This is a genomic window from Kitasatospora sp. NPDC042419, assembly GCF_056437345.1.
Map to the genome: position 1 here is coordinate 623207 of NZ_JBWKAW010000001.1, position 57039 is coordinate 680245.

The window sequence follows — 57039 nt, forward strand, 5'->3', positions numbered from 1 at the left end:
TGGAAGCCGTTGACGTACCGCACCTCGCGGCGGACCGTCAGCATGTTGTCCCCGGTGTTCTCGATCAGCACCACCGCGCAGGAACGTGCCGCCGGGGCCCGTTCCTCCAGCTTGATCTCGATCCGCGGCCCGGACTGCGGCACGATCGTCACCACCGCGTTGGCCTGCTCGAACGCCGGCGTGCCGTCGTAGATGTACACGAAGATCAGCAGTCGCTTGAACTGGTCCTTCTTCTCCAGGTTGACGTACATCGTCTCGCCGGACGGGGCCCCGTACTGGTCGTCGCCGCTGAGCTTCACGAACGGCGCGTGCTGGAGGTCCCCGAAGTAGCCGCCCAGCGGCTGCACCACGCCTCGGCTGCCGTCGGCCATTTCGTACATGCAGGCCAGGTCGAGGTCCACGTTGACCTGGGCGTTCTGCGCGGAGTCCGGCTCCATCGGCCTGAGGATGCGCGGGTTGAACAGGCGCCGGAGGGCGTCCCGGCCGGACGCCCGCGGGGCTCCTATCCGGGTGGTCCAGTGCAGGTTGACGTAGAGGTAGCCGGTGGTGGCCGCCGCACCGGTGATCGCGTGGTGCGGCGAGGACTTGGTGAGGGTGACCTTGTACTGCCCGCCCGTGTCGAGACTGTTCCGCTCCCCGCGCAGGTACTCCCAAATCGAGGCCATGCCGTCCTCCCCCAGCCCCGCCAGTCGATCTGGCGGTCCGCCGCTCCATGATCGGGCATCAGCCCGCCACCGGGTACCCGAACTCCCTACCCACCGCCGCTTACCGGACACCGGCCGGCCGCCCTCCGGCGCCCCGCACCACCACCGGAATACCATCGGACGGCCAGGAGGCGGCCATCCCGCGGCCACCGGCGGGTCGATTGGCGGGGCGAAGCTCCCCTCCCGTACCATGCGGCCACTTCGGACGCGATATCGTCTAGCCGCACAGGTGTCCCGCCCGCCCCTGTCCGGGCAAGGCGGACGCCCGTCGACAACGACGCACCGTCAGGCCCGGTCCCGGGGACGGGCCCTGACCGCCTGTGTCGCACTGTGACCTGTCCCCTGCGGAAACCCGAGGCCCGACCCGCAATGAACCTGACCTCCATACAGCTGGTCTGGACCGTCATCGGCGGCGCAGCCCTGCTGTTCACCGCCATCCTGGTGGCGACGCTGCGCTTCAAGAACAACACCAAGAAGCAGGACTCGGGCGACTCCTGGGAGCGCAGCGAGGAGCGCCGCCGGCGCAAGGAGATGATCTACGGGATCTCCTCCTACGTCCTGCTGTTCTGCTGCGCCGGCGTCGCGGCCGCGCTCTCCTTCCACGGCCTGGTCGGTTTCGGCAAGGAGAACCTCGGCCTGTCGAACGGCTGGGAGTACCTGGTCCCGTTCGGTCTGGACGGCGCCGCGATGTTCTGCTCGGTGCTCGCCGTGCGCGAGGCCAGCCACGGTGACGCGGCGCTCGGCTCGCGCCTGCTGGTCTGGGTGTTCGCGATCGCCTCGGCCTGGTTCAACTGGGTGCACGCCCCGCGCGGCATCTCGCACGACGGCGCCCCGGAGTTCTTCTCCGGCATGTCGATCTCGGCGGCGATCCTCTTCGACCGCGCGCTGAAGCAGACCCGCAAGGCCGCGCTGCGCGAGCAGGGCCTGGTGCCGCGCCCGCTGCCGCAGATCCGGATCGTCCGGTGGCTGCGTGCGCCCCGCGAGACCTACGCCGCCTGGTCGCTGATGCTGCTGGAGAACGTCCGCAGCCTGGACGAGGCGGTCGAGGAGGTGCGCGAGGAGCGTCAGGCGAAGCTGGACGCCAAGGTGCGCGCCCGGAGCGCCGACCGTCGCGAGCGCGCCGAGCTGAAGGCCATCTCCCGCCAGGGCGGGATGCTCTCCCGCGGCCGCGGCGGCCGCCAGGTGCCCGCCCTCGCCTCCGCCGGAGACGGCCCGACCGCTACGGAGCCTGCCCTAGCCGCCGAGGCTGACGCTCTCTCCTCCGCCACCTCCTCCGCGCTGGAGCCCGCCTCGCTGGGCACCCTGGACGCCGGCCGCCGGCCCCGCGCCGCCGTCGGATCCTCGGCCTCGACCTCGACGTCGTCCTCCGCCTCGCTGTCGTCGCTGTCGTCCTCGTCCTCGTCCTCCTACCGCAGCTCGACCATCGACCTGACGGCGGACGACGACACCCTCTCGATGCCGAAGCTGGACTCGCTGGAGCGCAAGCTGCGCGCCATCGAGCAGCAGCTCGGCTGAGCCCGCCGGGACACCCCCACACCGGTTCCGGAACCGGAACCGGAACCGGAACCGGGCCACGGATGCACCGAAACGCCGGAACGGCCGCCCCCACTCCGAGGGGGCGGCCGTTCCGGTTTCGAGGACCGCGTTTCGAGGACCGCGTTTCGAGGACCGCGGTCCTGCCGACGGGCTACTTGCCCGTGCTCACCAGTTCCTTCTCGCCGTCCCCGTCGCCGCCCGCGGCGGCGACGCGACGGTTGCGCAGGACCGACGACCCCAGGGCGAGGCCGATGAAGGCGACGCCGATCAGGCCGGTGACGATCTCCGGGATGTGGTACTCGATGCCGACCATCAGGATCACGGCCAGCGCGCCGATCGCGTAGTGCGCGCCGTGCTCCAGGTAGACGTAGTCGTCCAGGGTGCCCTTGCGGACCAGGAAGACGGTCAGCGAGCGGATGTACATCGCGCCGATGCCGAGGCCCAGGGTGATCTGGAAGATGTCGCTGGAGATGGCGAACGCGCTGACCACGCCGTCGAAGGAGAACGACGCGTCGAGCACCTCCAGGTACATGAACAGGAAGAACGCGGCCTTGCCGCCCACCTGGACGATGGACTTGCCGCTCTTCTCGGCGGCCTCCTCCTTCTCGGCCTCCTCCTCCAGGCCCGACTCGAAGACCGAGGAGAGCCCGTTGACGGAGAGGTAGGTGACGAGGCCGAGCACTCCGGCGAGCAGCACCGTCTCGGCGTGGTCCCCGGCGAAGAAGTTGGACGCCAGCAGCAGGGTGACCAGGGCGACGACGGTGGAGAAGGCCTCCAGCTTGCCGACCTTCTCCAGCGGGCGCTCGATCCAGGCCAGCCAGTTGTAGTCCTTCTCCTCGAAGATGAAGTCGAGGAAGATCATCAGCAGGAAGATGCCACCGAAGGCCGCGATGGCCGGGTTGGCCGCCTCCAGGTACTGGGCGTACGTGGAGCCCTCGTACGTCTTGTCGCTGTTCAGGGCGAGGTCGATGACCGTCGCCGGGTTGAGGTGCGCGGTGAGGCCGACGACCAGCAGCGGGAAGATCAGCCGCATACCGAAGACGGCGATCAGCACGCCGATGGTGAGGAAGATCTTCTGCCAGTACGGGTTCATCCGCTTCAACACCGTGGCGTTGACCACCGCGTTGTCGAACGAGAGGGAGATCTCCAGGATGGAGAGGATCAGCACGATGCCGAATCCCTCGGCTCCCCAGAGCAGGCCGGCGGCGATCAGCCCTGCGATGGTGATCGCGAATGACCAGCCGAATGTGCGGAGGAACACGGGACTTGGTTACCTTTCGGGTTCATGGCGTCGAGGACGTCGGGTACGTCGGGTACGTCCGACACGGCGAATGCGTCGAACACGACGATCGCGGCCTTTACTGTACGTTTACGCCGAAATCGAGGGCAATGCCCCGCAGGCCCGAGGCGTAGCCCTGGCCCACTGCGCGGAACTTCCACTCGCCGGCGTACCGGTACAGCTCGCCGAAGATCATCGCGGTCTCACTGGACGCGTCCTCGGAGAGGTCGTACCGGGCGATCTCCTGCCCGTCCAGGGAGTTGACCACCCGGATGTAGGCGTTGCGCACCTGGCCGAAGTTCTGCAGGCGCGTCTCGGCGTCGTAGATCGACACCGGGAAGACCACCTTGTCGACCTGCGGCGGCACGAGGTCCAGGTTGACCAGCACGACCTCGTCGTCGCCGTCGCCGTCGCCGGTGAGGTTGTCACCGGTGTGCTCGACCGAGCCTTCGGGGCTCTTGAGGTTGTTGTAGAAGACGAAGTACTCGTCGCCGAGGACCCGGCCGACCGAGCAGAGCAGCGCGCTCGCGTCGAGGTCGAACGGCGCACCGGTCGTCGACCGGGCGTCCCAGCCGAGACCGATCTGCACCTGCGTCAGATTCGGCGCGGCCTTCGTGAGCGAGACATTCCCACCCTTGGCGAGCGTGACACTCATGACTGTCGTTCCTCCCTTGCCTCCCGGGGCGCATCTCAGGTCTATTCCCCCGCGACCCCGGCCGGCCCCTTCCGGCCGGCTGAACTTTCCTGAACTCCCATCCTTCCAGTGCGACGGGCCGGTTCGAAGCCGGGGCGCACGAAGCAGTCCGCCCGGCGCCGGCGGCACCGCCGGGAGGCCCGGGCGGCGTCGGGGGACGAACCGGACGGCGAACGGACAGCGAACGGACGGCGAACGGACGCACAACGGCCGGGGCGGCCGCCGGCGTCCTGCGCCCGCGGCCGCCCCGGCCGTCACTTCCCGTAGGGGCCGTCACCGGCCCCCGCCCGCCGACTCAGACGTTGACGCCGAAGTCCTGGGCGATGCCGCGCAGGCCGGAGGCGTACCCCTGGCCGATCGCGCGGAACTTCCACTCGGCGCCGTTGCGGTACAGCTCGCCGAAGACCATCGCCGTCTCGGTGGAGGCGTCCTCGGAGAGGTCGTACCGGGCCAGCTCCTTGTTGTCCGCCTGGTTGACCACGCGGATGAAGGCGTTGCGGACCTGGCCGAAGTTCTGCGTCCGGTTCTCGGCGTCGTAGATCGACACCGGGAAGACGATCTTCTCGACGTCGGCCGGCACGGTGGCCAGGTTGACCTTGATCTGCTCGTCGTCGCCCTCGCCCTCACCGGTGAGGTTGTCCCCGGTGTGCTCGACCGAGCCGTCGGGGCTCTTGAGGTTGTTGAAGAAGACGAAGTTGCCGTCCGAGCCGACCCTGCCCTGGTCGTTGCAGAGCAGTGCGCTGGCGTCCAGGTCGAAATCCGTGCCGGTGGTGGTGCGGACGTCCCAGCCAAGGCCGACGATCACGGCGGTCAGGCCCGGGGCCTCCTTGGTGAGCGAGACATTGCCGCCCTTGCTCAGGCTGACACCCACTTGTCCTCCAAGAATCGGGAGGCACGCCCTGGTGCCCCCGTGGTGCGGTTCAAGGCTCCGGCGACGAGCCGCCACCGGGCCTCTGACCTGCCAACGGACCGATCGTAGTGCCGGGTTCCCGTCCGCGCGGGCGAACCGGTCCGACGTGGCCGCCGAACCGGGTCCCGGGCGTACCTCCGGATGCCGCGCGACCTGCGGGTTCCCGGCAGGATCCGGCCGGGACGCCCCGGCGGCGGCGTCCGGAGGGGCTCAGAGCGCGCCGAGGACCTTCAGGTACTCCTGCTCGTCGCGGGCGTCCGGCAGGCCGTTCACGACGCTCCAGCGGACGACGCCGGCCTTGTCGATCACGAAGGTGCCCCGGACGGCGCAGCCCTTCTCCTCGTCGAAGACGCCGTACGCCCGGGAGACCTCGCCGTGCGGCCAGAAGTCGGAGAGCAGCGGGAAGTCCAGGCCCTCCTGGTCGGCGAAGATCCGCTGGCTGAACGGCGAGTCGTTGGAGAGGCCGAGGACCTGCACCTCGTCGTTCTGCAGGCGCGGCAGCTCCTTCTGGATCGCGCAGACCTCGCCCGTGCAGACGCCGGTGAAGGCGAACGGGTAGAACACCAGGACGACGTTCTTCTCGCCCCGGAAGTCGGAGAGCTTGACCAGCTCGCCGTGCTGGTTCTTCAGCTCGAAGTCCGGAGCCTCGGTGCCGATCTCGATGGCCATGGTGGGACCTTTCTGACGCGACGGGGCCGCGCTGCGGGGCGCGACGAGCGCCATCCTTGCATTTCGTCGGGGCCGGTTCGGCCGTACGGGTGAGGGCTGCGCCGTCCGGGACCACCGCTTTCGCCCTGGGCGAACGACCGCTGGTCGGAGCAGCCGAACCGGGACGCGAAACGACCGGGCCCCGCTGGAGGATGCTCCAGCGGGGCCCGGTCCGGCCCGTCAGGGGATGCTCAGCGCTTGGCCGGCCTGGCCGTGGACTTGGTCGCCAGGCGGGTCGCCGCCCAGTCCTTGGCGACCGCGATCGAGCTGGTCTGGGAAAGGCCTGCGGTCCGTGCCGCGTCGGCGATGTCCGAGGCCTCGATGTGGCCGTCCCGACCGGTCTTCGGGGTCAGCAGCCAGATCAGGCCGCCCTCGGCCAGGTATTCCAGGGCGTCGACGAGGGCGTCGGTGAGATCCCCGTCGTCGTCGCGGTGCCACAGCAGGACGGCGTCGGCGACGTCGTCGTAGTCCTCGTCGACGAGATCCGTACCGGTGATCTCCTCGATGCCCTCGCGGAGATCCTGGTCAGTGTCTTCGTCGTACCCCAGCTCCTGGATGATCTGGCCCTCATCGAAGCCAAGACGAGCTGCCGGGTTGGACTTGTCCGCGGGGTCCGCGGTCGCGCTCACGGGAATAACCTCCAGTATTCGGCTCGGCATCCATGCCGAGGCTGTGGCCGTAGTCCACACGGGCGCGGCGGTTCGCGCAAGTACCCGACCCCCGATCCCCTCCAAAGGTTGACGTGTCGCACCGGGACACGCCGTGCGACGTGTCGCGAATCACACCGATTTGCCCTTCTCTGCGTAGGACAAGGATGCTTCGGGAGGTCCCGGTCCACAGGCCGTACGCACGCCCGAGATGCGAACGGCATTCGGGTCCGCGCGTGCGCGGGCGTAGAGTCTCCTGTTGGCCCTCACCCCGACCGTCCGCCATCGGACGGGCGGGCAACCAGGTCGGACCACCTCTTTTCGTAACACCCGGGGGTGCGCGGCCCGGACGATGCTGTCCGAACCGCACACCTCCAGACCGTTCCTTCTGTCAGGGGGAGCGGTTACCGATCGGTAGAGATGACGGATCTCCGAGCGCGGTAGCACGATGGAGGCGGCGCGACACACCTCAGTTTCGACCGACAGTGAAGGAACAGCGTGGCTTCCGGATCCGATCGCAACCCGATCATCATTGGCGGCCTTCCGAGTCAGGTCCCGGACTTCGATCCCGAGGAGACCGCGGAATGGCTGGAGTCGCTCGACGCGGCCATCGACGAGCGGGGGCGCGAGCGTGCCCGCTACCTGATGCTGCGGCTGATCGAGCGCGCCCGCGAGAAGCGTGTCGCCGTGCCCGAGATGCGCAGCACGGACTACGTCAACACCATCGCCACCAAGGACGAGCCGTTCTTCCCCGGTAACGAGGAGATCGAGCGCAAGATCCTCAACGCGACCCGCTGGAACGCCGCGGTGATGGTCTCCCGGGCGCAGCGCCCGGGCATCGGCGTCGGTGGCCACATCGCCACCTTCGCCTCCTCCGCGTCGCTCTACGACGTGGGCTTCAACTACTTCTTCCGCGGCAAGGACGCCGAGGGCGAGTCGGGCGACCAGATCTTCTTCCAGGGCCACGCCTCCCCCGGCATCTACGCGCGCGCCTTCCTGCTGGACCGGCTCACCGAGCAGCAGCTCGACGCCTTCCGCCAGGAGAAGTCGAAGGCCCCGTACGGCCTCTCCAGCTACCCGCACCCGCGGCTGATGCCGGACTTCTGGGAGTTCCCGACCGTCTCGATGGGCCTCGGCCCGCTCGGCGCGATCTACCAGGCCCGGATGAACCGCTACCTGGAGCACCGCGGCATCAAGGACACCTCCGACTCGCAGGTCTACGCCTTCCTCGGCGACGGCGAGATGGACGAGCCCGAGTCGCTCGGTCAGCTGTCGCTGGCCGCCCGCGAGGGCCTGGACAACCTGACCTTCGTGGTGAACTGCAACCTGCAGCGCCTCGACGGCCCGGTCCGCGGCAACGGCAAGATCATCCAGGAGCTGGAGTCGCAGTTCCGCGGCGCCGGCTGGAACGTGATCAAGCTGGTCTGGGACCGCAGCTGGGACCCGCTGCTCGCGCAGGACCGCGACGGCGTCCTGGTCAACAAGCTGAACACCACGGTGGACGGCCAGTTCCAGACCTACGCGACCGAGTCCGGTGCGTACATCCGCGACAACTTCTTCGGCGGCGACCTGCGGCTGCGCAAGATGGTCGAGTCGATGACCGACCAGCAGATCCAGCACCTGGGCCGCGGCGGCCACGACCACCGCAAGATCTACGCGGCGTTCAAGGCGGCCCGCGAGCACAAGGGCCAGCCGACGGTCATCCTCGCCCAGACCGTCAAGGGCTGGACGCTGGGCCCCAACTTCGAGGGCCGCAACGCCACCCACCAGATGAAGAAGCTGACGGTCGAGGACCTGAAGCGCTTCCGCGACCGGCTGCACCTGCCGATCACCGACAAGCAGCTCGAAGAGGGCTACCCGCCCTACTACCACCCGGGCCGCGACTCGGAAGAGATCCAGTACATGCACGACCGCCGCCAGGAGCTGGGCGGCTACGTGCCGACCCGCAAGGTGCGGCCTCGCGCGCTGGAGCTGCCGGGCGACGACGCCTACAAGGCGGTCAAGAAGGGGTCCGGCAACCAGACCATCGCCACCACCATGGCGTTCGTCCGGGTGCTCAAGGACCTCATGCGGGACAAGGGCATCGGCAACCGCTTCGTGCCGATCGCGCCCGACGAGTACCGCACCTTCGGCATGGACTCGCTGTTCCCGTCGGCGAAGATCTACAACCCGCTCGGCCAGACCTACGAGTCCGTCGACCGCGACCTGCTGCTGGCGTACAAGGAGTCCCCGACCGGTCAGATGCTGCACGACGGCATCTCCGAGGCCGGCTGCACCGCCTCGCTGATCGCCGCGGGTTCGGCCTACGCCACCCACGGCGAGCCGCTGATCCCGGTGTACGTCTTCTACTCGATGTTCGGGTTCCAGCGCACCGGCGACCAGTTCTGGCAGATGGCCGACCAGCTGGCCCGCGGCTTCGTGATCGGCGCCACCGCCGGCCGCACCACGCTGACCGGTGAGGGTCTGCAGCACGCCGACGGCCACTCGCACCTGCTGGCCTCGACCAACCCCGGCGTCGTCTCGTACGACCCGGCGTACGGCTTCGAGATCGCGCACATCGTGCAGGACGGTCTGCGCCGGATGTACGGCTCCAGCGCCGAGCACCCGCACGGCGAGGACGTGTTCTACTACATGACCGTCTACAACGAGCCGATCAAGATGCCGGCCGAGCCGGAGAACGTCGACGTCGAGGGCATCCTCAAGGGTCTGCACCGGTACGCGCCCGGCACCGCCGGCCAGATCCCGGCCCAGATCCTCGCCTCCGGCGTGGCCGTGCCGTGGGCCCTGGAGGCCCAGCGCATCCTCGCCGAGGAGTGGAACGTCAAGGCCGACGTCTGGTCCGCGACCTCCTGGAACGAGCTGCGCCGCGACGCGGTGGAGGCCGAGGAGTTCAACCTGCTGCACCCCGAGGAGCAGCAGCGCGTCCCGTACGTGACGCAGAAGCTCCAGGGCGCCGAGGGCCCGTTCGTCGCCGTCTCCGACTGGATGCGCGCGGTGCCGGACCAGATCGCCCGCTGGGTGCCGGGCCAGTACCAGTCGCTGGGTGCCGACGGCTTCGGCTTCGCCGACACCCGTGGCGCGGCCCGTCGCTTCTTCCACATCGACGCGCAGTCGGTCGTGCTGAGCGTGCTCACCGAGCTCGCCAAGCAGGGCAAGGTCGACCGCAGCGCGCTGAAGGACGCGATCGACCGCTACCAGCTGCTGGACGTGGCGGCGGCCGACCCGGGCGCCGCCGGCGGCGAGGCCTGATCGCCTGACCGCCTGATCGCCTGACCGGTCCTGAGGGGCCGTCCCTCCCCGCCCGGGGAGGGACGGCCCCTCGGTCGTTCCCCGTGACTCCGGTCACATCCGCTTGAACCTCACACCGGTGTCAGCTCCTAGGCTCGTCCCGACGAACCGGACCAGTCCAGGAGGGTCTCCGATGAACGCCGTCCACCCCGAGCCCGCCGCCGGCGGCAACGACTACAACCGCAAGGTGATCGACGAGTTCCGCGCCTCGGCCGGTGCGGTCGGCGGCGACTTCGCCGGCAAGAACCTGCTGCTGCTCACCACCCGCGGCCGGCAGAGCGGCGAGCCGCGCACCACCCCGCTGGTCTACCTGCGGGACGCCGGGCGCGTGGTCGTCTTCGCACTGAACGGCGGCGCCCCGGCCGACCCGCTCTGGTACCGCAACCTCGCGGCCGCCCCCGAGGTCACCGTCGAACTCGGCGCCGACCGCTTCGCCGCGCACGCGGTGCCGGTCGCCCCGGACGAGCACGAGGACCTCTGGGCGCGGCAGATCGCCGTCGAACCGCTCTTCGCCGACTTTCGGGCCCGCACCACCCGCACCGTCCCGCTGGTGGAGCTCCGCCCCGCCGCCTGAGCCCGGCCCCGGCTCCCTCTTAACCTTCCCGAGAGTCCCGCTTAAGGTGGGTCCACGGGGAGGCAGAGGGAGGGGGCCGGTTCCGTGCGCACACCGAGGACGGGGGCCTTCCCCCTCGCGATCCTGGTCGGCCTGACGGCGGGCGGCCTGGTCTGGCAGCTCTTACCGACCCCGGACGAACTCGGGCGGCCGTCGGTGGCCCTGCCCGCCCCGGACCGGCCGCCGGCCGGCCTGCTGCCGCTGCCCGTGCCCGCACCGACGCCCGCGCCCGAGTCCGTGCCGGTGCCCCTGCCGCAGGATCCGGCGGGCCCGGCGGCGGAACCGCCCGCGCCCGATGCGGCCGACGAACCCGCTCCGCCCGCCCGCCCGCTGACCGCGGGACTGGCCGGCGCCCCGGCGGCCGCGGTGCCGCCCGCCACCCTCCCGAACGCCTCGCCGCCGCCCCCGCCGCCACCCCCGGCGCAGACCGCCCCGACGGCCCCCGCCGCTCCGGCGAGCCCTCCCCCGCCCCCGGCCCCGCCGGTCACCCCGGTCGTACCGGTCGTACCAGTCACCCCGGCTCCCCCGGTGACGGACTCCGGCGCCTGGGTGCCCGACACCGACGAGTCCTTCACCGACTGGTCAACCGAGGAGTCCTTGACCGAGGCGCGGCCGCCCGTGACCGTCCTCCCCCCGCCCGCCCCGGCACCCGGCGCCGGCGGCCACCACCTGGCCCCCACCCCGCCGCCCACCGGCCCCGGCATCGCGCAGGTGCCCGAGGGCCAGTCCGAGGAGGAGTACTGGGCCGCCCAGGAGGAGCTCTGGGCGAAGGCCGAGGAGGCCTGGCGCCAGGCGGAGGCCGACCAGCCCCGCTGACCCACCCGCCACCCACGCACGCGGCCCCGGACTCCGTCGAGTCCGGGGCCGCGCGGGGCGGGTCGGCCCGCTCGTCGTCAGACGGTGATCACGCGCGGCTCGTCCAACCCGTCCAGCTGACCGGCCGCCTGGCACAGCTTGGGAATGTGCGAGGCGTCCGAGGTGACCAGTCGCACCGGAGGCTCGGACAGTGCTGCAGTGGCGACCACCAGCGCGTCGACCAGGCACTCGTGCCCATCCAGCCCCGAGGTGTCGAGCAGCGCACCCGCCGCCTCGATCACCCGGTCCGACACGGGGGCGACGGTGTACCGCGCAAGGAGGAACTTCAGCCGGGCGCCGGCCTTGCCCGTCCGCCGGACCTCCAGCGGGGTGAGGGCGCTGATCGCCACCCGCGCGGAGTCCAGCTCGGCCATCTCGACCATGATCTTGAGACGTCCGTCCCCGTCCGTATGCAGCGACAGGCCCTGCGCATCCAGGACCAGCGTGCCCCCACCCTGCGGCGTGGCCTTCTCCCGCATCAAGCGCTGTCGCGCCATGCCGCCTCCGCCCACTCCCGATCCGCCTCACTCACGGCGCCGTGGAGGCGGTCCGCCTCCACGATCTCGCGAAGCTTGTCCATGGCGATCCTGTGTTCCAGCGCCGCCGCGACGTACGACGAGAACCCGTTCTTGCCCGTACGCGCATCCACCTCGGCGGCCAGATCGGCCGGGAGCGAGATCGACCGTCTGACAGCGAGGGGCGTTTCGGGAGTCAGTTCAGCAGCCATGAGCGAAGAGTAACACCGCACGTATCAATAACTCAGAGTGTTCATCCGATCGCATCTAGCACATGTGAGCGGCCCCGGACTCCGACGAGTCCGGGGCCGCTCGGGCCGTGCGGGGCGGGTCAGATGTGCACGGCGGGGCCGGCGTCGGTGGCGCCCCGGCGGGTGAGGAGGCCCAGGAGCGCGGCCGCGAAGGCGACCACGGCGGCGACCGCGAAGGCGAGCGACATGCCGCTGACGAAGGAGTCGTGGACGGCGCCGGCCATCGCGTCGACCGCCTGCTGCGGGGTGCCGGCCGGGGCGGGCGGGGCGATGCCGAGCTGGGCGGCCTGGTTGAGGCCCTCGGACTGGGCGGGGTCGACCGGCGGCAGGCCGGCCTTCGCCCAGTTGCCCGGCAGCACGTCGGTGACCTTGGCGGCCATCAGCGCGCCCAGCACGGCGGTGCCGAGGCTGCCGCCGACCTGCATCGCGGACTGCTGGAGGCCGCCGGCCACGCCGGAGAGCTCCATCGGGGCGTTGCCGACGATGACCTCGGTGGCGCCGACCATGACCGGGCTGATGCCGAGGCCCATCAGGACGAACCAGAGCGCCATCGCGCCGTTGCCGGAACCGGCGTCCAGGGTGGACATGCCGATCATCGCGGTGGTGGTGATCAGCATGCCGGCCACGATCGGGATCCGCGGTCCGAGCTTGCCGATGGCCACGCCGGCCACCGGCGAGCCGATGATCATCATGCCGGTCATCGGCAGCAGGTGGACGCCGGCCTCGACCGGCGACATGCCGTGCACGTTCTGCAGGTAGAAGGTGACGAAGAAGATCGCGCCGAAGAACGAGAAGGCCATCAGCACCATCAGCAGGGTGCCGGCCGACAGCGGCAGCGAGCGGAACAGCCCGAGCGGGATCAGCGGCTCCCGGGCCGCCCGCTGCCAGAACGCGAAGAGCGTCATCAGCACGACGGCGCCGCCCAGGAAGAGCAGCGTGGAGAGGTCGCCCCAGCCCCACTCGGGGGCCTTGATGATGCCGAAGACCAGGGCGAACATCGCCAGCGAGAGCAGCACGATGCCGGGGATGTCGAAGGACTTGGCGGCGTTCTCGGCCCGGACGTCCTTGAGGATCCACAGGCCGAGGGCCAGCGCGATCAGGCCGACCGGGATGTTGATGAAGAACACCGACTCCCAGTTGACGTGCTCGACCAGCAGGCCGCCGACGATCGGGCCGGCCGCGGTGGAGGCGCCGATCACCCCGCCCCAGATGCCGATCGCCATGTTGAGCTTCTCGGCCGGGAACGCCCCGCGCAGCAGGCCGAGCGCGGCCGGCTGGAGCAGCGCGCCGAACAGGCCCTGGAGGACGCGGAAGGCGATCACCGTCTGGATGTTCCCGGCGAAGCCGATCGCCGCCGAGGTGGCGGCGAAGCCGACCGCGCCGACCAGGAAGGTGTTCTTGTGGCCGAACCGGTCGCCGATCTTTCCGGCGGTGATCAGGAAGACCGCGAGGGCGAGCAGGTAGCCGCTGGTCACCCACTGGATCTCGGAGGGCGCGGCCTTGAGGTCGGCCTGGATCACCGGGTTGGCGATCGCGACGATCGTGCCGTCCAGGGCGACCATCATCACGCCGACGGCGACGGTGAGGAGGGTCAGCCAGGGGTGCCCCTTGAGGCCCCTCCCGACGGGCGGCGCGGCCGACGGCGGTACGTCCGCCTCGGCGCTCTTGACGACGGACTGGCTCATCTGGGCCCTCCGGGGCTGACTGCGGCGAACGTGGTCGTGGCGCCCCGGCCCACCCGTCCCCACGAGTGCCCCGGCCCGACGGGCGCCACTCCGGCAGATTATGTCAGTGACTGACATTCGGCAAACACTGACTTCTGACCTCGGCTGACATTTGTCACACGGCTAGAGTTGTGCCCCGACACCCCAGCCGCACCACCGTCCGGAGGGCACCCGCCATGGCCGCTCAGCCCGCACCCCCCGCCACCGCCCCGGCCGGCCGGGCCCCCGGCGGCCCGGACCGGGAGCCGGGCCCCGGACTGCGCGAGCGCAAGAAACAGCGCACCCGGGACGCACTGATCGAGGCGGCCCACCAGCTCTTCCTCGGCCAGGGCTTCGCCCGGACCACCGTCGACGAGATCGCCGCCGCCGTCGACGTCTCGCAGCGCACCTTCTTCCGCTACTTCGCCAACAAGGACGAGGTCGCCCTCGCCGTCCTCGCCGACGCCGAGGACTACTTCATCGACCGGCTCCGGGCCCGCCCCGCCGACGAGAACCCGCTGCAGGCACTGCGCGCCGCGATCGTCGAGTCCTGGCGCGAACTGGGCTCCCCGGACCGGACCGGCCCCGGATCGGTGACCAGCGCGCTGGAGCTGATCCGGATGATCGAGGACACCCCCACCCTGCTCGCCGCCCACCTGCGCCGGGTCACCGAGCAGGAGCGCGTGGTCGCCCGGGTGATCGCCGAGCGCGAGGGCCTCGACCTCGCCCGGGACCTGCGGCCCGCCGTGATCGCCGCCGTCTTCGGCGGCGTGCTGCGCGCCGCCCACCTCTCCTGGACCGCCGACCAGGAGGAGGACGGCCCGGAGGGCATGATCGCGCTGATCGGCCGCCACTTCGACCAGCTCGGCCCCGCCCTGGCCGGCGACTGGCGGCACTGAGGTCCGACGCCCGGGTCATACCGGGGTATCACCCCGTACCCCGGTACGGGGTGAAAGCTCTGCCCACGGTGCGACGACGGACGGCGCACCGGCTCCTAGGCTGGCCAGCGATGAAGACGCTCACCAAGGACACCTCCCGGACCGCAGCCCTCCGCCTGCTCGGGACGCTCCGGCACCACCTCAGCACGCCCACCGGAGGGCACACCCCCCTGTTCGGCGACTCCCCGCGCCGCTGGGTCCGGCGCCTGCCGTACCTGGTCGCCCTCACCCTCCTGGCCTCGCTGATCCCCACCGGGATCACCGTCCTGGCCGACGCCTTCGGCGTGGCCCTGCCGGTCGCCGCCGCGCTCACCGTCGCCCAGACCGCCCCGCTGCTGCTGGCGGTCACCCGCCCGCTGGCCGCCTGGTGGATCGGCGCCGCCGCCCTGGTCGCCACCGCCGCCGTCACCGCACGGCACGACCACACCGGCGGCACCTGGCCGTGGACGGCCCCGATGATCCTGGCCTACCTCTTCCTGCTGCTGGCGCTCGCCCTGCGGGAGAGCCGGGCCACCCTGGTCGCGGTCTGGGTCGCCACCGTGCTGCTCACCGGCCTCACGCTCACCCTCGGGCTGCCGCGCGGCGGCGACGGCACCACCGTGCTGCTGGTCGCGCTCAGCGGCGCCGTGCTGCTGCTCGGCTGGTCGGTCCGGGACCGGGCCGAGGCCCGGCGGCTGCTCGCCGAGCAGGAGCACATCAGCGAGGCCGAACGCGAGCGGCGGACCCTGCTGGAGGAGCGCGCCCGGATCGCCCGGGAGCTGCACGACGTGGTCGCCCACCACATGTCGGTGATCGCCGTGCAGGCGGCCAGCGCGCCCTACCGGATATCCGGCGTCCCGGCCGACGCCGCCGAGGAGTTCACCGCGATCGCCGGCACCGCGCGCGAGTCGCTGGCCGAGATGCGGCGGCTGCTCGGCGTGCTGCGCAGCGAGGAGTCGAGCACCGAGAAGGCCCCGCAGCCGGGGGTCGGCCAGCTCACCCAGCTGGTCGAGACGGTCCGCCGGGCGGGGGTGGCCGCGGAGCTGACGGTCGACGCCGACCTGGCCGACGAGCTGCCGGCGGCCGTCGACCTCTCCGTCTACCGGATCGTCCAGGAGGCGCTGGCCAACGTGGTCCGGCACGCCCCGGGCGCCGGCGCGTGGGTCTCGCTGACCGTCGCGGACGCGTCCCTGCTGGTCACGGTGGTGAACGCGGCCCCACCCGAGCGGACGGAGTCGCTGGAGGCCTCGGTCGAGGGCACCGGCCATGGACTGGTCGGCATGCGCGAGCGGGTCCGGCTGCTGGACGGCCGGCTGGACACCGGTCCGCTGCCGGACGGCGGCTTCAAGGTGGCCGCCGTCCTGCCGCTCGACGGCCTGTCGGATACTCGATCCACCGGCACTCCGCCGGCCCGGCCGTAGGAGCGGCCGGACGACGACCGGGAGACCACCGCATGACCATCCGCGTGATCATCGTCGACGACCAGGCGATGGTGCGGGCGGGCTTCGCCGCCCTGCTCAACGCCCAGAGCGACATCGACGTGGTGGGGGACGCGGCGGACGGCGCGCAGGCCCTGGAGGTGACCGGCCGCACCCACCCCGACGTGGTGCTGATGGACGTCCGGATGCCCGTGATGGACGGCCTGGAGGCGGCCCGCCGGCTGCTCGACCCGGCCGTGCCCGGCGCGCACCGCCCGAAGGTGCTGATGCTCACCACCTTCGACGTCGACGACTACGTCTACGAGGCGCTGCGGGCCGGGGCCAGCGGGTTCCTGCTCAAGGACGCGCCCCCGGCCGACCTGATCGCCGCCGTCCGGGTGGTCGCGGCCGGCGAGGCGCTGCTCGCCCCCTCGGTGACCCGCCGGCTGATCGAGGACTTCGCCCGGACCCGGCCCGTCAAGCGCCGCGACCCGAAGCTGCGGCTCAACGGGCTGACCCCGCGTGAGACCGAGGTGCTGGAGCTGATCGCCCGCGGCCTGTCCAACCAGGAGATCGCCGCCCGGCTGGTGCTCGCCGAACAGACCGTCAAGACCCACATCGGCCGCATCCTGGCCAAGCTCGACCTGCGCGACCGCGCCCAGGCGGTCGTCCTCGCCTACGAGTCCGGCCTGGTGGCGCCCGGCCAGTAAGGCGTCCCCCAGCCCCCACGGTGGGGAAAACCCCAGTGATACCCGGGTAGCACCCGGGAGTTGGCCCCGCGGAGTGACGTCCGCGGGGCCGTCGCGTTCCTACCGTCCTCCCCGTCGAAGCCGAACGGACGAGGGAGAGAACGGACATGCGGCAGCAGCCCACGCAGCGGCGCACCCGGCAGCGCACCGAGCGGCGGCCCCGGCGGATCCGGCGGACGGTCGCCGCCGCCGGCCTGGCGCTGGCCGCCGTGCTCGGAGCGGGCGGCTGGGCCGCCGCCGACGGCCAGCACGCGGTGACCGGGCCGCCGCCCGGCGCGGCCGCCTGGACCGCGGACACCACCCTCGGCCTGCGGCTGCCCGACCCGGCCACCGCCGCCCCCGCCGAGGTGGCCGCCTTCTTCGACCGGCTGCCGGCCGCCGCCCGGGACGCCCTGGCGGTCCGCCACCCGCTGGTGGTCGGCAACCTCGACGGCGCGCCGGTCCGGCTCCGCTACCGGGCCAACGAGTCGGCGCTGGCCGAGGAGCTCGGGCGTGAACTGGCCCGCGCCGCCGACCCCTCGCTCACCCCGCAGGACCAGGCCGCCGCCCGGCAGCGCGCCGACCGGTACCGCACCCTGCTCGACGGGGCGCGGCGGGGCGGCCGGCAGTTCCTCGCCTTCGACCCGCGGGGCCGGGGCCAGATCGCCGAGGTGTACGGCGACCTGGCCGCCGCCGGCCGGACCGCGGTCGTCGTCCCCGGTTCCGACATCGACCTGCACACCTTCGACCGCGCCGGCGACCCGTACGGCACCCCGGCCGGAATGGCCCGCGCGCTGTACGGGGCCACCGGCGGGCGGACCGCCGTGATCGCCTGGGCCGGCTACACCACCCCGGTCGGGGTGGGCCCGGACGCCGCCACCGAGACGCTGGCCGAGGCCGGCGCCGAGCGGCTGACCAGGCTGCTCGACGGGCTCGCCGCCACCACCCGCCCCGCCGCGCCGGCCACGGTGTTCTGCCACAGCTACGGCTCGGTGGTCTGCGGGCTGGCCCGGCCGGGGCCGGAGCAGTCCTCCGGCGTGGTGGTGCTCGGCTCGCCGGGGCTGGGCGTCGACTCGGCCGCCGACCTGGATCCGCGGGTGCCGCTCTGGGCCGCCGAGCGGAACGGCTCGGACTGGATCGGCCACGTGCCGTTCGTCCGGCTCCTCGGCCTCGGCCACGGCGCCGACCCGACCGGCCGGGGGTTCGGCGCCCGCCCGCTGCCGGCCACCGGCTCGCACGGCCACACCGGCTACTTCGCCCCGGGCACCGCCTCGCTGACCGCCTTCGCCGACGTCGCGCTCGGCCGCTGACCCGGCCACCGGCCGCCGACCCCGCGCGCCGCCGACCGCCCCGCCCGGCACCTCCCGCTCCCCCGCCCCGCTCCCCCGCCCACCGCTCCGCCATACCCGCGAACGGAGACCCCGTCATGCCCAGCCCGCTCACCGCCCTCCGACGGGCCGCCCACCAGGTGGACGCCCGCACCCCCGGGACCCGCGACCGGGCCCTCGACGGCCTGCGCGCACTCGCCCTGCTCGCCGTCCCGGTCGGCCACTGGCTGCTCGGCGGATTCACCCTCTCCCCCGACGGCGCGCTGCACAACGCCAGCCCGCTCTCCTCCCCGGCGCTCGGGTTCTTCGCCCCGGCCAGCTGGCTGCTCCAGATGCTCGGCGTGTTCTTCCTGGTCGGCGGGTTCTCCTCGGTGCGCTCGCTGGAGCGGGCCCGCGCCAAGGGCGTCGGCCAGGGCCGCTGGCTGCGCGGCCGGGCGGTCCGGCTGCTCCGCCCGGTGCTCGGGGTGACGGCCGTCTGGGCCCTGCTGATCCCGCTGCTGCCGCACCTCGGCGTCCCCGCCGACACGGTGCGGACCGGGTCGACGCTGGTGGTGCAGCCGCTCTGGTACATCGGCGTCTACCTGGGGCTGACCGCGCTCACCCCGCTCTGCGTGGCCGCCGCCCGCCGGCTGGGCGGCTGGTCGGCGGGCGTCCTCCTGGCCGCCGTCGCCCTCGTCGACCTGCTCCGGTACGGGCCGTGGGCCGAGGCGGTGCCGTCCTGGGTCGGGCTGCTGAACATCCTGCCGGGCTGGCTGTTCGGCTACCAGCTCGGTGTGCTCTGGGCGCGCGGCCGGCTGGGCCGCCCGGCCGCCCGCCTGCTGCTGCTCGGCGGCGGCGCGCTGTTCGCCGCGCTGCTGCTGTTCTGGAACTACCCGGCCAGCATGGTCGGCGTCCCCGGCGCCGAGCGGACCAACTCCCACCCACCGTCCCTGCTGGTGCTGGCGCTGGCCTCGGTGCAGTGCGGCGCCGCGGTGCTGCTGCGCGAGCGGCTCGGCCGGCTGCTGACCCGCCGTCCGCTGCTGTGGCTGCCGGTGGTCGCGGTCAACCTGTCGGCGATGACGATCTTCTGCTGGCACCAGAGCGCCATGCTGGCCGTCGCGGTGCCGGGTGCGGCCGCCCTGGGCGAGGTGCCGGGGCTGACCGTGGCGCCGGACTCGCTCGGCTGGGTGGCCGTCCGGCTGGCGCTGCTGCCGCTGTTCGGCGCCGTGCTGGTCGGGATCGGGTGGTTCACCCGGCGGTTCGACGGGCCGTGGACGGCCTTCTCGCGGCCCGCCAAGGCGGTGGCCGGAGCGGGGGCGGCGTTCTTCGCCGCGTACGCGCTGGGCGTGGTCTGAGCACCCCGGCAGTCGAGGCGAAGGCGGGGCGCGGGCCGACTGGCTCGCGCCCCTTCCGCGTACGGCGCCCCGTCCCCGGCCCACCGGTGGCTCACCGTCACCCACCCACCGCTGGCACTCCGTCACCCGCCGACTGGTGGCGCGCCGTCACCCGCCTTCGGCACCCGCCCGCCGAACGCAGTGCATCCGCATGCGAACCACCACGCACTGTGATGTTCTGTGACGGTCGGCGACCATCGGTGCGCCCGCGCCCGCCCACGGCCCGTCCGCCCGCACCGTTCGACCCCGATGCCCCCACACCGGACGCCCCCACCCTCCGAGGAGTTCCATGTCCCCGTCCCCACCGCGGCCCGCCGACCGGCCCCGGGCCCACCGCCGACTCGCCACCGCCGTCGCCACCGCCGTGGTCTGCGCGCTGACCGCCGGCACCGTCCTCGCCGCCGCCGGCCCGGCCGGCGCCCTGGTCGGCACCCACGGCTCCGACCACCACGACCCGGCCGGGGCCGACGCCGCCGCCGGCACCGCCCCGCGGATCGCCGACCCCCGGGTCCAGGCCGAACTGCGGGACGACGAGGTCGCCGCGCTCGGCCAGGAGCACGCCGAGGAGCACGCCAGCGCGCGGGCGGCCATGCGCGGCATCGGCGACTACCCGCAGACCACCCGCACCAACCGCCTCAAGGCCCTGACGGACTCCCAGACGAGCATCAACGCCGGCTTCGACCCGACCGTCTTCGGCGCGTTCAAGGAGTACTTCCCCTCCCCCGACTTCGCCGCCCACATCGCCATGCTGCCGACCGGCAAGGTGCTGCTGTTCTCCTTCGAACGGATCGAGACCAACCCGGAGAAGGAGCCCGCCCCCACCCAGACCACCGGCAAGGAGAACGCCGGCCGCGCCTTCCTCTGGGACCCGGCCAAGGGCTCCGGCCCCGACTCGTTCACCAGGGCCACCCCGCCGGTGATCGACATGCCGGACGGCCTCAGCGAGCCGCGCCCGGCACCGTTCTTCTGCGCCGGCCACTCCTTCCTCCCCAACGGCATGCTCGGCGTCTTCGGCGGCAACCTCGGCGGCAACGGCGGCACCGGCGCCAAGCTGTCGCTGATCTTCGACCCCTGGACCGAGACCTGGACCCGCAACCCCGACATGTCGGTCGGCCGCTGGTACCCGTCGGTGGTCACCGGCGCGGACGGCCGGCAGCTGATCATGTCCGGCCAGTCCGAACTGGGCTGGGGCACCCCGACGCCGGTGGTCGAGCGGTTCCCGGCCAAGACCTACCCGGTGCCCTCGCTCAAGACCGAGACCCCGACGAACACCCCGGTCGACCGGTTCAAGGCCGACGCCCCGTTCAGCCTCGACTACCCGCACCTGTTCTCGCTGCGCGACGGCGACGTCTACGCCTTCGGCCGCCAGCCGGCCGAGCAGTGGGCCTTCGACCCGGTCAACGAGACCCGCCGCGACCTGCTGGCCCGCCCGGACGGCCGCAAGCGCAACTACGGCTCGGCCGTCCCCCTCCCCGGCGGCCCGAACGGCCCGGACTCCGCCCTGGTCCTCGGCGGCGACCGGGACAACCCGAGCACCCTGCGCTTCTCCAACGGCAACTGGACCGCCGAGAAGTCCCGCGCCTTCGGCCGCACCCAGGACGACACCCTGCTGCTGCCCAACGGCAGCCTGCTGACCGTCAACGGCGCGTACGACATCCGCGACTACGGCAACGGCCCGTACAACCCGAACGCCGACCTCAAGTACCGGCAGACCGAGCTGCGCGACGCACAGGGCAACTGGAAGCTCGGCCCCGTCCAGCGGCTGCCGCGCGGCTACCACTCCAACGCCGTGGTGATGCCCGACGGACGGATCATGGTGACCGGCGACGAGCTCCAGCAGCTCGCCAACGACCCGGACATCAAGGACGACATGAACGGCAGCATCGAGATCTACGAGCCTGCCTACCTCCACCAGGGCAACCGCCCGTCGATCGAGCGGGCCCCGACCACCCCGATCGGCTACGACAAGAACTTCCTCGTCACCACCACGACCCCCGGGCTCGTCTCCAAGGCCGTGCTGCTCTCGCCGACCACCGCCACCCACTCGGTCAACACCAGCCAGCGCCACCTCGAACTGCGGCTCAGCAGCCGGGCCGGCAACCGCCTGGAGCTCCAGGCCCCGCCGGACGCCAAGGCCGCGCCGCCCGGCTGGTACATGCTCTTCCTGCTCAACGACCAGGGCGTGCCCTCCGTCGCCAAGTGGGTGCAGCTCAGCTCCTCGGCCTGACCCGGCCCCGCCCCCTCCCCCACGCACGACGAGGAGAACACCCCCATGACCACCCCGACGGATCTGCGGCTGCGCGAGAGCGACGAGATCCAGGGCGACATCATCGCCGGCTTCAAGAAGGACAACGTCTCCCTGCTGTTCCTCAAGTTCGAGGACGCCGCCCGGGCCCGCGACTGGCTGCGCCGGCTCGCCCCGCAGATCGCCACCACCCGCCAGGTCGCCGACTTCAACGCGGCGTTCAGCGAGGCCCGCAAGTCCTCGGGCGGTGACGACCCGAGGACGCTCAAGGCCACCTGGCTGGGCCTCGGCCTGACCTACGAGGGCATGCGCCAGCTGTCCGCCACCGACCCGTTCCCGCAGCCCCCGCCGCCCGGCAGCGGCCTGGAGGCGTTCAAGGAGGGCTCGGCCAAGCGGGCCGGCGCGCTCGGCGACACCGGCGACAACTCCCCGGAGAACTGGCTCTTCGGCAACGGCAGGAGCCAGCCGGTGCACGCGGTGCTGACGATCGCCTCGGACACCGAGGAGGACCTGAGGACCACCGTCGAGGCGCAGCGCGAGGCGGCCGCCGCCGACCGGATCGTGATCGTGTTCCAACAGAACGCCCAGACCCTGAAGGGCAGTCGGCGGGGCAAGGAGCACTTCGGCTTCAAGGACGGCATCAGCGAGCCCGGCGTCCGCTTCTTCGACCGGCCCGACCCCAACCGGCCCGAGGAGGTCGAGGGCCACCCGGGCACCCGGATCGTCCCGGCCGGCGAGTTCGTCGTCGGCGAGCAGCCGGCCCCCGGCAGCGCCACCGAGTTCCCCGACTGGGCCCGCAACGGCTCCTTCCAGGTGGTCCGCCGGCTGTCCCAGGACGTGCCCGGCTGGTGGGCCCAGGTCTCGGTCAAGCTGAAGGAGCTCAAGCAGGCCAAGGCCGTCCCGGAGTCCGCCACCGCCGAGTGGCTGGCCGCCCGGCTGGTCGGCCGCTGGCGGTCCGGCGCGCCGGTCTGCAAGCACCAGGACCGGGACGTCCCGAACGACCCGGCGGCCTCGTCGGACAACGACTTCGACTTCCGGGACGACCTGGAGGGCCTGGCCACCCCGCTGTTCTCGCACCTGCGCAAGACCAGCCCGCGGGCCGGTCTGCAGGCGCCCGACCCGAGCTCGCCGCCGTTCGACGCCAAGGTCCTGGACGGCCGCCGGATCATCCGCCGCGGCGCGCCGTACGGGCACCCGTTCGACCCGGCCTCCGAGGGCCCGGGCGGCCCGGACGACCCGCGCGGCCTGCTCTTCGTCTGCTACCAGGCCGACATCGCCCGGCAGTTCGAGTTCATCCAGGCCGACTGGATGGATCAGCCGGACTTCCCGCCCGGCCGCAACCCGGAGCCCGGCAAGGACCCGGTGACCCAGGAGGCCGACCTGGTCGACTTCGAGAGCCGGGGCGTGGACGGTGCGGTCAGGCACACGCCGCTGAGCTTCCAGCAGTTCGTCCAGACCCAGGGCTCGGTCTACGCGTTCGCGCCGTCGATCAGCACCCTGAAGGCGCTCTGCGACGGGCGGCTCACCGGCCAGGGCCAGAACGGCAGCCAGAGTCAGAACGGCAGCCAGGGGCAGGGCCAGAGCGGGAGCCAGGGCCAGACCCAGACCCAGCAGGGCGGCCAGACCACCCCGCAGGCCGGCCGGGCCTACCCGTGCGACGAGATCATCGCCGTCCCGGACCAGTGGCGGCGCGGCGGGCAGAGCCAGTTCTGGGCCTGCCACGGCGACCGCTACCGGAAGATCTCGGTCGCCGACGGCACCGCCCACACCGACCGGGTGGTCAAGGGCGACAGCGGGCTGAGCAGCCACTCGTGTTTCCAGGGCGTCGACCGGATCGACTGCGTCCTGCCGATGCCCGACCTGCAGAACCCCGGTGGCAAGAGCTGGTACTGGTGCTTCCACACCACCGGCGGCCGTCAGCAGTACCGGGCCGTCTCGATCACCTGCGGCAGCACCCACACCGGCACGCTGGAGCGCCCGGACCGCGACCTCACCCCCTGGGGTTCGCTCAAGGGCGTCGGCCGGGTCGACTGCTTCCTCCCGGTGCCCGACCAGCAGCGGGTCGGCGGGAAGAGCTGGTACTGGTGCTTCCACACCACCGGCGGCCGCCAGCAGTACCGGCTGATCTCGGTGGCGGACGGCGCCGCGCACACCGACGTGCTGGAGCGCACCGACCGCGAACTCTCCCAGTGGGGCTCGCTGAACGGCGTCGGCACGGTGGACTGCTTCCTGCCCGTGCCGGACTGCCAGCGGGTCGGCGGGAAGAGCGAGTACTGGGTGTTCCACGGCGAGAACTACCGCCGGATCTCGGTGGCCGACGGCAGCGGCCACCCGGACCGCCTGGTCAGCGGCGACCGCTCCTGCTCCGCCTGGAACTCGCTGAGCTGACCGGCCCGCCCCGGACGGCACCCGGCAGCACCCGGTCCGCCCCCGCGCCCTCCGGCGCCGGGGGCGGACTGTCGTACCCCTGCCCTACGCTGCCGCCATGGTGACCTTCGACGAGTTCCGGGCGATGGCCCTCGCCCTGCCGCAGGCCGCGCAGCAGCCCACCTGGGAGATCGAGACCCTGCGGGTGGGCGCGAAGATCTTCGCGATGGGCTCCCCGGACGGCGACTCCGTCACCGTGAAGGCCTCCCGGGCGGACCAGGCCGAGCTGCTCGCCGCCGAGCCTGAGGTCTTCTCCTACGCCCCGTACGTCGGCCAGCACGGCTGGGTGAGCGTCCGGCTGGACCTGGTCGACGGGGACGAGCTGCAGGACCTGCTGACCGAGGCCTGGCGGCGCACCGCACCGAAGCAGCTGGTCCGGGAGTTCGACGCGGGGCGGGACGCCGGTACGGCGCCGGCGCGGAAACCGGGGGTCGCGGAGTTCGGACGGGTGAAGCCGACCCGTGGAGCGGGGCGCAGCCCTAACGGGTGACGCCCATTCGGTCACCTCCGGTTCATGTGATCCATCCCACAGTTTAAGGTGCGCCCAGTTCTCCCCCCGGCCCCTAGGCTTGCGCTGGGAAGTTGGCAGTCGTACCACCCTCCGGGCCCCGTCCGCGGATCGGTGACGGGACTCTCAGGGAGTTGAGGCGATGCGCCGTCGGCGGTGGAAGCATGTCCTGATCGGCGCCTTCGCGGGCTGCGCGGTCCTCGCCGACGCGGGTGCGGCGGCCGCCCAGGCCGCCGCCGCCACCGAGCAGTTGGCTATCTCCACGCCCCCGGCCGGCAGTGCCGCCTGGGTCGAGGACCACTCGTACGGGCAGGACCTGCCCGACCCGGCCACCACCACGCCGGCCGCCGCGGCCGAGTTCTTCGCCCGCCTCACCCCGGCCGAGCTGAACCGGCTGGTCGAGGCGTACCCGCTGGTGGTCGGCAACTTCGACGGCGCCCCGCTCGCGCTGCGCTACCGGGCCAACCGGGTGGCGCTGGCCGCCGAGCGTGACCGCGCCCGGGCCCGGGCCGCCGACCCGAAGCTCGACTCCGACCTGCACGCGCTGGCGGTCTCCCGGGCCAACGACGTCGAGAGCCTGCTCGCCGCCGGGCGGCAGATCCTCGCCTTCGACCCGCGCGGCCGCGGCCTGCTCACCGAGGTCTGGGGCGACCTCTCCTCGGCCGACCGGGTCGCCGTGATCGTCCCCGGTTCGGACGCCGACCTCGGCCACTTCGACCAGGCCGTCGAGCCGCTCCGCTCCCCCGCCGGGATGGCCCGCGCGCTGTACGCGGAGGAGCGCCGGCAGTCCCCGGGCTCGCACACCGCGGTGGTCGCGTGGACCGGCTACGTCACCCCGTCCGGCCTCGGCCCGGACGCCGTCACCTCCCGGCTCGCCGACGTCGGGGCCCCCCGGCTGCGGCGGCTGCTCGCCGGGCTCCGGGAGACCACCCGGCCGGAGGCGCCGCCGGCGCTGTTCTGCCACTCCTACGGATCGGTGGTCTGCGGCACCGCCGCACCGGACATCCCCCGGGCCGCCGCCTCGCCGTCCGACACCTCCGGGATCACCGACCTGGTGGTCTTCGGCTCCCCGGGCATGGGCGTGGAGAGCACCTCGGAGCTGGGCGACGGCGTGCACGTCTGGGCCACCCGCAACGAGAGCGACTGGATCGGCAACGTGCCGTACCTGGAGTTCGGCGGGCTCGGCCACGGCGCCGACCCGACCTCGGCGGACTTCGGCTCCGAGCAGGTGTCCTCGGCCCGTTCCTCCGGCCACAACGGCTACTTCGCCACCGGCACCGACAGCCTGCACAACTTCGCGGCCGTCGCGCTCGGCACCTACCAGGACGTGGTCCGCCCGGCCCCCGAGGCCTGACGGACCGCCGGGGCCTGCGGTGCGTTCAGGGCCTTCGGTGCAGTCAGGGCCTGCGGTGCGTTCAGGGCCTTCGGTGCGTTCAGGGCCTGCGGCCGGGTCGGCACCGGTCGGCCGGACGGCCGCCGGAGCCGGCGGGGCGGGTGCGGCCGCAGGAGCGTCAGCGCGCGTCCTGGTAGAGCCTGGCCGCCTCGGCGGCCGCCCGGGCCATCTCCCGGCGGGCGGACGGCGGGGAGAGCACCTCGGCGTCCGCGCCGAAGGCGAGCAGCGCGCGGACCGCCGGCAGCGACTGGAAGCCCAGCGCGAGCTCGACCCAGTCCTCCGGAGCCCCGCCGCCGGAGCCGGGCGGCGGGGCGGCGAGCCGGCCGCCGTGGATCCGGACGAACATGTCCAGCCGACCGCGCCGGACCCGCACCGCGACCCGCACCTCCTTGGGCAGCCGCTCCACCTGCTCGCGCAGCACGGCCCAGACCTCGCCCAGCCCCAGCCCCGGCCGGCGGCGCACCGGTTCCTCGGACGTCTCGGCGTACAGCACCCGGTCGGCCCGGAACAGCCGCGGCTCGCCCTGCAGATCGGCCACCAGGTACCAGACGGCTGCCTTGCTGACCAGGCCGTACGGGTCGACGGTGTACTCCACCGGGCCGGGCGTGCCGCTGTGCCGGTAGCGCAGCAGCAGGCGGCGGTCGGCGAAGACGGCGTACTGGAGCTCGCCGAGGTCCGGCCCGGGCGGGGCGCCGGCCTGCAGCCAGCGCGCCGGGTCGACCAGGATGCGTTCGCTGATCCGCTCGGCGCCCGGGCGGTGCGGGGCGGGCAGCGCGGCCATCACCTTGCGCAGCGCGGAGCCGAGCGCGCCGTCCAGTCCGAGGTCGGTGTGCGCGCCCTGGGCCGAGAGCACGAACAGCGCGCGGGCCTCGTCGGCGGTCAGCCCGCTGACGTCGGTGCGGTAGCCGGGCAGCAGACTGATGCCGCCGTGCCGGCCGCGCTCGGTGTACACCGGAACGCCCGCCGTGGAGAGCGCCTCGACGTCGCGGTAGATGGTGCGGACCGACACCTCCAGCCGTTCGGCCAGTTCGGTGGCGGGCACCCGGCCGCGGGTCTGGAGCAGCAGCAGGATCGAGAGCAGGCGGTCGGCCTTCATGGGGACGAGGATCGCAGAAAACCTGACGCCGGATGTCAGGTTTTACCGGGAGATTGCCTCCCGAGACGAAAAACCCTCCGTACCGATGGAGTTGATCCCGCATGGACACCGTGGACACCACCCAGGACCCGCGCCCGCAGTACCTGCTCGCCCTCGGCCAGCTGGAGAAGCTGATCGCCGAGGCCGGACCGGAGACCCTCGACCGGCCCACCCCGTGCACCGAGTACGACCTGCGGACCCTGCTCGGCCACGTGGTCGGCGGCGTCCACCGGCTCGCGTACATGGGCGAGGGCGGCCGCAGCGAGGACGTCGCGGCGATGACCGGCGAACTGGCCGACGACGCCTGGCCGGCCGCCCTCGACCGGGCCCGGGCCCGGGTGACCGCCGCCTGGGCCGACGACGCCAGGCTGGACCTCCCGGCCGCCGCGCCCTGGGGCGAGGTGCCGGGCCGGGCCGCCGTGGGCGGCTACGTCCTGGAGACCGTCACCCACGGCTGGGACATCGCCCGGGCGCTCGGCAGCACCGTCCCGCTGGACGAGCGGCTGGCCGAGACCGCGCTGGCGATCGCCGAGGCCGTGCTGCCGGCCGGCCCGCGCGAGGGCGCCCCGTTCGGCCCGGCCCGGCCCGCCCCGGCCGACGCCGACCCGTACACCAGGCTCGCCGCCTTCCTCGGCCGCGAGGTCTGACCGGCCGGCCGCCCCCGCGGCGGGCCGGGCGCCCGGGCTACCGCGCCGGGCCGCTCCCCGCGATCCGCCCGGCGTACAGCTCGATCTTGTGGTCGAGCACGGCCAGGGTCGCGTGCAGGTCCGCGACCTGCTGCCGCACCTCCTCCCGGTGGGCGAGCAGCAGGTCGCGCCGGTCCTCCATGGTCCGGTCGCCCGCGCGGGCCAGCTCCACGTACTGCAGCATCCCGGCCACCGTCATCCCGGTCAGCCGCAGCCGGCCCAGGAAGGCCAGCCGGTGCAGATCGGCGTCGCTGTACCGGCGCTGGCCGGAGGCGGAGCGGTCCACCGGGTCGAGCAGGCCGATCCGCTCGTACCAGCGCAAGGTGTGGGCGGTCAGCCCGCTGGCCACCGCCACCTCGCCGATGGTGTGCCGCGGCGTCCGGTCCGGCTCGCCGACCGGCGTGCGGAACACGTCGGAGCAGGTGCGCAGGTCGAGCTCGATCGGAGCGGGCATGGCCATGGTGGAACCCCCGGTGGCGTACGGGGCCGTCGGCGCCGACGGCCTGGAATGCACTCCGGACAAGCCTGCCATCCCGGCGGCACCGGCCTCCCCGTTAGAGTCGGGCCCATGGAGAGCTTGCGGAAGATCGAGGACTGGCCGGTGCCGAACGCGGCGGCGGCCGTGGTGCGGGGTGCGGACGGCGCGGTACTGGGCGCGCACGGGCCGCAGGACCACCTGTTCCCGCTGGCGTCGGTGACCAAGCTGCTCACCTCGTACGCCGTGCTGGTCGCCGTGGAGGAGGGCGTCTTCGAGCTGGACGACCCGGCCGGGCCGGAGGGCTCGACCGTGCGCCACCTGCTGGCCCACACCTCGGGCCTGGCCTTCGACGAGCACAAGGTGATGGCCGCCCCCGGCAACCGCCGGCTCTACTCCAACGCCGGCTTCGACGTGCTGGCGCAGACCCTCCAGCAGGCCGCCGGCATCGAGTTCGGCCGGTACGCGGCGGAGGCCGTCTTCGAGCCGCTCGGCATGCGCTCGACGCTGATCAACACCGCGCACCGGACCCCGGCCGGCGCCGGCGGGCTCTCCACCGTCGCCGACCTGACGCTGTTCGCGGCCGAGCTCCAGTCGCCCAAGCTGCTGGACCCGTCAACGCTGCGCGCCGCCACCCGCGAGGTCGCCTTCCCCGGGACGAGCGGCGTGCTGCCCGGCTACGGGCACCGCCGGCCGAACGACTGGGGCCTGGGCTTCGAGATCCGGGACGGCAAGGCGCCGCACTGGACCGGCACCGCCAACTCCCCCGCCACCTTCGGCCACTTCGGCCAGTCCGGCACCTTCCTGTGGGTCGACCCGGAGGCCGGCGCGGCCTGCATCGCGCTCACCGACCGGGACTTCGGGCCGTGGGCCGCCGAGGTCTGGCCGGTGCTCGGCGACGCCGTGCTCGCCGAGCTCTAGGCCCTAGGAGCCGCCCGCCCGGGCTCCGCGCCCGCTCAGCCGTACGAGACCGGCGAGTGCATCTCCCAGAGGAGCAGCTCGGCGCCGGTCCCGCCGGCCGTCGGCGCGGCGAAGGCGTTCCCGGTGATCCGCACGCTGTCGCCGGGCTCCATCGAGCGGCCGCCGCCCTGCGGCCCGGGCACCGTCCGGTAGCCGAGCGAGCCGGCCGTCAGGTGCGCGTACCGCCAGGCGGCGGCCGGGAGTTCGGGCAGCGGCTGCCAGGGCCCGGCGGTCACCAGCCAGAGCGCGGCGTCACTGCGCCGCAGCCGCAGCGCGTCCGTCCCGGCGTCCCGCGCCAGCCCGGAGGCGAGCAGCGTCAACCCGCCGTCGGCCGGTTCCACCCGGCGCAGCCCGTACGACGGGGGCGCGTCGAAGGCGTCCGGCTGGAGCCACATCTGCACGAACCGGACCGGGCCCTCGGCGCCGCCGACGTTCCGCTCGGTGTGGGTGACGCCGGCGCCCGCGCTCAGGTGCTGGACCATGCCGGGGCGGACGACGCCGCCGTGCCCCCGGGAGTCCCGGTGGGCCAGCGCGCCCTCCAGCACCCAGGTGAGGATCTCGGTGTCCCGGTGCTTGTGCTCGTCGAACCCGGCGCCGGGGGCGAGCAGTTCCTCGTTGCAGGCGAGCAGCGCGCCGAAGTGGGTGTTCTTCGGGTCGTAGTGCCCGGAGAAGGAGAAGGCGTGCCTGGTCTCGACGCCCTCGGCGGGGGTGGAGAGGTAGCGTTCGGCGGTTCGGCGCAGATCGGCGCGCGGGCGGGCGGGGGCGTCGGTCACGGCCCCACGGTAGCGGGTGGGCGGCTGCCGCCGTGCCGCTCCGCCGGGGGGCGTGCACAAGCAGTCACTCCGGTGAGGCAGTCTTGTCCTTGTGCCAGCCGCTTCCGCGAACTCCAAGAGCGATCCGACCGCCAAGCCCGACAAGAACGGGAAGACTCCGACACCCGGCGCCGGGAGAGACCGGCCGGGCCGCGCGGCTCCGCGCCTGACCGCGCAGGAGCGCAAGCTCGCCGCCGAGCGCGCGGAGCGCCGGGCCGCGACGCTCAAGCGACTGGAGAAGTCCTCGGGCAAACTGGCCTCCGCCGCGATCGCGCGGATGGACGACCAGCTCGGCTGGTACCGGCGGATGCCGCCGGAGCACCGCTCCTGGATCGGCCTGGTCGCCCAGGCCGGTATCGCCGCCTTCACCGAGTGGTACCGCAAGCCGGACGCCCCGCAGGCGATCTCCACCGACGTCTTCGGCACCGCGCCGCGCGAGCTGACCAGGGCGATCACCCTGCGCCAGACCGTCGAGCTGATCCGCACCACGATCGAGGTGATGGAGGAGGCCATCGAGGAGGTGGCCTCCCCCGGCGACGAGGCGGACATGCGCGAGTCGGTCCTGGTCTACGCCCGGGAGATCGCCTTCGCCACCGCCCAGGTGTACGCCCAGGCCGCCGAGGCCCGGGGTGCCTGGGACGCCCGCCTGGAGGCGCTGGTGGTCAACTCGCTGCTCTCCGGGGACGCCGACGAGGGCGTGCTCTCGCGCGCCGCCGCCCTCGGCTGGGGCCAGCCCAGCCAGGTCCGGGTGGTGATGGGCTCGGCTCCGGACGGCGACAGCGAGCTGGTGGTCGAGGCGATCCGCCGGGCCGCCCGGTACGCCAAGCTGCACGTGCTGACCGGGGTGCTGGGCAAGCGCCTGGTGGTGGTGGTCGGCGGCGACAAGGAGCCGGTGCACGCGGCCCGGGCACTGATCGGCCAGTTCGCCGCGGGCCCGGTGGTGGTCGGCCCGACCGTGCCGGACCTGCTGTCGGCGACCCGCTCGGCGCACGCCGCGGCGGCCGGCCTGCGGGCCTGCGCGGCCTGGCCGGACGCACCGCGCCCGGTGCTGGCCGACGACCTGCTGCCCGAGCGGGCGCTGGCCGGCGACCAGGCGGCCCGCCGCCAGCTGGTGGAGGAGATCTACACACCGCTCGACGAAGCCGGGTCGGCACTCCTGGAGACCTTGAGTGTCTATCTGGAACAGGCCTCCTCACTCGAAGGCGCGGCCCGGATGCTCTTCGTCCACCCGAACACGGTGCGCTACCGGCTTCGACGTGTGACCGACGTCACGGGCTACGCTCCCTCCGACGTACGTTCGGCGTTCACCCTGCGTATCGCACTGGCGCTGGGAAGGCTCACGGCCGCCGGGGAGTCCAGCTGAGCTCGATGTAGGGACCTTACAATCCGGGATGCTTTTCTTCGTTACCGTCGCCTACCCGCCCCCGGGCGCTCGGCGAGAGAGGGTTGAACCGTGCTCGTAATCGTCGCCCCTGGACAGGGTGCTCAGACCCCCGGTTTCCTCAGCCCCTGGCTGGAGCTCGACGGTGTCGCCGACCGCCTCCGCGGCTGGTCGGAGGTCGCCGGGCTCGACCTGGTGCACGCGGGCACCGAGGCGTCCGCCGAGGAGATCAAGGACACCGCCGTCGCCCAGCCGCTGCTGGTGGCAGCCGGCCTGGTGACCGCCGGCGTGCTGTTCCCGGACGGGGACACCGCCACCGCACCGGTCGGCGCCGTGGCCGGCCACAGCGTCGGCGAGATCACCGCCGCCGCCTTCGCCGGGGCGCTGACCGCCCACGACGCCCTGACCTTCGTGCGCGAACGCAGCCTGGCCATGGCCGAGGCCGCCGCCGCCACCGAGACCGGGATGGCCGCCCTGCTGGGCGGCGACCCGGAGGTCGTCGCCGCCAAGCTGGCCGAGCACGGCCTGACCGCGGCCAACAACAACGGCGGCGGCCAGATCGTCGCGGCGGGCACGCTGCCGCAGCTGGACGCCCTGCGGGAGGACCCGCCGGCCGGGGCCCGGCTGGTCGCCCTCAAGGTGGCCGGCGCGTTCCACACCACCCACATGGCGCCGGGCGTCGAGCGGCTCGCCAAGCTGGCCCCGACCCTCCCGGTCGCCGACCCGCGGATCGCGTACGTCTCCAACCAGGACGGCGAGGTCGTCGCCTCCGGCGACGAGCTGCTGCGCCGCCTGGTGTCGCAGGTCTCCAACCCGGTCCGCTGGGACCTCTGCATGGAGACCCTGCAGCAGCTGGGCGCGACCGCCGTCATCGAGCTCGCCCCGGCGGGCACCCTCACCGGACTGGTCAAGCGCAACCTCAAGGGCGTGGCGTCGCTTGCCCTCAAGACCCCTGCCGACCTGGACAAGGCCCGCGCGCTCATCGCCGAGCACGCCGGCCCGGGCCGGGAGGACAGTGGTCAGGAGCAGGAGCAGCAGGCATGAGCAACACCCCCCAGATCCGCCCGGTCACCGGTGCGCAGTACTCGCGCATCCACGGGGTCGGCGGCTACCGGCCGGTCCGGGTGATCCCCAACGCCGAGGTGCTGACCTGGATCGACTCGTCGGACGAGTGGATCCGCACCCGCAGCGGGATCGCCGAGCGCCGCTGGGCCGGCCCGGAGGAGAGCGTCGCCGAGATGTCGGTGCAGGCGGCCGGCAAGGCGATCGCCCAGGCCGGGATCTCCCCGGACCGGATCGGCGGCGTGATCGTCGCGACCGTCTCGCACCTCAAGCAGACCCCGGCCATCGCCACCGAGATCGCCGAGCGGCTCGGTTGCGGCACCGCCCCGGCCTTCGACATCTCGGCGGCCTGCGCCGGCTTCGGCTACGGCCTGGGCCTGGCCGACGGCATGGTCCGCGGCGGCAGCGCCGAGTACGTGCTGGTGATCGGCGTGGAGCGGCTCAGCGACCTGACCGACCAGTCGGACCGCTCGACCGCGTTCATCTTCGGTGACGGCGCCGGCGCCGCGATCGTCGGCCCGTCCGACACGCCCGGCATCGGCAAGGTCATCTGGGGCTCGGACGGCTCGCAGAAGGACGTCATCTCGCAGACCGCGGCCTGGGACACCGCCTTCGCCAAGGAGGGCGCCGTCAACGGCGCGGGCGAGGAGACCAAGTGGCCGGCCCTCCGGATGGAGGGTCAGTCGGTCTTCCGCTGGGCGGTCTGGGAGATGGCCAAGGTGGCCCAGCAGGCGCTGGACGCCGCCGGGATCACCGCCGACCAGCTCGGCGCGTTCATCCCGCACCAGGCCAACATGCGCATCACCGACACCATGATCAAGACCCTGAAGCTCCCCGAGTCCGTGCCGGTGGCCCGCGACATCGCGGAGACCGGCAACACCTCGGCGGCCTCCATCCCCCTGGCGATGGAGCGCATGCTGGAGAGCGGCGAGGCCCGGAGCGGCGACCTCGCACTGATCATCGGGTTCGGGGCGGGTCTCGTCTACGCCGCGGCAGTCGTTACGCTCCCCTAGGCGTTTTCCGCCCGAACCATCCGCAAGCCTGCGTCCGTCCGCCGGGCGGCCGCATTCAACACCGAAGAGGAGCAGCCAGTATGGCTACCAAGGACGAGGTCCTGGAAGGTCTCGCCGAGATCGTCAACGAGATCGCCGGCATCCCGACCGAGGACGTCGAGCTCGACAAGTCCTTCACCGACGACCTGGACGTCGACTCGCTGTCCATGGTCGAGGTCGTCGTGGCCGCCGAGGAGCGCTTCGACGTCAAGATCCCGGACGACGAGGTCAAGAACCTGAAGACCGTCGGCGACGCGGTGAACTACATCCTCACCAACGCCTGAGCGGTCGACTCGTTCGACGCCTGACATCGGCCGACTCTCCCCGAGTCGGCCGACCCGCCGGCCGGGACGCCCCACCGGGCGCCCGGCCGGGCTCACCTTCGGCCGCCGCCGACCGCCCCCCGCACGATGTGAGAGAAGAAGATCCAGTGACCGTTGAAAACCGTACCGTGGTCGTCACGGGTATCGGCGCCTTCACGCCGCTGGGCGGCGACGCCGCCACCACGTGGGAGAACCTGGTCGCCGGGCGCTCCGGAGTGGCTGCCCTGACCGAGGAGTGGGCCGCCGACCTGCCCGTCCGGATCGCGGCGCGCACCGCCGTCGAGCCCGGTGAGATCCTCCCCCGCCCGCTCGCCCGCAAGCTGGACCGTTCGGCCCAGTTCGCCCTGATCGCCGCCCGCGAGGCCTGGGCCGACGCCGGCTACGAGACCCCCGCCACCGACGAGTCGTCCAAGCTGGCCCCCGAGCGCCTGGGCGCGGTGATCGCCTCCGGCATCGGCGGCGTGACCACCCTGCTCGACCAGTACGACGTGCTGAAGGAGAAGGGCTCCCGCAAGGTCTCCCCGCACACCGTCCCGATGCTGATGCCCAACTCCCCGGCGGCCAACGTCGGCCTGGAGGTCGGCGCCCGCGCGGGTGTGCACACCCCCGTCTCCGCCTGTGCCTCCGGCGCCGAGGCGATCGGCTACGCGATCGAGATGATCCGCACCGGCCGCGCCGACGTCGTGGTGGCCGGCGGCACCGAGGCGGCGATCCACCCGCTGCCGATCGCCGCGTTCGCCAACATGATGGCGATGTCCAAGAACAACGACGAGCCCCAGCGCGCCTCGCGCCCGTACGACAAGGGCCGGGACGGCTTCGTGCTGGGCGAGGGCGCCGGCGTGGTCGTGCTGGAGTCGGTCGAGCACGCCGAGGCCCGCGGTGCCCGGATCTACTGCGAGGCGGTCGGCCAGGGCCTGTCCTCGGACGCCCACCACATCGCCCAGCCCGAGCCGACCGGCGCCGGGGTGGCCCGCGCGCTGGCCGACCTGTTCGAGCGCAACGACCTGGACAAGTCCGAGATCGTGCACGTCAACGCGCACGCCACCTCGACCCCGCAGGGTGACACCGCCGAGCTGAAGGCGCTCCGCAAGGAGCTGGGCGGGGAGCTGGACCACATCGCCGTCTCGGCCACCAAGTCGATGACCGGTCACCTGCTGGGCGGCGCCGGCGGCATCGAGACCGTCGCCACCGTGCAGGCCCTGTACCACCGGATCGCCCCGCCGACCATCAACGTCGACGAGCTGGACGACGACGTGGACGCGGACATCGTCCGCGAGGCCCGCAAGCTGCCCGAGGGCCGGATCGCCGCGCTGAACAACTCGTTCGGCTTCGGCGGCCACAACGTGGTGCTGGCCTTCCGCACCCGCTGACGCCCGGCACGCCGAAGGGGCGGGTACCCACCTGGTGGGTACCCGCCCCTTCGGCGCGACCGGCCGGCGCGGCCGGGCGGCGCGGCCGGGCGGCGGTCCGGTGACGGCGCCTCAGACGACCTGGTGCAGCCAGCGCACCGGAGCGCCCTCGCCGGCGTACCGGAAGGGCTCCAGCTCGTCGTCCCAGGGCTTGCCGAGCAGCATCGCGATCTCGGCCTCCAGGTCCGCCCCCTCGCTGCGGGCGCGCAGCAGGACGGCGCGGAGCCGGTCCTCGGGGATCAGGATGTCCCCGTGGATGCCGGTGACCGCGTGGAAGATGCCGAGCGAGGGCGTGCTGCTGAACCGCTCACCCTCCGCCGTGGCGCAGGGCTCGCTGGTGACCTCGTACCGCATCAGCTGCCAGCCGCGCAGCGCGGAGGCGAGCTTCGAGGCCGTACCGGGCTCACCCTGCCAGGAGAGCTCGGCGCGCCAGTGTCCGGGCGCGGCCGGCTGGCGGATCCAGTCCAGGCTCACCCGCACACCGAGCACCCCCGCGACGGCCCACTCGACGTGCGGGCACAGCGCGCGGGGCGCGGAGTGGACGTACAGGACTCCACGTGTCGTCACCGGGACCTCCAGGCTGTGGACGAGGGTCGCCTTCCCCAGCTGCCTCGCGTTCGTGCCTGCGGTTGATCCACAGTTACCCACGTTAGCCGACATTAAGCCACTAAATTGAGCAAAACGGACAGGCTTTCGCTCAATGCTAGTCGAATCCTCAACGAGGTCCACCCCTCGGTCGGATCTCTCCCCCGAACGGCCCCATCGCCAGGCGGGACCACCGTACCGCGCCGCCCCGCACCATGGATGACGCACTTTCGGATCCGGCCGGAATGCGGTAGTGCGGCCGGATCCCCTCCGCCGGGTACGCAAACCGCCCCGCGCGCCCGGCCGGGGTTCCGGCGGGCGGCGGGGCGGAGCGGGTGCGGCGCGGGCGCGGGTTTCCCCAGGTCGCGGCCGACGCGGCGTCAGGTGTCCAGCCGGACCACCATCTTGCCGGTGTTGGCCCCGCGCAGCAGGTCCAGGAAGGCCTCCGCGGTGTGCTCGAAGCCGTCGACCACGGTCTCCTCGTTGCGCAGGCTGCCGTCCTTCAGCCAGCCGGCGACCTCGGCGACGAACTGCGGCTGCAGCGCGGCGTGGTCGCCCACCAGCATGCCCTCCAGGCGCAGCCGCTTGCCGATCGCCAGCGCCAGGTTGCGCGGGCCGGCCGGGGCGGTGGTGTCGTTGTACTGGGCGATGGCCCCGCAGAGCACGGCCCGGCCGTGCACGCCGAGCGCGCCGATCGCGGCCTCCAGGTGATCGCCGCCGACGTTGTCGAAGTAGAGGTCGATGCCCTCGGGCGCGACCTCCGCGAGCTGCTCGCGGACGGGGGCGTCCTTGTAGTTGAAGGCGGCGTCGAAGCCGTACTCGTCGACCAGCTTGGCGACCTTCTCCGCCGAGCCGGCCGAGCCGACGACCAGCGAGGCGCCCTTGAGCCTGGCGATCTGGCCGACCACCGAGCCGACCGCGCCGGCCGCGCCCGAGACGAAGACCCGGTCGCCCTCCTTGAGGCCGCCGACCGCGAGCAGGCCGGCGTACGCGGTGAGGCCGGTCATGCCGAGCACGCCGAGGTAGGCGGAGAGCGGCGCGACGGACGGGTCCACCTTGACCGCGCGCTGGGCCGGCAGGGTCGCGTACTCGCGCCAGCCGAGCCCGTGCAGCACGGCGTCGCCCGGGGCGAAGCCCTCCGCCTCGGAGGCGACCACGTAGCCGACGGCGCCGCCGTCCATGGCCTCGCCGAGCCGGAACGGCGGGACGTAGGACTTCACGTCGTTCATCCGGCCCCGCATGTACGGGTCGACCGACAGGTACGTGTTGCGGACCAGGATCTCGCCCGGACCGGGGCGTCGGACGGGCGCCTCGACCAGCGCGAAGTCGGTCGGGACCGGCCAGCCCTGGGGGCGGGCGGCGAGGTGCCACTCGCGGGCGGTGGCGGGCGCTTCCTGCTCGGCGGCCATCGGAGTACTCCCTACATGAAAGGTTGAGTCAGTGAAGTAACAATGGACATGAAAGGTTCATGTTGTCAACTTTTCAGGTAGACTGTCGTCATGGATACCCAGCCGACCCGGGCCGCCGCGCCGCAGCCCGACGAGATCACCCGTGAGGTCGTCGACCTGATGGCCAATCTGGTCGCGCTCTTCCACCGCGAGTACGAGGAGGCCGCCGCCGCCCGCTCGCTCACCGGAGCGCAGGCCAAGGTCCTCGCACTGCTGCGGCGCGGGCCGATGCCCATGCGCCAGATCGCCCAGACGCTCAGCTGCGAGCCGTCCAACATCACCGGCATCGTCGACCGGCTGGAGTCGCGCGGCTTCGTGACCAGGCAGGCCGACCAGCAGGACCGCCGGGTCAAGCTGGTCGCCGCCACCGGAACCGGCGCCACCGCCTCCGAGGAGCTCCGCGAGTCGCTCAACTTCGCCCGCGAGCCGCTCGCCGCGCTCGGCCCCGAGGAGCGCACCCAGCTGCGCGACCTGCTCCGCCGCATGCTGACGGGCGCCGCCGGCCCCGGCGCGTGAGCAGCATCACAGGCCCAACGGCCGGTCCGGCCGAATTGGCCGCGGATCGGAGGTAACCGAACACTCCCCCGAAACGTCTAACGTTCGAAGACCGGGCACCGGTCCGCCAAGCGGACGGTGCGGGTGGGAACCACGAACGTCAAACGGGGGGACGGGGAGGATGAGCAGCAGCTCGCGCCGCCGACGCATCATACGGACCGCGATAGGCCTCACCGCCGTCCTGGTGCTGACCGTAGCGGGTGCCGGCGCCTGGTTCTACCACCGGCTGGACAGCAACATCACCACCTTCGACCCGGGCGGCGTCGCCACCGAGCGCCCGCCCGCGGCCGTCCCCGCCACCCCGGGCGCCGCCGTCCCGGTCAACGTCCTGCTGCTCGGCTCGGACACCCGCAACGACGGCAACGACGACCTCGGCGGCGGCGACCTCGGCGTCGGCCACTCCGACACCACGATCCTGCTGCACATCTACGCGGACAAGAAGCACGCCGTCGGCGTCTCCATACCCCGCGACGCCCTGGTGACCATCCCGTCCTGCCGGCTGCCGAACGGCAGCTGGACGGCGCCGCGGACCAACCAGATGTTCAACGAGGCCTTCACCATCGGCGTGTCCCCCAACGGGAACCCGGCCTGCACCCAGAACACCGTCGAGGCCATGACCGGCCTGCGGATCGACCACACCATCGTGGTCGACTTCAAGGGCGTCGCCGCGATGACCGAGGCGATCAACGGCGTCGACGTCTGCATACCCAACGACGTCAACTCGCACGACATCAAGCTCAAGAAGGGCATGCAGAAGATCTCCGGCCAGCCGGCCGTGGACTACCTGCGGGCCCGCTACGGCTTCGGCGACAACTCCGACATCGGGCGGATGAAGCGCCAGCAGGCCTTCCTCTCCTCGATGATCCGCAAGATCCAGGGCCTCGGCTTCTCGCTGCCCACCCTGCTCCCGCTGGCCGACGCGGCCACCCGCTCGCTCACCGTGGACGAGGGCCTGGGCACCGCGATGAAGCTGGTCGACTTCGCGCAGTCGCTGCAGCACATCAAGCTCGCCGACATCACCTTCGTCACCGCCCCCTGGCGGTTCTCCACCAAGCAGTCGGGCCGGATCGACCTCGTCCGCCCCGACGTGGACACCCTCTGGCAGCTGCTGCGCGAGGACCGCACCCTGGACGGGCAGACCACGGGACAGGTCGCCGACCCCTCGACCGGCACGCCGACCCCCTCGCCCTCCGACCCGGCCTCCCCCGCCGCGGACGCAACCGCCCCGGCCTCCCCCGCCACCGCCCCGGCCTCCCCCGCCGCGGCCGCCACCCCGCTCTCGCCCGCGGAGGCGGACGCGCCCGTCACCGTGATCAACGGCGTCGGCACCCCGGGGCTGGCCGGCAAGGGCTCCGAGGCGATCCGCGCCAAGGGGTTCCGGAACGTCGAGCTCGGCCCGACCCAGGGCGGCCGGCTGCGCACCGAGATCTCCTACGACCCGCTGTTCAAGTCCGCGGCCGACCAGCTGGCACCGCTCTTCCCGGAGGCCCGGCTGGTCGAGGAGCCCGGCTCCGAGGGGGTCACCGTGATCCTCGGCCGCGACTACCGCCCGGCCGGCACCGCCGGCGGCGGCCCGGCCGCGACCCCCAGCGCCCCGGCGCCGACCAGCGTCCCCAGCGGCATCACCGAGAACACCCGCGGCGCCGACCTCGACCCCTGCTCCGACCTCACCTTCGGCTGAGCCTCCGGCCGGGAGCCCCGGTCGGACCTCCCCGACCGGGCCCCGACCGGGGGGCTCCGACCGGGACTCCGGCGGGGGCTCCGACCGGGCCGCTACGGTGCTTCCACCGGGTCGGGGAGCCCGGTGACCACGGCCGTCAGCCTGGTCCCGGGCGGGAAGGCCCCGGCCTCCGCCAGGTCGTACAGGGCGGCCAGCAGCTTGGCCACGTAGCGCCGCTCCAGCGCGACGCCGTGCCGCTGCCCGAAGCCGGCCGCGAACTCCTCCAGCGCGGCCGGCACCCGCCCGTACCCGCCCCCGTGGTGGTCGTGGTCGATCCGCCAGCCGCCGAACTCCCGCCCGTACGCCTCCCGGTGGAGCCGGGCCACCTCGCCCTCCAGATAGCCCTCCCCGCCCCGCAGCACCGCCACCCCGAGCGCCCGCGCCCCCGGCGGCAGTCCGGCCGCGATCCCGGCCAGCGTGCCGCCGGTGCCGACCGGGACGCAGACCACGTCCCGCTCGCCGAGGTCGGTCAGCTCCGCCGCGACCGCCGCCGCCCCGCGGGCCGCCAGGGCGTTCGACCCGCCCTCGGGCAGCACCAGGCACGGCCCCCAGCGCCGCCGCAGCCCGGCCGCCACCGCCGGGTCCGACTCGCAGCGCCCGGCCGTCTCCCGGTACTCCGCCCGGGACAGGAACACCAGCTCCATCCCGGCCGCCTCCGCGGCCCGCAGCGACCAGTTCCGCGGCGCGTCGGCCAGTTCCTCTCCCCGGACCAACCCGACGCTCTCCAGCCCGAGCGTGCCGGCGGCCACCGCGACCGCCCGCAGGTGCGTCGAGTACGCCCCGCCGAAGGTCAGCAGCCGGGTGTCGCCGCGCTCGACGGCCGCCGCCAGGTTCGGCGCCAGCTTGCGCCACTTGTTCCCCGGCACCAGCGGATGCGCCAGGTCGTCCCGCTTGAGCCGCAGCTCCACGCCCGCCCGGGCCAGTGCCTCGTCGGGGCAGTCCGTCAGGGGAGTCGGCAGCAGCGCGGGTTCGAGCATCCGGCCAGGATACGGAGCACCGTTCCGGCGGCCGTCCGGGAGTCCCCCGGGGCGGTGCCCGCCCCGGCCGGGCGCAGGGGGCGTCAACGCGCCCTCGGCGCGGACCTGTTCGAGTGATTCTCGGCCTGTCGGTGCGGCCGGCGGTGCCGCCGGTCACTAGAGTTCGTGCAGATGACCGCACCTGGTCAAGCCCGGAGACCGGGCGAAGGCGAAGGTGGGGCGGGTGGGACTCGAACCCACGACCAAGGGATTATGAGTCCCCTGCTCTAACCGGCTGAGCTACCGCCCCGGTTCGCAGCACGCGACGGGTCACCCGGTCGCGGCAGCAGCAGACGGCCCCGAAAGGCCGTCCCGGGCAGCATAGCCGGTCGATCACCCGTGGTGCGCGCCGGGGGCGCACATGGGTGCGCACAGGTTCGACGGCGGAGCGGGCCCGGCCACCGCCTCCCGACCGGGGAGAGCGGACGGGGAGAACGGACGGGGACCGGCGGCGGGACCGGCGCCCCGAGCGGAGGGGCGCGCGGGCGGGTGACGGGGCGTGAGAGGGCGACGGTGGCGCGGCCCGGCCCGGCCTGGTAGATCTTCCTCACGAACGGCGGAACGCACGAACCGCGATGACCGCCCCGAGGACGAGACGGAGCCCCGATGGACTCCCGCCCGGTACGGCCGGCGCGCACGGCCAGGACGGCCGCACTGGCCGCCCTGCTGCTCGCCGCCGCCATCGCCTGCGGCGGGGGCGGGCAGGAGCGGACGGCCGGCGTGGCGCCGCAGAGCCCGGCCGGGGACCGGGTCGGCACCCTGTCGATCCACACCCCGCAGGGCCCTCGGGCGTGCACGGCGAGCGTGGTGCAGAGCCCGCGGCGCAACCTGCTGGTGACCGCCGCGCACTGCGTGCAGAGTCGGCGGATCGGCCTGCTGGACGGCCTGGTGTTCACGCCCGGCTACCGCAACGGGTACTCGCCCTACGGGAGTTGGCCGGTGGAGTCGATCACCGTCGATCCGCGCTGGGCGGACGACGACGATCCCGAGTACGACGTGGCGTTCGTCACCGTGCGGGCGGTCGGCGGCCGGCAGGTGGAGGACGCGGTCGGCGGCAATCCGCTCGGCACCGGCCAGGGCTTCGGACTGGCGGTGTCGGTCACCGGCTACCCCAACGAGCAGGACGAGCCGATCACCTGTTCGGGCCTGACCAGCTCGCAGAGTCCGACCCAGGAGCGGTTCGACTGCGGCGGCTACACCGACGGCACCAGCGGCAGCCCGTGGGTCACCACCACCGGCCGGGTGATCGGCGTGATCGGCGGCTACCAGGAGGGCGGCGAGTCGCCGGGCACCTCGTACAGCGTGGCCTTCGACGACAGGATCACCGAGCTGTACCGGCAGGCCACCGAGTGACACCGCCCGCCCCGCCGCGGGAGGCCCGGGTGACCGACCTCACCACCGGGCCCCACCACCCGGCCGGGGCACTCCGGGCAACACGAAGGCCCCTCGGTCTACCGAGGGGCCTTCGCTCTGAGCAGTCACCGGGCGGACCCGGCGCAGCTCCCGCATTTGGACTCGAACCAAAAACCTGCCGGTTAACAGCCGGCTGCTCTGCCAATTGAGCTATGCGGGATCGCAGTACACAGCGGTACGCAACTTCCGTACCACGGACGGGATGAGGACCCCGGAGGGCCAGCACCCGAGCTCCCCCAATTGGACTCGAACCAATAACCTGCCGATTAACAGTCGGCTGCTCTGCCAATTGAGCTATGGGGGATCGAGCTTCCGCTCCGGCCCCCGGTCTCCCGGGCTCCTCGGCGCTCGCTGCGGGACATACATTAGCGCACTCGGGGGGGTGGTCCGCCAATCGCTTTCCCCGGCAGCCGCCGGCGGCCCCGCCCGGCGCGCCCCGCGCGCGCCCCGCACACCGCCCGGGGATGCTGGGGTCACCGACGGTTCACCGTCCCGACAGACGGGTAGGGCAATGCGGCAATGGCCGCCAGGAGAGGGTGGAATCCGATCATGTGGAAGCTGTCGTTCGGCGTCGGACTCGCGACGGGCTATGTCCTGGGCACGCGGGCCGGGCGCCGGCGCTACGAGCAGATCGCCAGGATCACCCGGCAGGTCGCCCAGAACCCCAAGGTCCAGGGCGCGGCCGACAAGGCGAAGCAGCAGGCCGGCGCGGTCGCCGGAAAGGCCGCCGGAGCCGTCGCGGGCAAGGTCGGCGACCGGCTCCCGAACGCCGTCACCGACCGGGTGCCGTACCTCAACCGGCCCAAGGCCGAGGACGACAGCTGGGGCACCTTCCGGCCGTGAGACCGGCGGGGGCGTGACTTGCGGACCGGTCCCGGGACCGGTCCGCAGGACACGCCATAGACCCCGCCCGTGACCGGTGGGTGAAGCAGCGGTGACGGCGAGCCGTACGCCGCCTCCCGGACGCGGTACCGAACGGACAACACTTCCCCGGTCGGGCCGCGTCCGGACGGCCGCTGAGGCATGATCTCGACTATGGCCATCGTCGCGGGGATAGACAGCTCGACGGGTCGCACCCGGATCGTCGCGTGTGACTCCGGCACCGGCGCGGTGATGCGGTCCGGCAAGGCGCCCCACCCCGTACCGGACGACCCGGACGCCCGCCCCGGCGAGGCCGACCCGCAGGTCTGGCTGCACTCGCTGGGCGACGCGGCCGCCGGCGGCCTGCTGGAGGGCGTCCGGGCGATCGGCGTCAGCGCGCAGCAGCACGGCATGATCGGCCTCGACGCCGGCGGCGTGCTGGTCAGGCCCGCGATCCTCTGGAACGACCCCCGCTCCAGCGGCGCCGCCGCCGCCCTGCTGGACGCACTCGGCGGCCCGGCCGCCTGGACCGCCGCGATCGGCGCCGTCCCCGGCCCCACCTACACCATCGCCAAGCTGCGCTGGCTGGCCGAGTTCGAACCGGCCAACGCCCGCCGGGTCGCCGAGGTGCTGCTGCCGCACGACTGGCTGGTCTGGCAGCTGCTCGGCCACCCCAAGCGGCGCACCACCGACCGGGGCGACGCCTCCGGAACCGGCTACTGGTCCCCGATCACCGGCGAGTACCGGCAGGACCTCGTGAAGCTCGCGCTCGGCCACGAACTGCGGCTGCCGCACGTGCTCGGCCCGGCCGAACCCGCCGGACACACCCCCGAGGGCCTGCTGATCTCGGCCGGCACCGGCGACAACATGGCCGCCGCGCTCGGCCTCGGCCTCGGCCCCGGCGACGCGGTCGTCTCGCTCGGCAGCGCCGGAACGATCTTCGCCGTGCACGAGCGGGCCGTGGTGGACGCCACCGGCCTGGTCTCCTCCTTCGCCGACGCCGGCGGCCGCCACCTGCCGATGGTCGCCACCCTGAACGCCGCCCAGGTGCTCCGCTCCACCGCCGCCCTGCTCGGCCGCGACCTGGAGGGCCTCAGCGACCTCGCCCTCCAGTCCTCCCCCGGCGCGTACGGGATGGTGCTGCTCCCCTACCTGGACGGCGAGCGGACGCCCGCGCTGCCGCACGCGGCCGGCACGCTGACCGGGATGCGCGCCGAGTCGATGAGCCCCCAGCACCTGGCCCGGGCCGCCGTCGAGGGCATGCTCTGCAACAGCGCGGACGCCCTGGACGTGCTGCGCGCCCAGGGCGTCGAGGTGAAGCGGGTCTTCCTGCTCGGCGCGGCCGGGCGGCTGCCCGCCGTCCGGCAGATCGCACCGCAGCTGTTCGGCGTCCCCGTCGTCGTCCCGCCGCCCGGTGCCCACGCGGCGCGCGGCGCGGCCCGGCAGGCCGCCTGGGCGCTGGCCGGCACCCCCGAGCCGCCGCGCTGGGACCTGCCGGAGGCCGTCACCGTCGTCCCCGACGCCGAGCAGGACCTCCCGGTCGGCTCGGCCGTCCGCCAGCAGTACCGGGCCGCCCGCGACCAGGTCCATCCGGAGGCGGCCGGCTGAGGCCCTCCTGCCCGGCCGTGGCGCCCCGTCCGACCCGAACCCCCTGCGGCGGCGTCACCGCCCCGCCTCGGCGCCCTGCCCGCCCCCGGCGGACGGCGGCACGGACCGCGGTGCGGATGCGTGGCCCGGCGGCCGATGGCAGCGTGGAAGGCGACGCGGCCACCGGACGGAAGGGCGGCAGGATCCCATGGCACTGCACAAGGGGGCCGGAGACGACCGCCGGCTGACCATCAACCCGTTCGTCGGCACCGCCGACCCGCTCGGCCAGATGGAACTGGCTCCACCGCTGCACCGGCTCGCCGACGGCCCCGTGCCCGCCGACGCGGCCTACCAGCTGATCCACGACGAGCTGATGCTCGACGGCAACGCCCGGCTCAACCTCGCGACCTTCGTCACGACCTCGATGGAGATCCAGGCCACCCGGCTGATGACCGAGTGCCTCGACAAGAACATGATCGACAAGGACGAGTACCCGCAGACCGCCGAACTGGAGCGGCGCTGCGTGGCGATCCTCGCCGACCTCTGGCACGCACCCGACCCGGACGGCACGGTCGGCTGCTCCACCACCGGCTCCAGCGAGGCCTGCATGCTGGCCGGCCTCGCCCTCAAGCGCCGCTGGATGCGCCGCAACGCCGACCGCTACGCCGCCGGGGCCCGCCCCAACCTGGTGATGGGCATCAACGTGCAGGTCTGCTGGGAGAAGTTCTGCACCTTCTGGGAGGTCGAGGCCCGCACCGCACCCATGGACGGCGACCGCTTCCACCTCGACGCCGAGCAGGCGTCGGCGCTCTGCGACGAGGACACCATCGGCGTGGTCGGCATCCTCGGCTCGACCTTCGACGGCTCCTACGAGCCGGTGGCCGAGATCTGCGCCGCCCTCGACGACCTCCAGCAGCGCACCGGCCTGGACATCCCGGTGCACGTCGACGGCGCGTCCGGCGGCATGGTCGCGCCCTTCCTGGACGAGGAGCTGGTCTGGGACTTCCGGCTGCCCCGGGTCGCCTCGATCAACACCTCCGGCCACAAGTTCGGGCTGGTCTACCCCGGCGTCGGCTGGGCGCTCTGGCGGGACAAGGAGGCGCTCCCCGAGGAGCTGGTGTTCCGGGTCAACTACCTGGGCGGCGAGATGCCGACCTTCGCGCTGAACTTCTCCCGGCCCGGTGCCGAGGTGATCGCGCAGTACTACACCTTCCTGCGGCTGGGCCGGGGCGGCTTCGGGGCCGTCCAGGGGGCCTGCCGGGAGGTGGCCACGTACCTGTCCGAGCGGATCGAGGCGCTCGGCGCCTTCCGGCTGCTGACCCGGGGCGACCAGCTGCCGGTCTTCGCCTTCACCACCACCGACGACGTGACGTTCGACGTCTTCGACGTGTCACGGCGGCTGAGGGAGCGCGGCTGGCAGGTGCCGGCGTACACCTTCCCGGCGAACCGCGAGGACCTCTCGGTCCTGCGGGTGGTCTGCCGCAACGGCTTCTCCCGCGACCTCGCGGACCTGCTGCTCGGTGATCTCGAACGGCTGCTGCCGGAGCTGCGCAGCCAGCCGGTCCCGCTGAAGGACCTCGGGGTGCCCGTCCGGACGGGCTTCCACCACTGACGGAGGCCGCCGGAGGTTGACGGACGTTCACGGGCCGGCGGGGACGCCGCGGCCTCCCGCGGGCCCGCACCCGCCGGGGCGCCCGACGGGCGAAGGGGAGTGATCGCGGCGGGGAGGGCGGCGCGAAGCCGCCCTCCCCGCCGCGCGTCCCTGCGGCCGGGGCAGCCTCCCCCCGTGAGGCTGCCTCGGACCGGTGGGGGTCAGGGAACGCCGAGTCGTCCGGCTTCTGGAGAACAGTGCCCGGACGAAGCACCCGGGCGGCGAACCGCACCGGCCTGAGAACAATGACCCACGAGCACATGAATGTTCGAGCGTCTCCCGGGGTTGTGAGACACTTCCGTCCGTCTCAGCACCAGGACCTGGGGTTTGGGACACCGGGCCGCCGAGGTTGGAGACGCTGCTGAGGGCGGGGACGCGGATACCTCCGCCTACGGCCCGGACCGGTGCCCTTCCAGGCCCCACCGTTCCCGCCGCCCGCCCCGCCCGTTTGGAAGGACTCATGGGTTCCGCCTGGAAGAAGCTGCCGGACGAACTGTCCGCCCCCGCCAGACGCCTGACGGAGGAACTGCGCGCCGTCAAGGACACGACCGGGCTCTCGCTGTCCGAGCTGGCCTCCCGGACCCACTACAGCCGGGCCTCCTGGGAGCGCTGGCTGAACGGCAAACGGGTCGTCACCGAGCAGGCCCTCGACGCGCTCATCGGTGCGGTGGAGTGCAACGGGCCGAGGCTGCGGGCGCTCTGGGAGGCGACGGCGACCGGAGCGGCGGAGCCCGCCGGGGCGGAGTCGTCGACGGAACCGGAGCCCGAGCACGGGGCCGCGTCGACCGCGGCGTCGACCGGCCCGGCGAGCCCGGCGACGACGGAACCGACGGCGGACGCGGACCCGGCTGCCGAGGCGGCGGAGACCGGGGGCACCGCGGAGTCCGCGGACTCCGTTGAGGACCTGGAGGCCGTGGAGGACCTGGAGGCCGTGCCCCGGGCGCCGGCTGCCCGCCGGGCACCGGTCCGCTGGGTCGCGGTGGCCGCCAGCGTCGCGGTGGCGGTCCTGCTGGTGCTCGCCGGAGTGCGGTACTCCTCGGGCGGCGACAACGAGCCGACCGCCTCCGAGCAGCCGGCCACGCCCTCCTCCCCGCCCGCCAAGACGGCCCCGTCGGTGGCCGGCTGTCAGGCCGTCGGCTGCGCGCACAAGGACCCCAAGGCGACCGGCTGCGGCGCCGACGCGCGGACCCTGCAGACCACCAACATCGGCAAGGTGGTGGTCTACCTCCGGTACAGCCAGAAGTGCCAGGCCGCCTGGGCCGCGATCACCGAGGGCCAGCCGGGCGACCAGGCGGTCGTCACCACCAGCGCGGGCGAGACGGAGACCGCCCTGATCCACTGGGGGTACGACAACTACTCGGCGATGGTGAACGCGGCGGACCCGGCCGTCACCTTCCAGGTCTGCGGCCAGCAGTCGGAGGGCGGCTCCTGCACGAACACCGTCTCCGACCTGGCCCGGCTGGTCGCGTCCACGCCGATCCCGATCGGCCCGGCCTCGCCTCCCCCGCGCACCACGCCCCCGGCCGCCCCGGCGTCCGGGGAACCGGCGGCCACCCCTTCGGCGGCGGCCGACCCGGCATCCGCACCGGCGTCCACGCCCGCGTCCTAGTCGAGGTAGCCCCGGAGCTGGGCGGCGAAGGCGTGGTCGCGGAGCTTGACCAGGGTCTTCGACTCGATCTGGCGGATCCGCTCCCTGGTGACGCCGAACAGCGCGCCGATCTCCTCCAGCGTGCGGGGCCGGCCGTCGTCCAGGCCGTAGCGGAGCTGGACCACCTGGCGCTCGCGCTCGCCGAGGGTGGCCAGCACCGCGTCCAGGTGCTGACGCAGCAGCAGGAAGGCGGCGGACTCCGCGGGTGAGGCGGCGTCGGCGTCCTCGATCAGGTCGCCGAGCGCGACGTCGTCCTCCTCCCCCACCGGGGTGTGCAGCGAGATCGGCTCCTGGGCGAGCCGGAGCAGCTCGCGGACCCGCTCGCCGGTGAGGTCCAGGACGGCGCCGATGTCGGCCGGGCCCGGCTCGATGCCGCGCTCCTGGAGCAGTGAGCGCTGCACCCGGATCACCCGGTTGATCAGCTCCACGACGTGCACGGGCACCCGGATCGTCCTGGCCTGGTCGGCCAGCGCGCGGCTCATCGCCTGCCGGATCCACCAGGTGGCGTAGGTGGAGAACTTGTAGCCGCGCGCGTAGTCGAACTTCTCGACCGCCCGGATCAGGCCGAGGTTGCCCTCCTGGATCAGGTCCAGCAGGGTCAGTCCGCGCCCGACGTAGCGCTTGGCGACGGAGACCACCAGCCGCAGGTTGGCCTCGGTCAGCCGGCGCTTGGCGATCCGGCCGGCCACCACCAGGGTGTCCAGTTCGCGGGCAAGCGGGTCGGCGGGCGGCGGCTCGCGGTTCAGCCGCTCCTCGGCGAAGAGGCCCGCCTCGATCCGGCGGGCCAGCTCGACCTCCTCGGCCGCGGTGAGCAGCCGGATCCGGCCGATCTCCCGGAGGTACTGGCGGAGCAGGTCGGCGGCCGGGCCGCTTCCCTCGGGGCCCGGCCGCCGCTCGGGCGCCTCCTCCTCGGCTTCGGGGTGGCCCGCCGGGAGGCCCTGCGCGGGTATCCGGGCACCGGCCGGGGGCGGTGCCCCGGCCCGGCCGTGGTCCGCGGGGACGCCAGGGCGGTCGGAGCCGTCGAGGCCGTCGGGGTCGACGGGGCCCTCGGCGTCGGCGGGGCCGGCGGAGGCCTCGTCGTGGGGGGCGAGCTGGTCGGTGGTCGGCTGAGCGGTCGCGGCAAGGCCTCGGTCCACGGGCATCCCCTCGGGGCGGGCGCGACTCTGGCGGACCCGCGCTGTACGGAGGTGGGAGAGACGCCCTCCAGTGTGCGGCACGCCACACTCCGTGGCCGAGACTCGTGCGCCGACTTTCTGAGCGCGGTCCTACAAGACCGCGCCGCACCGACCGGTGCGGCCGGTGAGGGCCCGGGCGGCCCCGGGGCGTGTCCTACAGCGCCGCGGCGCCCCGGCTGCGCAGCTGCTGCCCGTACTGCTGGAGCTGCCACAGCTCGGTCTGCACGGCGTGCAGGTCCTCGGCGGCGGCCCGGTTGCCGAGCCGCTGGAGGTGCGCCCGGACCTCGTTCACCCGCCGGTCCACGGCCAGCAGCCGCAGCTTGACCAGGAACTCCCCCGCGTAGATGGCGTCCGCCTTGCGGCGCGAGCGCACCGGCTCCACGGTCAGTTCGGTGACCAGCGAGCGGACCTGGTCGTCCGGGCAGACCTCGCGCACGGTGCCGGTGAAGTCGGCCAGGGTCGCCCCGTACGCGGCGCCGCCGGCCTGGCCGATCGCGCGGCGCACGGCGGTGTACGGCGGGGTGGGGAACTCGTCCTCGCCGTAGTTGTCGAAGGCCGGGGCGACCAGGTCCGGGTGCTGGAGCGCCAGCTTGAGCAGCTCGCGCTCGACGAACTGGGCCGGGTCGCGCGGGTTGAGCGTGAAGGCCGGCCGCGCGGGGCGGGCCGGTTGCGCGGGGTCGGGCCGGCGCTGCTGGCCGTTGCCGCGGGGGTTCTGCTGGCGTTCGCGGTCCCAGCGGGCCAGCTGGGAGACCCGGCGGACGACGAACGGCTCGTCCAGGATGCCGAGCATGCCGGCCAGCCGGACGGCGTACTCGTGCTGGATCGAGCGGTCCTTGATCTTGGCGACGATCGGCGCCGCCTCCTCCAGGGCCGCCGACCGGCCCTCGGGGGTGTCCACCCGGTGCCGGGCGACGGCCGAGGACAGTGCGAACTCGAAGAGCGGGACGGGGTTGTCGATCAGCTCGCGGACCGCCTCGTCGCCCTTGGCCAGGCGCAGGTCGCACGGGTCCATGCCGCCGGGGCTGACCGCGATGGAGGTCTTGGCGGCGAACTTCTGGTCGTCCTCGAAGGCCCGCAGCGCGGCCTTCTGGCCGGCCGCGTCGCCGTCGAAGGTGAAGACGGTCTCGCCGCGGTACTGCGAGGTGTCCATCAGCAGCCGGCGGATGATCTTGATGTGGTCCTCGGCGAACGCCGTCCCGCAGGTCGCGACCGCGGTGGTGACCCCGGCCAGGTGGCAGGCCATCACGTCGGTGTAGCCCTCGACCACCACCGCCCGGCCCGACTTGGCGATCTCCTTCTTCGCCAGGTCGATGCCGTAGAGGACGTGCGACTTCTTGTAGATCGGCGTCTCGGGGGTGTTGAGGTACTTCGGCCCGTTGTCGTCCTCGCGCAGCCGGCGGGCGCCGAAGCCGATCACCTCGCCCGCGATGTCGCGGATGGGCCAGACCAGCCGGCCCCGGAAGCGGTCGATCAGGCCGCCGCGCTGCCCCTGCGAGGCCAGCCCGCCGAGCAGGATCTCCTTGTCGCTGAAGCCCTTGCCCCGCAGGTAGCGGACCAGGTGCTCCCAGCCGACCGGGGCGTAGCCGACGCCGAAGGTCTTGGCGGCCTCCTCGTCGAACCCGCGCTCGGCGAGGAAGCGGCGGCCGATCTCGGCCTCCGGGGAGACGAGCTGCTCCTGGTAGTAGGCGGCGGCCACCTTGTGCGCCTCGACCAGCCGGGTGCGCTCGCCCTGCTGGTGGCGGGGGCTGTACCCGCCCTCCTCGTAGCGGAGCGTGATGCCCGCCTGGGCGGCCATCCGCTCGACGGCCTCGGCGAAGGTGCAGTACTCGATCTTCATCAGGAAGGCGATGGTGTCGCCGTTCTCCTGGCAGCCGAAGCAGTGGAACACGCCCTTGGCGGGGTTCACGTAGAAGGAGGCGGACTTCTCGTCGTGGAAGGGGCAGACGCCCTTGTACTCGCCGCCGCCACCGTTGGTCAGCTGTACGTAGTCGCCGACCACCGCGTCGATCGGCAGTGCGCTCCGCACCGCCTGTACGTCTTCGTCCCTGATCCGCCCGGCCACCCCGGAAGTCTACTGGGGTGGCCGGGGTTTCCCGGGGCCGCTCCCGGCCGGCTCACCACCCGCTCCCCGCTCGCCCCGCTCACCCCCCTGCCCGCCCCGCCCCGCTCACGTCCAGGCCGCGCCGACCAGCCTGCCGTGGAGGGCCAGCGCCGAGGCGTCGGTGAGGGTCGCGATCTGGTCGATCACCGCGCGCAGGGCCGCGCGGTCGTCCTCGGCCTCCCGGTAGAGCGCGGCGAAGACCGGGTCCAGCCCCTCGGGGGCGCGCTCGTTGAGGACGTACGCCAGCTCGGCGATCACGATCCGCTGGCGGGCCCGGAGCTGGGCCTGCTCGTCGCGCTGCATCACGAACCGGACGGCGACCGCCTTGAGCACCGCGCACTCCAGCCGGACCTCGCGCGGCACCACCAGCTCGGCCGCGTACCGGGTGAGCCGGCCGGGGCCGTAGCGGGCGCGGGTGGCCTGCTCGGCGGCCAGGCAGAAGCGGCCGATCAGCTGGCTGGTGAGGTCCTTCAGCCCGGCCCGGGCGCGGGCGGTGCCGTCGTACGCGCTCGGCCACCACTCCTGCGCGAGCAGCCGGTCCAGGGCGGCGGCCAGCTCCTCCGGCTCGGCGTCGGAGGCGTAGCGCTCGGCGACCTTGAACAGCTCGGCGCGCTCACTCGGGGCGAGCAGCGCGGCCGGGTCGATGTGGCCGGCCTGGAGGCCGTCCTCGACGTCGTGGGTGGAGTAGGCGACGTCGTCGGACCAGTCCATGACGGTGGCCTCGAAGCACTTGCGCCCGGCCGGGGAGCCGGCCCGCAGCCAGCGGAAGACCGGGAGGTCGTCGGCGTAGACGCCGTACTTGGGCGAGGCGGGGTCGGTGGGGTGCGAGCCGTGCGGCCACGGGTACTTGGTGGCGGCGTCCAGGGCGCCGCGGGACAGGTTGAGTCCGACGCTGCGGCCGGGCCAGGGGGCCAGCCGGGCGGGCTGCTCGTCCTGCGGGGCGAACCGCTTGGGCTCCAGCCTGGTCAGGATCCGCAGCGACTGCGCGTTGCCCTCGAAGCCGCCGCAGGCCTCGGCGGCCTGGTCGAGCGCCTCCTCGCCGGTGTGGCCGAACGGCGGGTGGCCGATGTCGTGGGCCAGGCAGGCGGTCTCGACGAGGTCCGGGTCGCAGCCCAGGGCCGCGCCCAACTCCCGTCCGACCTGGGCGCATTCCAGCGAGTGGGTCAGCCGGGTGCGGGGGAAGTCGCTGCGCATCGGGGCGACCACCTGGGTGGTGCCGGCCAGCCGGCGCAGGGCGGCGGAGTGGAGCACGCGGGCGCGGTCGCGCTGGAACGCCGTGCGGCCGGGGCGCTTGTCCGGTTCGGGCACCCAGCGGGCCTCGGCGGCGTGGTCGTACGGGGTCGGGGCGGAGGCGAGGCGGTGCGCGGTGTCGTCCATATGCCCTTCACGGTACGCCGCGCCTCCGACACCGGAAGTGTGCCGCGCGCGACGGAGCGCGGGCCGGGGCGTGAACGCTTGACCGTACGCGGGGGCGCCGACCACAGGGGCGGCGCGCCCCGCGTACGGGCCGTGGGGCGGCGGGGCGCCGGGCGCGCCGGGTGCCGCCCCACGGCCCGGGCTCAGCCGCGGACCGCCTTGAGGACGGCGGCCGCAGCGCCCTCCTGCCCCTTCGCGTTGGGGTGGATCGCCGCCAGACCGGGCGCCGGGAACGGCGGCTCGACCCAGCGGGCGGCCTCGCCCGCACACATGTCGTGGCCGGCCGAGGGCGCGGAGAGGTCCACGAAGACCGCGCCCGCCGCCTCCGCACGCCGCTTGAGCATGGCGTTGAGCTGCTGCTCCTTCTCCACCAGGAATCCCAGGTCGCCCCCGGCGACGGTCTTGCCGAGCACCGGGACGCAGACCGCCGGGTCGGCCGGCAGCAGCGACGGGTAGCCGACCACGTAGACCCTGGCCTGCGGGGCGCGGCGCTTGACCTCCTTCAGCGTCTCGCCGAGCCGTTCACCGGCCGCGTCCACCTTGCGCTGCACCTGGTCCGCGCCGTCCGACCCGGCGTAGTGCTCGCGGCACGGCGCCGGGGCCCGGCTGGAGCCGATCAGGTCCTTGACGGCGTCGACCAGGTTCTCCTTGGCGCACTGGGTGACGACCTCCATGAACCCGGCGTCGTTGCCGCCGATCCCCACGGTGACCAGCCGGGTGGCCGGGTCGATCGCCTCCAGCTGCGGCGGGTTGGTGCCGCCGCCCGTCGCCTGGGAGCCGGTGAGGTCCCCGGTCCGGGCGCCGCTGCAGCTGACGTCGCGGAACTGGCCGCCCGCCAGGCCGAGCGCCTTGGCCACCAGGCTGGGGTAGTTGACCGCGGAGCGGGAGCAGCCCTTCGGCTCCCCCACCTGCGGGCTGATCTTCAGGCCCGCGGTGTACGAGTCGCCGAGCGCCACGTACGGGCCGGTCGGCGTCGGGGTGGGTGTCAGGGTGGCCGCGGCGGCCCGGTTCGGCTTCGGGCCGTCCGGCGCGGCGGCGCCGGCGGCGTCCGTTCCGCCGCTGCCGGAACAGGCGGTGAGCAGCACGGTGGCGAGCCCGACGGCCAGGGCACCTGCCAGGGCCCTCGGCAGGCCGCCCGGCCGTGCGCTCGACGGAGCGGTCGTACTCGACGGCGTGGTCGTACTCGACGAAGTGGTCGTACTCGACGGTGGCGTCGTGGCCGGCAGGACGGCGGTGGACGACGGAGCGCCCGTGGGCGCACAGGTCGGACGTACGGGCAATGGCACGGGATCCCCCCGGGTAGGAGCCTTGGCGTTCTTCCTACGACGGCCCGTCCCCCGGGCACCGCCATCCCCAACGCACGGAGGCGCCGGATCGATCCCGCCCGGAGGGACGGTTTCGACCCGGCGCCTCCCGCTGCCGCGCCCCTGCCGCGCCCGCTACTCCGGGCCGCGCTCGTGCTCGGCCAGGAACTGCTCGAAGCGCCGGCCCAGCTCGTCCGCCGACGGCAGGTCCACCGGCTCGGCCAGCAGGCTCTCCCGGCCCTCGGCGCCCGCCACCGCGTCGTACTGGCCCTCCATGCCGCGGATCGCCGAGCGCAGGTCGCCGTCCCCCTGCGCCAGCTGCTCCTCGATGTCGGCGTACACCCCGTCGACCTGCTCGCGCAGCAGCGTGCCGGGCAGCACCAGCCCGGTGGCGGACTGCACCGCCTCCAGGATCATCACCGCGGCCGCCGGGTACGCCGTGCGCGCCACGTAGTGCGGCACGTGCACGGCGAGGCCGAGCACGTCGTGCCCGGCCTCGGCCAGCCGGAACTCCAGCAGGGCCTGCGCGCTGCCGGGCACCTGGGCCTGCTCGAACCACTGCGGGTAGCCGGCGGCGAGGTCCAGCCGGTTGCCGTGCGGGGTGAGGCCGACCGGGCGGGTGTGCGGCACGCCCATCGGGATGCCGTGGAAGTCCAGCGACAGCCGGACGTCGAAGCGCTCGACGAGCTCGCGGACGGCGGCGATGAACCGCTCCCACTCGACGTCCGGCTCGGGGCCGGTGAGCAGCAGGAACGGCGAGCCGGCCGCGTCGTGGACCAGCTGGAGCAGGATCTCCGGCGGCTCGTACGACGACCAGTGCTCGCGGTCGAAGAGCATGGCGGGGCGGCGGGCGCGGTAGTCCACCAGGCGGTCGTGGTCGAACCGGGCCACCACCTGCGGCTCACCCGTCTCCAGCAGGTGGGAGACCACCTGGCCGCCCGCCTCGCCGGCGTCCATGAAGCCCTCGAAGTGGTGGAGCAGCACCAGACCGGCCCCGGTGTCGGCCAACGCGGCCCTCGCCGCGGCCACGGCGGCCACGCCCTGCTGATCCAGCTCGTACAGCGCCTCGGGATCACGCACCGCGCACCCACACCCCGTTCTCTACTCGGTCTCTGCCACTCGTCGGACCGGTACCGGCCCTCCACGTGCAGCGTGCGGCGCTCCGCCGGAATTCCCGCTGCCGGGATTCCCCTCCGCCGTGCCTCCGGATCCCCGTCGTCCCGCTGCCGGGAATCCTCCCGCCCCGCGCCCGGCCGGCGGGGCCGCCCGGGGCCGCCGCGTGCCTTTCCGGCCACCGGCGGCCGCCGCCCACCACCGCCCAGCGCGCCGGCGAGCCCCCTGCGCGCCCCCGGAGGGCCGACCCGACCATGATCGCACCCGGACGGAAAAGCCCTGGTCGGGGGCGGGCGGGAGGCCCGTCGGAGCCGCTCGCGGCCGTACCGGGCGGCCATTCGTGTGCTGCGAAGTGACGCACCGCCTTCTGGCGGGTATCGTCCTCTCGCTGCCTCGCATCGTCGCGTCGTCGTCACGTCGTCCGTAACGCCGTCGATCACGTCCCGGCCCGGTGCTCGGCCAGCCACCCACGACGCATCTTGCCTTCACCTGGCCGCCTGCTTCCCTTCGCGCTCTCGTTTCCTCTTCGGCCATCTCGCGGACGCACACTGTCCCCTCGCTCAGCCCGCCGGACCGGTCCGTGGACCCGCGTCCGTTCCGGCACCGCGCTGCCCGCCTCCGGGCCGCCGCCCCCCGCCCCGCCCGACCGGACTCCGGCGTGCACGGGTACCGGCGGGCGGACGTCCGGGGCGGGGCGAATCGTCCACCGCTCGGCCCGCGCGCACCCAGGCACGGTCCGACACCCTCCGACCGATGAAGGACCGAAGGTTCCGTGCCCGTACCTGTCATCCTCACCGGCCGCACCGTGCGGCTGGAGCCCCTCGCCGCGCACCACGCCGAGGCCATCGCCGAGGCCGGCGCCGAGGACCGTACGACCTACGCCTTCACGCCCGTCCCGCACGGCCTGGAAGCGGCCCGCGAGTACATCTCGCGCGCCCTCGCCGACCAGGCCGCGGGCCGGTCGCTGCCGTTCGCGACGGTGAGCCAGGCCGACGGCCGGGTGGTCGGTTCCACCCGGTTCCTGGAACTCGACTACTGGCAGGGGCCGCTGGTCTGGCCGCCCGCGCCGGGCGTGCCGTTCGGCGATCCGGCCACCGCGGTGCCCGACGCCGCCGAGATCGGCAACACCTGGCTCTCCCCGCGTGCCCAGGGCACCGGCATCAACACCGAGGCCAAGCTGCTGATGCTCCGGCACGCCTTCGAGGTGTGGGGCGTCCAGCGGATCTCGCTCCGTGCCGACGCCCGCAACCAGCGGTCGCGGGCGGCCATCGAACGGCTCGGCGCCACCTCCGAAGGCGTCCGCCGGGCACACTCGCGCGGGCTGGACGGGGTGGTCAGGTCCACCGCGTTCTACTCGATCCTCGACGACGAGTGGCCGGCCGTCCGCGACATCATCGAGCTGCGGATCGCCGCCGCCACCTCGCCGAGCGCCCCGGACCCGGCGATCAACCAGGAGTGCCTTAGACACGGCGGCGGCGGGCACCTGATCACGGCCTGACGCGGACGACCGTGCCCCCGCCCCGGGCGGGCGGGGGCACGGTGTCGTCGGCGCGCGGTGCTCCGTGCTCGGTCGGGTGGGTCCGTGGGTCCGTGGGTTCCCGTGGTCAGTCCGCGTGGTCAGTCCGCGTGGCCCCGGGCCGCGAGATCGAGGACCCTGCCCAGGAGCTCCGGGCCGACCACGCCCTCGACACGGGCGGGATGCGCCTCCACCAGTGCCGACACCGGCCGTCGGCCGCCGCCCCGCAGGGGGGCCACCCGGACCGCCCAGACCTCGTACCCGGTCCGGCCGCGGTGCAGGTGGAGCACCCCCTCGGCGGTGTAGGAGTCCCAGTCCGCCCCCGTCGCGCGGGAGCGCAGGCCGTGCCTGATCCGCCGCCACTCCTCCTCGCTCCAGACCACGTCCGGGACGGGGCACGGGCGCGGCAGCCGCAGCGGCGCCAGCGAGCCGTCCGTCGGCGGCCCCGCGACGGCGCCCGGCCGGGTGAGGGCCCAGGCGGGCAGCGGTTCGCGGGCGGCCGTCCAGGCGGCGGGTATGCCGGCCGTCCCGGTGCGGGCGGCGACCACACCACCCGTGATCGCGGCCACGGTGTCCATGTCCCCGCCGGCGCTCA

General features: G+C 73.5%; 49 protein-coding genes and 3 tRNA genes (2 of these 52 only partly in view). 28 read left to right on the plus strand and 24 right to left on the minus strand.

The window, feature by feature from the left end; all coding sequences use genetic code 11:
* Positions 1–665 carry the 5' portion of a Tellurium resistance gene (locus AC067J_RS02760; protein ID WP_478296147.1) on the minus strand. Its footprint begins 76 nt before the window's first position, so the window shows 665 of its 741 coding nt (coding positions 1–665); its start codon is at positions 663–665; its stop codon lies beyond the left edge, outside the window.
* Between the two features lie 408 nt (positions 666–1073).
* On the opposite strand from AC067J_RS02760, the gene AC067J_RS02765 reads away from it, so the two are divergent.
* Positions 1074–2219: a DUF2637 domain-containing protein gene (locus AC067J_RS02765; protein ID WP_478296148.1), complete on the plus strand. Its 1146-nt coding sequence runs from the start codon at positions 1074–1076 to the stop codon at positions 2217–2219.
* 172 nt (positions 2220–2391) lie between these two features.
* On the opposite strand, the gene AC067J_RS02770 is transcribed toward AC067J_RS02765, so the two are convergent.
* The 5 genes from AC067J_RS02770 to AC067J_RS02790 all read right to left on the minus strand — a co-directional run bounded on the left by AC067J_RS02770 (position 2392) and on the right by AC067J_RS02790 (position 6460).
* Entirely contained in the window at positions 2392–3501 is a 1110-nt protein-coding gene (locus AC067J_RS02770; RefSeq protein ID WP_478296149.1) for a DUF475 domain-containing protein, read from the minus strand.
* 97 nt (positions 3502–3598) lie between these two features.
* On the minus strand, positions 3599–4174 hold the full coding sequence (locus tag AC067J_RS02775) for a TerD family protein (protein WP_478296150.1): 576 nt from the start codon (positions 4172–4174) through the stop codon (positions 3599–3601).
* Between the two features lie 334 nt (positions 4175–4508).
* Positions 4509–5084 carry a TerD family protein gene (locus tag AC067J_RS02780; RefSeq protein WP_478296151.1) on the minus strand — a complete coding sequence of 192 codons (576 nt, stop codon included), beginning with the start codon at positions 5082–5084 and terminating at the stop codon, positions 4509–4511.
* A gap of 249 nt (positions 5085–5333) precedes the next feature.
* Positions 5334–5792 carry a peroxiredoxin gene (locus AC067J_RS02785; protein ID WP_478296152.1) on the minus strand — a complete coding sequence of 153 codons (459 nt, stop codon included), beginning with the start codon at positions 5790–5792 and terminating at the stop codon, positions 5334–5336.
* Between the two features lie 230 nt (positions 5793–6022).
* A complete protein-coding gene (locus AC067J_RS02790) occupies positions 6023–6460 on the minus strand; it encodes a DUF3052 domain-containing protein (protein WP_478296153.1) in 438 nt (145 codons plus the stop codon).
* 516 nt (positions 6461–6976) lie between these two features.
* Between AC067J_RS02790 and aceE the strand changes: the two genes are divergently transcribed.
* The 3 genes from aceE (at position 6977) to AC067J_RS02805 (ending at position 11195) form a co-directional block, all read left to right on the plus strand.
* On the plus strand, positions 6977–9727 hold the full coding sequence (gene aceE, locus AC067J_RS02795; protein ID WP_478296154.1) for a pyruvate dehydrogenase (acetyl-transferring), homodimeric type: 2751 nt from the start codon (positions 6977–6979) through the stop codon (positions 9725–9727).
* Positions 9728–9899: 172 nt separating this feature from the next.
* Positions 9900–10340, plus strand: coding sequence for a nitroreductase/quinone reductase family protein (locus tag AC067J_RS02800; protein WP_478296155.1), 441 nt, complete (start codon positions 9900–9902; stop codon positions 10338–10340).
* Positions 10341–10424: 84 nt separating this feature from the next.
* A complete protein-coding gene (locus AC067J_RS02805) occupies positions 10425–11195 on the plus strand; it encodes a hypothetical protein (RefSeq protein WP_478296156.1) in 771 nt (256 codons plus the stop codon).
* Positions 11196–11272: 77 nt separating this feature from the next.
* Here AC067J_RS02805 and AC067J_RS02810 read toward each other — a convergent pair whose 3' ends face one another.
* The 3 genes from AC067J_RS02810 to AC067J_RS02820 all read right to left on the minus strand — a co-directional run bounded on the left by AC067J_RS02810 (position 11273) and on the right by AC067J_RS02820 (position 13685).
* Complete coding sequence (locus tag AC067J_RS02810; RefSeq protein ID WP_478296157.1) at positions 11273–11731, minus strand: hypothetical protein; 459 nt, start codon at positions 11729–11731, stop codon at positions 11273–11275.
* Entirely contained in the window at positions 11713–11961 is a 249-nt protein-coding gene (locus AC067J_RS02815) for a hypothetical protein (RefSeq protein ID WP_478296158.1), read from the minus strand. The genes AC067J_RS02810 and AC067J_RS02815 overlap by 19 nt, the downstream gene beginning before the upstream one ends.
* A 119-nt stretch (positions 11962–12080) precedes the next feature.
* Positions 12081–13685: an MFS transporter gene (locus AC067J_RS02820; protein WP_478296159.1), complete on the minus strand. Its 1605-nt coding sequence runs from the start codon at positions 13683–13685 to the stop codon at positions 12081–12083.
* A 215-nt stretch (positions 13686–13900) separates the two neighbouring features.
* Here AC067J_RS02820 and AC067J_RS02825 point away from each other — a divergent pair, with 215 nt between their 5' ends.
* The 9 genes from AC067J_RS02825 (at position 13901) to AC067J_RS02865 (ending at position 26001) form a co-directional block, all read left to right on the plus strand.
* Positions 13901–14602 carry a TetR family transcriptional regulator gene (locus AC067J_RS02825; protein WP_478296160.1) on the plus strand — a complete coding sequence of 234 codons (702 nt, stop codon included), beginning with the start codon at positions 13901–13903 and terminating at the stop codon, positions 14600–14602.
* 110 nt (positions 14603–14712) lie between these two features.
* Positions 14713–16041, plus strand: coding sequence for a sensor histidine kinase (locus tag AC067J_RS02830; RefSeq protein ID WP_478296161.1), 1329 nt, complete (start codon positions 14713–14715; stop codon positions 16039–16041).
* Between the two features lie 32 nt (positions 16042–16073).
* A complete protein-coding gene (locus AC067J_RS02835) occupies positions 16074–16748 on the plus strand; it encodes a response regulator (RefSeq protein ID WP_478296162.1) in 675 nt (224 codons plus the stop codon).
* A 146-nt stretch (positions 16749–16894) separates the two neighbouring features.
* A complete protein-coding gene (locus tag AC067J_RS02840; protein ID WP_478296163.1) occupies positions 16895–18076 on the plus strand; it encodes an alpha/beta hydrolase in 1182 nt (393 codons plus the stop codon).
* Positions 18077–18192: 116 nt separating this feature from the next.
* Positions 18193–19428, plus strand: a complete 1236-nt coding sequence (locus AC067J_RS02845; protein ID WP_478296164.1) for an acyltransferase family protein — start codon at positions 18193–18195, stop codon at positions 19426–19428.
* Positions 19429–19756: 328 nt separating this feature from the next.
* The gene (locus AC067J_RS02850; RefSeq protein WP_478296165.1) at positions 19757–21694 is read left to right on the plus strand and encodes a galactose oxidase-like domain-containing protein; all 1938 of its coding nucleotides are present in this window, start codon (positions 19757–19759) and stop codon (positions 21692–21694) included.
* Positions 21695–21739: 45 nt separating this feature from the next.
* A complete protein-coding gene (locus tag AC067J_RS02855) occupies positions 21740–24100 on the plus strand; it encodes a Dyp-type peroxidase (RefSeq protein WP_478296166.1) in 2361 nt (786 codons plus the stop codon).
* A 97-nt stretch (positions 24101–24197) separates the two neighbouring features.
* A complete protein-coding gene (locus AC067J_RS02860) occupies positions 24198–24629 on the plus strand; it encodes an MmcQ/YjbR family DNA-binding protein (RefSeq protein ID WP_478296167.1) in 432 nt (143 codons plus the stop codon).
* A gap of 160 nt (positions 24630–24789) precedes the next feature.
* Positions 24790–26001 carry an alpha/beta hydrolase gene (locus tag AC067J_RS02865; RefSeq protein ID WP_478296168.1) on the plus strand — a complete coding sequence of 404 codons (1212 nt, stop codon included), beginning with the start codon at positions 24790–24792 and terminating at the stop codon, positions 25999–26001.
* 157 nt (positions 26002–26158) lie between these two features.
* On the opposite strand, the gene AC067J_RS02870 is transcribed toward AC067J_RS02865, so the two are convergent.
* Complete coding sequence (locus tag AC067J_RS02870; protein WP_478296169.1) at positions 26159–27136, minus strand: helix-turn-helix transcriptional regulator; 978 nt, start codon at positions 27134–27136, stop codon at positions 26159–26161.
* A 101-nt stretch (positions 27137–27237) separates the two neighbouring features.
* On the opposite strand from AC067J_RS02870, the gene AC067J_RS02875 reads away from it, so the two are divergent.
* Positions 27238–27822, plus strand: coding sequence for a TIGR03086 family metal-binding protein (locus tag AC067J_RS02875; RefSeq protein ID WP_478296170.1), 585 nt, complete (start codon positions 27238–27240; stop codon positions 27820–27822).
* 37 nt (positions 27823–27859) lie between these two features.
* Here the strand turns inward: AC067J_RS02875 and AC067J_RS02880 are convergent, their stop codons facing one another.
* Entirely contained in the window at positions 27860–28315 is a 456-nt protein-coding gene (locus tag AC067J_RS02880; protein WP_478296171.1) for a MerR family transcriptional regulator, read from the minus strand.
* Positions 28316–28429: 114 nt separating this feature from the next.
* Here AC067J_RS02880 and AC067J_RS02885 point away from each other — a divergent pair, with 114 nt between their 5' ends.
* Positions 28430–29257, plus strand: coding sequence for a serine hydrolase domain-containing protein (locus AC067J_RS02885; RefSeq protein WP_478296172.1), 828 nt, complete (start codon positions 28430–28432; stop codon positions 29255–29257).
* A gap of 35 nt (positions 29258–29292) precedes the next feature.
* Here AC067J_RS02885 and AC067J_RS02890 read toward each other — a convergent pair whose 3' ends face one another.
* The gene (locus AC067J_RS02890) at positions 29293–30069 is read right to left on the minus strand and encodes a pirin family protein (RefSeq protein WP_478296173.1); all 777 of its coding nucleotides are present in this window, start codon (positions 30067–30069) and stop codon (positions 29293–29295) included.
* 205 nt (positions 30070–30274) lie between these two features.
* Between AC067J_RS02890 and AC067J_RS02895 the strand changes: the two genes are divergently transcribed.
* The 5 genes from AC067J_RS02895 to fabF all read left to right on the plus strand — a co-directional run bounded on the left by AC067J_RS02895 (position 30275) and on the right by fabF (position 35296).
* Positions 30275–31471: a PucR family transcriptional regulator gene (locus AC067J_RS02895; protein ID WP_478296362.1), complete on the plus strand. Its 1197-nt coding sequence runs from the start codon at positions 30275–30277 to the stop codon at positions 31469–31471.
* 90 nt (positions 31472–31561) lie between these two features.
* A complete protein-coding gene (locus AC067J_RS02900) occupies positions 31562–32533 on the plus strand; it encodes an ACP S-malonyltransferase (protein ID WP_478296174.1) in 972 nt (323 codons plus the stop codon).
* Positions 32530–33564, plus strand: a complete 1035-nt coding sequence (locus tag AC067J_RS02905) for a beta-ketoacyl-ACP synthase III (protein WP_478296175.1) — start codon at positions 32530–32532, stop codon at positions 33562–33564. Before AC067J_RS02900 ends, AC067J_RS02905 begins: the two co-directional genes overlap by 4 nt.
* A gap of 80 nt (positions 33565–33644) precedes the next feature.
* Positions 33645–33887: an acyl carrier protein gene (locus AC067J_RS02910; protein WP_030310143.1), complete on the plus strand. Its 243-nt coding sequence runs from the start codon at positions 33645–33647 to the stop codon at positions 33885–33887.
* 146 nt (positions 33888–34033) lie between these two features.
* Positions 34034–35296, plus strand: a complete 1263-nt coding sequence (fabF, locus tag AC067J_RS02915) for a beta-ketoacyl-ACP synthase II (protein WP_478296176.1) — start codon at positions 34034–34036, stop codon at positions 35294–35296.
* 111 nt (positions 35297–35407) lie between these two features.
* Here the strand turns inward: fabF and AC067J_RS02920 are convergent, their stop codons facing one another.
* Positions 35408–35902 (minus strand): DUF3145 domain-containing protein, encoded by a 495-nt coding sequence (locus tag AC067J_RS02920; RefSeq protein ID WP_478296177.1) that lies wholly within the window; start codon positions 35900–35902, stop codon positions 35408–35410.
* A 398-nt stretch (positions 35903–36300) separates the two neighbouring features.
* Positions 36301–37329 carry an NADP-dependent oxidoreductase gene (locus tag AC067J_RS02925; RefSeq protein WP_478296178.1) on the minus strand — a complete coding sequence of 343 codons (1029 nt, stop codon included), beginning with the start codon at positions 37327–37329 and terminating at the stop codon, positions 36301–36303.
* A gap of 90 nt (positions 37330–37419) precedes the next feature.
* Here AC067J_RS02925 and AC067J_RS02930 point away from each other — a divergent pair, with 90 nt between their 5' ends.
* Positions 37420–37884, plus strand: a complete 465-nt coding sequence (locus AC067J_RS02930; RefSeq protein WP_478296179.1) for a MarR family winged helix-turn-helix transcriptional regulator — start codon at positions 37420–37422, stop codon at positions 37882–37884.
* A gap of 160 nt (positions 37885–38044) precedes the next feature.
* A complete protein-coding gene (locus tag AC067J_RS02935; RefSeq protein ID WP_478296180.1) occupies positions 38045–39604 on the plus strand; it encodes an LCP family protein in 1560 nt (519 codons plus the stop codon).
* A 92-nt stretch (positions 39605–39696) separates the two neighbouring features.
* On the opposite strand, the gene AC067J_RS02940 is transcribed toward AC067J_RS02935, so the two are convergent.
* Together AC067J_RS02940 and AC067J_RS02945 are read right to left on the minus strand one after the other, a co-directional pair.
* Positions 39697–40620 (minus strand): 1-aminocyclopropane-1-carboxylate deaminase/D-cysteine desulfhydrase, encoded by a 924-nt coding sequence (locus AC067J_RS02940; RefSeq protein ID WP_478296181.1) that lies wholly within the window; start codon positions 40618–40620, stop codon positions 39697–39699.
* A 215-nt stretch (positions 40621–40835) separates the two neighbouring features.
* Positions 40836–40909: transfer RNA gene (locus tag AC067J_RS02945), tRNA-Ile, on the minus strand.
* 356 nt (positions 40910–41265) lie between these two features.
* Here AC067J_RS02945 and AC067J_RS02950 point away from each other — a divergent pair.
* Complete coding sequence (locus AC067J_RS02950) at positions 41266–42012, plus strand: trypsin-like serine peptidase (protein ID WP_478296182.1); 747 nt, start codon at positions 41266–41268, stop codon at positions 42010–42012.
* 147 nt (positions 42013–42159) lie between these two features.
* Here AC067J_RS02950 and AC067J_RS02955 read toward each other — a convergent pair.
* Both AC067J_RS02955 and AC067J_RS02960 read right to left on the minus strand, forming a co-directional pair.
* Positions 42160–42232, minus strand: a tRNA-Asn gene (locus tag AC067J_RS02955).
* Positions 42233–42303: 71 nt separating this feature from the next.
* Positions 42304–42376 (minus strand) — tRNA-Asn (locus AC067J_RS02960).
* A gap of 245 nt (positions 42377–42621) precedes the next feature.
* Between AC067J_RS02960 and AC067J_RS02965 the strand changes: the two genes are divergently transcribed.
* From AC067J_RS02965 to AC067J_RS02980, 4 genes are all read left to right on the plus strand, one after another.
* Complete coding sequence (locus tag AC067J_RS02965; protein ID WP_478296183.1) at positions 42622–42915, plus strand: hypothetical protein; 294 nt, start codon at positions 42622–42624, stop codon at positions 42913–42915.
* Between the two features lie 192 nt (positions 42916–43107).
* A complete protein-coding gene (locus AC067J_RS02970) occupies positions 43108–44541 on the plus strand; it encodes an FGGY family carbohydrate kinase (RefSeq protein WP_478296184.1) in 1434 nt (477 codons plus the stop codon).
* Between the two features lie 187 nt (positions 44542–44728).
* Positions 44729–46132 carry a glutamate decarboxylase gene (gene gad, locus AC067J_RS02975; RefSeq protein ID WP_478296185.1) on the plus strand — a complete coding sequence of 468 codons (1404 nt, stop codon included), beginning with the start codon at positions 44729–44731 and terminating at the stop codon, positions 46130–46132.
* Between the two features lie 499 nt (positions 46133–46631).
* Positions 46632–47780: a helix-turn-helix domain-containing protein gene (locus tag AC067J_RS02980; RefSeq protein ID WP_478296186.1), complete on the plus strand. Its 1149-nt coding sequence runs from the start codon at positions 46632–46634 to the stop codon at positions 47778–47780.
* On the opposite strand, the gene AC067J_RS02985 is transcribed toward AC067J_RS02980, so the two are convergent.
* From AC067J_RS02985 to AC067J_RS03005, 5 genes are all read right to left on the minus strand, one after another.
* Positions 47777–48955, minus strand: coding sequence for an RNA polymerase sigma factor (locus tag AC067J_RS02985; protein WP_478296187.1), 1179 nt, complete (start codon positions 48953–48955; stop codon positions 47777–47779). The two genes, AC067J_RS02980 and AC067J_RS02985, sit on opposite strands and share 4 nt — an antisense overlap.
* A 193-nt stretch (positions 48956–49148) precedes the next feature.
* Positions 49149–51056: a DNA primase gene (gene dnaG / locus AC067J_RS02990; RefSeq protein ID WP_478296188.1), complete on the minus strand. Its 1908-nt coding sequence runs from the start codon at positions 51054–51056 to the stop codon at positions 49149–49151.
* 105 nt (positions 51057–51161) lie between these two features.
* Positions 51162–52472, minus strand: a complete 1311-nt coding sequence (locus tag AC067J_RS02995; protein WP_478296189.1) for a deoxyguanosinetriphosphate triphosphohydrolase — start codon at positions 52470–52472, stop codon at positions 51162–51164.
* A gap of 182 nt (positions 52473–52654) precedes the next feature.
* Positions 52655–53596: an SGNH/GDSL hydrolase family protein gene (locus AC067J_RS03000; protein WP_478296190.1), complete on the minus strand. Its 942-nt coding sequence runs from the start codon at positions 53594–53596 to the stop codon at positions 52655–52657.
* A gap of 354 nt (positions 53597–53950) precedes the next feature.
* Complete coding sequence (locus tag AC067J_RS03005; protein ID WP_478296191.1) at positions 53951–54895, minus strand: PAC2 family protein; 945 nt, start codon at positions 54893–54895, stop codon at positions 53951–53953.
* 805 nt (positions 54896–55700) lie between these two features.
* Between AC067J_RS03005 and AC067J_RS03010 the strand changes: the two genes are divergently transcribed.
* Positions 55701–56426, plus strand: a complete 726-nt coding sequence (locus AC067J_RS03010; protein WP_478296192.1) for a GNAT family N-acetyltransferase — start codon at positions 55701–55703, stop codon at positions 56424–56426.
* A 119-nt stretch (positions 56427–56545) separates the two neighbouring features.
* Here AC067J_RS03010 and AC067J_RS03015 read toward each other — a convergent pair whose 3' ends face one another.
* Positions 56546–57039 carry the end of an ADP-ribosylglycohydrolase family protein gene (locus AC067J_RS03015; RefSeq protein ID WP_478296193.1) on the minus strand. The gene runs 760 nt beyond the window's last position, so 494 of the gene's 1254 nt are visible here — the last part of the coding sequence; its start codon lies off the right edge, out of view — the gene reads right to left on this strand; its stop codon occupies positions 56546–56548.

Bases quoted from the DNA above. Each gene is read 5' to 3' on its own strand.
- AC067J_RS02835 (WP_478296162.1), top strand. From the start codon at position 16,074: ATGACCATCCGCGTGATCATCGTCGACGACCAGGCGATGGTGCGGGCG.
- AC067J_RS02800 (WP_478296155.1), top strand. From the start codon at position 9,900: ATGAACGCCGTCCACCCCGAGCCCGCCGCCGGCGGCAACGACTACAAC.
- gad (WP_478296185.1), top strand. From the start codon at position 44,729: ATGGCACTGCACAAGGGGGCCGGAGACGACCGCCGGCTGACCATCAAC.
- AC067J_RS02865 (WP_478296168.1), top strand. From the start codon at position 24,790: ATGCGCCGTCGGCGGTGGAAGCATGTCCTGATCGGCGCCTTCGCGGGC.
- AC067J_RS02840 (WP_478296163.1), top strand. From the start codon at position 16,895: ATGCGGCAGCAGCCCACGCAGCGGCGCACCCGGCAGCGCACCGAGCGG.
- AC067J_RS02870 (WP_478296169.1), bottom strand. From the start codon at position 27,136: ATGAAGGCCGACCGCCTGCTCTCGATCCTGCTGCTGCTCCAGACCCGC.
- AC067J_RS02935 (WP_478296180.1), top strand. From the start codon at position 38,045: ATGAGCAGCAGCTCGCGCCGCCGACGCATCATACGGACCGCGATAGGC.
- AC067J_RS02810 (WP_478296157.1), bottom strand. From the start codon at position 11,731: ATGGCGCGACAGCGCTTGATGCGGGAGAAGGCCACGCCGCAGGGTGGG.
- AC067J_RS02825 (WP_478296160.1), top strand. From the start codon at position 13,901: ATGGCCGCTCAGCCCGCACCCCCCGCCACCGCCCCGGCCGGCCGGGCC.
- AC067J_RS02910 (WP_030310143.1), top strand. From the start codon at position 33,645: ATGGCTACCAAGGACGAGGTCCTGGAAGGTCTCGCCGAGATCGTCAAC.
- AC067J_RS02850 (WP_478296165.1), top strand. From the start codon at position 19,757: ATGTCCCCGTCCCCACCGCGGCCCGCCGACCGGCCCCGGGCCCACCGC.
- AC067J_RS02845 (WP_478296164.1), top strand. From the start codon at position 18,193: ATGCCCAGCCCGCTCACCGCCCTCCGACGGGCCGCCCACCAGGTGGAC.
- AC067J_RS02815 (WP_478296158.1), bottom strand. From the start codon at position 11,961: ATGGCTGCTGAACTGACTCCCGAAACGCCCCTCGCTGTCAGACGGTCG.
- AC067J_RS02880 (WP_478296171.1), bottom strand. From the start codon at position 28,315: ATGCCCGCTCCGATCGAGCTCGACCTGCGCACCTGCTCCGACGTGTTC.
- AC067J_RS02785 (WP_478296152.1), bottom strand. From the start codon at position 5,792: ATGGCCATCGAGATCGGCACCGAGGCTCCGGACTTCGAGCTGAAGAAC.
- AC067J_RS02970 (WP_478296184.1), top strand. From the start codon at position 43,108: ATGGCCATCGTCGCGGGGATAGACAGCTCGACGGGTCGCACCCGGATC.
- AC067J_RS02925 (WP_478296178.1), bottom strand. From the start codon at position 37,329: ATGGCCGCCGAGCAGGAAGCGCCCGCCACCGCCCGCGAGTGGCACCTC.
- AC067J_RS02905 (WP_478296175.1), top strand. From the start codon at position 32,530: ATGAGCAACACCCCCCAGATCCGCCCGGTCACCGGTGCGCAGTACTCG.
- AC067J_RS02860 (WP_478296167.1), top strand. From the start codon at position 24,198: ATGGTGACCTTCGACGAGTTCCGGGCGATGGCCCTCGCCCTGCCGCAG.
- AC067J_RS02950 (WP_478296182.1), top strand. From the start codon at position 41,266: ATGGACTCCCGCCCGGTACGGCCGGCGCGCACGGCCAGGACGGCCGCA.
- AC067J_RS02965 (WP_478296183.1), top strand. From the start codon at position 42,622: ATGTGGAAGCTGTCGTTCGGCGTCGGACTCGCGACGGGCTATGTCCTG.
- AC067J_RS02875 (WP_478296170.1), top strand. From the start codon at position 27,238: ATGGACACCGTGGACACCACCCAGGACCCGCGCCCGCAGTACCTGCTC.
- AC067J_RS02885 (WP_478296172.1), top strand. From the start codon at position 28,430: ATGGAGAGCTTGCGGAAGATCGAGGACTGGCCGGTGCCGAACGCGGCG.
- AC067J_RS02775 (WP_478296150.1), bottom strand. From the start codon at position 4,174: ATGAGTGTCACGCTCGCCAAGGGTGGGAATGTCTCGCTCACGAAGGCC.
- AC067J_RS02995 (WP_478296189.1), bottom strand. From the start codon at position 52,472: ATGGACGACACCGCGCACCGCCTCGCCTCCGCCCCGACCCCGTACGAC.
- AC067J_RS02855 (WP_478296166.1), top strand. From the start codon at position 21,740: ATGACCACCCCGACGGATCTGCGGCTGCGCGAGAGCGACGAGATCCAG.
- AC067J_RS02830 (WP_478296161.1), top strand. From the start codon at position 14,713: ATGAAGACGCTCACCAAGGACACCTCCCGGACCGCAGCCCTCCGCCTG.
- AC067J_RS02940 (WP_478296181.1), bottom strand. From the start codon at position 40,620: ATGCTCGAACCCGCGCTGCTGCCGACTCCCCTGACGGACTGCCCCGAC.
- AC067J_RS02820 (WP_478296159.1), bottom strand. From the start codon at position 13,685: ATGAGCCAGTCCGTCGTCAAGAGCGCCGAGGCGGACGTACCGCCGTCG.
- AC067J_RS02980 (WP_478296186.1), top strand. From the start codon at position 46,632: ATGGGTTCCGCCTGGAAGAAGCTGCCGGACGAACTGTCCGCCCCCGCC.
- AC067J_RS02765 (WP_478296148.1), top strand. From the start codon at position 1,074: ATGAACCTGACCTCCATACAGCTGGTCTGGACCGTCATCGGCGGCGCA.
- AC067J_RS02930 (WP_478296179.1), top strand. From the start codon at position 37,420: ATGGATACCCAGCCGACCCGGGCCGCCGCGCCGCAGCCCGACGAGATC.